The following is a 57671-nucleotide window of genomic DNA, read 5'->3' as shown; positions in this document are numbered from 1 at the left end:
ACAACCAGTTTAATATCGGCAATCGCTGGACGGTTCGCGGCTTTGACGGTGAAAATACGCTTTCGGCCAATCAAGGCTGGTACTGGCGCAATGATTTTAGCTGGAATATTCCCACCCCCGACCGGCAGGTATATCTTGGTCTTGACTTCGGCCGGATCATTGGTAGCGAGCGCACCAGGCAAGGAAAAAGTCTTTCTGGCGCAGTCGGCGGCGTCCGCGGAGAAATAGCGTCTACGCAATATGACTTTTTTATCGGCACGCCCATCAGTAAACCTGACGACTTTCATAGCGATGCCATGAATATGGGCTTTTCATTACAGTGGAGGTATTAGTTTTCATCAGCACATTACTGCAATTTACTGATTCATTTTTTACTATTTAAAGGAATAAATTACATGTTTAAATTCAAGGTTTCATATGTTGCGCTGGCTGCAGCGCTAAGTTCATCCGTTGTTTATGCCGATCCGTCAAGCTATACGCATAGATCAGGGGCAAATGTTATTGATATCGAAGCGCCTAATGCCGCTGGCGTCTCGCATAACTTATATCGCGAATTCAACGTCGGCCCTAACGGCACTATTTTAAACAACAGCGCCAGCGACGTGAACCACAGCACTCACGGTAATATCGCTAAGAATAATAATCTGACCAACGGCAGCGCTTCCGTTATTTTAAATGAAGTCACCTCCAATAAAATGAGTAATCTGCAGGGCTTTATCGAAGTTAACGGACAAAAAGCCGATGTCGTTATCGCCAACCCTAACGGCATCACCTGCTCCGGGTGCAGTTTTATCAACACCAACAATGCAATACTTACCACAGGCCAGGTCAACCTGAGCGACACCGGCGCAATTGAGAGCTATACGGTCACGCAAGGGAAAATCACCATCGGTGATAAAGGTATGAACGCATCCACTAACTATGCCGCCCTGCTTGCGGATGCCATTGCGATTAACGGCAGCGTAACTGCCTCCAATGCTACATTAGGTGCGGGTAACTTCACATTTGACAATAAGACCGGGAAAATAGCTACCCTTGGGAAAACAGCAACGGTTATGCAGATGATCTTTCCAGAATACAGCATTGATATCAGCAACCTGGGCGGTATCAAGGCCAATAGTATTAGCATGGTGGGTAATACCTTAGGTCTTGGAGTGCGTAATAAAGGCACTATTACCTCAAATGCCGCGCTCGCCATGACCAGCTATGGTTCTCTGGTTAATGAAGGGACCATTAACGGGAACGGTCTTATGACAAACATGGTTTCAGCATTGAGTATGAAAAATACGGGTACGATTAATAGTACCGCTTACGCTACACAACTCAGCAGCATGGATGCCCTGACCAATGAAGGAACTATTTCCAGCAGCCAGGTGCTAGCGATTAGCTCAACGGGTAACCTCGTTAATACAGGCAACATTAGCGGAACTAAAGCATTATCCGTAGCCAGCAATGGCAATATCACTACCCGCAATGGCTCAAATATCCGATCCGATGGCCAATTAGCTGTGTCCGCCGTGAATATCGACAACGGCGGTTCGATCCGTGGCAATATTACGAATGTGGCCTTCAGCGGCGATAGACTTAAAGTCACTGGTGAGATCCAGGGCAATTCAACTCTGACCGTGCAATCTATAAAGGATGATAAAGTCAATTCGGGATTAATATATAACACTGGACGTATTTCCGGTAATGATGTAACGATTACCACTAACGGAAATCTGGATCAGGAAGGTGATATTATTGGTCAAAACTCGTTGTCTATTAAAAGTGATGTGATAGACAATGTTTATTATATTTATGGGAAGTCATTAAATATAGAGAGTAATTACCTTCGCAACAGAGCAACAATTGATGGGGATACTTCAAACATCACCGCAGTCAACGGCATTCTTAATGAAGGCCAACTTTCTGCAAACGGCGATATGACGCTGTATACCCAAACAAATGCTGACATCACTAACTACAATACTATTAAAGCTAATGGCACCCTGACGATGAGCACCAGGAATGTCAAAAATGGCGGCTACCGCTGCGGCTTTTTCTATATGTCAACCTGCGGTAAAGGTTCTATTTCCGCTAACAAACTGGTCCTCAATTCTTATCATAACTACGCCTCTGACATGGGCGGGCAACAGCAGTATAAATATGCTGAAATAAATACTATTCGTTAAACATAAGCGATGCGCTGGTGACAGCGCATCGCCAATGATTAACCACAACTGACAACGCCTTGCATCAGGCGGAGCCCCCCCACCTTTAGCAAGCGATCGCCAGCATCTTATTGCAAATTAATTTGCCCAAGAGAATATGCCATGATACCTGCGATGTGCTGCATGTCATGCTCCAGGATAACTCGTAACCTAGTGAAAAAAGAATAAGTATCAAGCCAGAAGAGATATTTTTTAATCGGGCCCGATGCAATCATTAAGCGCCGGGCCCGATCGATCAGGGCTCGAACGGACGACGCTGGAACTGATCGTGCCCGCATTTTGGACAACGCGGCAGCACGTCCGGGGTATAAACCGGCAGATGGTAATGACACTTCTCACAGACCAGGTTGCCGAGCCCCACCACTTCACCGCTGTGATAGACACCGTGATGGTTGAGATCCTGAAACACCTCGCGCCACTCAAGCTGAGTTTTATCGGTAATATCCGCCAGTTCCTGCCAGAGACTCTCTTTGATCACCCGCATAAAGACGCTATCAGTCAGCTCATCCTGACTCTCTTCATAACTGAGGGCGAACTCTTCCAGATCGCGTCGAACAGCGCGGATCACATTGTCGATTTCGCTCTGCGTTAACTCGTCGGATTGGCTAATCTCGACCCTGGCCTGCTCCACCAGCGCATCAATATCACGTTCTCCATTGCGTAACCGCTCGCTGAGCGTCGACACCAGCTCTCGGTAGAACTGAGCAACCTTGTTCATCTTTTCGCCTCCGGTGTGGTTAACTTCTTCTTATGATAGCCGTTATCTGCGGATTGCTCTGCCAGCCAAGCCACAGAGTCGTGAAATATTCTCCACCGCTTTCATCTCTGTATAAATGTGCGAAAAGCTGTTTTGACGTTGGCGTTTGGGCTATGCTATGCCGATCTGAAATAACACATCCATTGGCTACATTTTGTAGCTGTATTGAAAACAGGACCACTGGCTGCCATGCAAGAGCAATACCGCCCGGAAGAGATAGAATCGAAAGTCCAGCTTCACTGGGACGAAAATCGTACATTTGAAGTAACTGAAGACGAGAGCAAAGAGAAGTATTACTGCCTGTCGATGCTTCCTTATCCTTCTGGTCGACTACACATGGGTCACGTGCGTAACTACACCATCGGCGACGTGATTGCCCGCTATCAGCGCATGCTGGGTAAAAACGTCCTGCAGCCGATTGGCTGGGATGCGTTCGGTCTGCCTGCGGAAGGCGCGGCGGTAAAAAACAACACCGCGCCAGCGCCGTGGACCTACGACAACATCGCCTACATGAAAAACCAGCTCAAAATGCTGGGCTTCGGCTATGACTGGAGCCGTGAGCTGGCGACCTGCACCCCGGAATACTACCGCTGGGAGCAGAAGTTCTTCACCGAGCTGTACAAAAAAGGCCTGGTGTACAAAAAAACCTCCGCGGTGAACTGGTGCCCGAACGACCAGACCGTACTGGCCAACGAGCAGGTTATCGACGGCTGCTGCTGGCGCTGCGACACCAAAGTCGAGCGTAAAGAGATCCCGCAGTGGTTTATTAAAATCACCGCCTACGCCGATGAGCTGTTGAACGATCTGGATAAGCTGGACCACTGGCCGGACACCGTGAAGACCATGCAGCGCAACTGGATCGGCCGTTCTGAAGGGGTGGAAATCTCCTTTGACGTTAACCATTACGCCGACAAGCTGACCGTCTACACCACCCGCCCGGACACCTTTATGGGCTGTACCTACCTGGCGGTCGCTGCGGGTCACCCGCTGGCGCAGCAAGCTGCGGCCAACAATCCGGCGCTGGCCACCTTCATCGACGAATGCCGCAACACCAAAGTGGCGGAAGCCGACATGGCGACGATGGAGAAAAAAGGCGTCGATACCGGCTTTAAAGCTATCCACCCGCTGACCGGCGAAGAAATTCCGGTATGGGCGGCTAACTTCGTGCTGATGGAGTACGGCACCGGCGCGGTGATGGCCGTTCCGGGTCACGACCAGCGCGACTACGAGTTCGCCAGCAAATACGGGCTGAACATCAAGCCGGTGATCCTCGCCGCCGACGGTTCTGAGCCAGATCTCTCGGAGCAGGCGCTGACCGAGAAAGGCGTGCTGTTTAACTCCGGCGAGTTCAGCGGCCTCGATTATGAAGCGGGCTTCAACGCCATTGCCGACAAACTGGCAGCCATGGGCGTCGGCGAGCGTAAAATTAACTACCGCCTGCGCGACTGGGGCGTGTCCCGTCAGCGCTACTGGGGCGCGCCGATCCCGATGGTCACCCTGGAAGACGGCACCGTGCTGCCGACCCCGGAAGATCAACTGCCGGTGATCCTGCCGGAAGACGTGGTCATGGACGGCATCACCAGCCCGATCAAAGCCGATCCTGAATGGGCCAAGACCACGGTTAACGGCCAGCCGGCGCTGCGCGAAACCGACACCTTTGACACCTTTATGGAATCCTCCTGGTACTATGCGCGCTACACCTGCCCGCAGTATCAGGAAGGGATGCTGGATTCGCAAGCGGCCAACTACTGGCTGCCGGTCGATATCTACATCGGCGGTATCGAACACGCGATCATGCACCTGCTCTACTTCCGCTTCTTCCACAAGCTGATGCGCGACGCGGGCATGGTCAACTCTGATGAGCCGGCGAAACAGCTGCTGTGCCAGGGCATGGTGCTGGCTGACGCTTTCTACTACGTGGGCGAAAACGGCGAACGTAACTGGGTCTCCCCGGTTGACGCCATCGTCGAACGTGACGAAAAAGGCCGCATCGTGAAAGCGAAAGACGCGGCGGGCCACGAGCTGGTGTACACCGGCATGAGCAAGATGTCCAAGTCGAAAAACAACGGCATCGACCCGCAGGTCATGGTTGAGCGCTACGGCGCGGATACCGTGCGTCTGTTCATGATGTTCGCCTCCCCGGCGGATATGACCCTCGAGTGGCAGGAATCTGGCGTCGAAGGGGCGAACCGCTTCCTGAAACGCGTCTGGAAGCTGGTCTACGAACACACCACCAAAGGGGACGTTGCGGCCCTGAACGTGGCGGCGCTGAGTGAAGATCAGAAAGCGCTGCGTCGCGATATCCACAAAACCATCGCCAAAGTGACCGATGACATCGGTCGTCGTCAGACCTTCAACACCGCCATCGCGGCGATCATGGAGCTGATGAACAAGCTGGCGAAAGCGCCGCAGGAAGATGAGCAGGATCGCGCTCTGATGCAGGAAGCCCTGCTGGCGGTCGTGCGTATGCTCAACCCGTTCACCCCGCACGCCAGCTTCACCCTGTGGCGTGAGCTGAACGGTGAAGGCGATATCGACAACGCGCCGTGGCCGGTGGCAGATGAAAGCGCGATGGTGGAAGACAGCACCCTCGTCGTCGTCCAGGTCAACGGCAAAGTTCGTGGTAAAATTACCGTTGCGGTAGACGCAACTGAAGAGCAGGTCCGCGAGCGCGCCGGCCAGGAGCATCTGGTGGCGAAGTATCTCGACGGCAAAACCGTGCGTAAAGTGATTTACGTTCCGGGTAAACTGCTCAATCTGGTCGTTGGCTAAGCGCGGGAGGAAGCGTGCGATATCTGGTAACAATGTTGTTATCTCTGGCGGTGCTTGCCACCGCCGGCTGTGGCTGGCATCTGCGTAGCACTACCAAGGTGCCCACCACCATGAAAACCATGATCTTCCAGTCGAGCGATCCGAACGGGCCGTTAAGCCGCGCGGTGCGTAATCAGCTGCGTCTTAACGGCGTGGAACTGATCGACGCCAGCACGCTGCGTAAAGATGTCCCTTCTCTGCGCCTCGATGGATCGTCGATTCAGAAAGATACGGCATCGGTGTTCCAGGACGGTCGTACGGCGGAATATCAGATGGTCATGACCGTTCATGCCAGCGTCCTGATCCCGGGTCACGATATCTATCCGATAACCACCAAGGTCTATCGTTCGTTCTTTGATAACCCGCAGGCGGCGCTAGCCAAAGACGCCGAGCAGGATATGATTATCCAGGAAATGTACGATAAAGCGGCGGAACAGCTGATTCGTAAACTGCCAAGCGTTCAGGTAGCGGATGTTGAAGCCACCCAGCAGGAAGAAAAACCGGTCGCGGGCAGCACCGTGCCGGCGTCCTCGGGTAACCGCGTCTCCACCACGCTGGGTCAATGATGATTCGGTTGTACCCGGAACAGCTCCGCGCGCAGCTCACTGAAGGGCTGCGCGCGGCCTATCTGCTGCTTGGCAACGATCCTCTGCTGTTGCAGGAAAGCCAGGACGCTATTCGCGAAGCCGCTGCCGCGCAGGGCTTTACCGAACACCACACCTTCACTATCGATAGCAGCACCGACTGGCAGGCGCTTTTCGCCTTAAGCCAGGCGATGAGCCTGTTTGCCAGCCGGCAAACCCTGCTGTTGATCCTGCCGGAAAACGGCCCCAACGCGGCGATCAACGAACAGCTGGCGACGCTGGTCGGTCTGCTGCACGACGACCTGCTGCTGATCGTTCGCGGCAGTAAGTTGACCAAAGCCCAGGAGAATGCCGCGTGGCTCACCGCGCTGGCTCAGCGCGCCGTCCAGGTCAGCTGCCAGACGCCGGAATACGCGCAGCTGCCGCGCTGGCTGGCCGCGCGGGCCAAACAGCATCAGCTGCAGCTCGACGACGCGGCCAGCCAGCTGCTGTGCTACTGTTACGAAGGCAATCTGCTGGCGCTGGCGCAGGCGCTGGAGCGTCTGGCGCTCCTCTGGCCGGACGGTAAGCTGACCCTGCCCCGCGTTGAGCAGGCGGTGAACGATGCCGCGCACTTTACCCCTTACCATTGGGTCGATGCCCTACTGGCAGGTAAAAGTAAGCGCGTGCTGCACGTTCTGCAGCAGCTCCGTCTTGAAGGCTGCGAGCCGGCGATCCTGCTGCGTACGCTACAGCGGGAGCTGCTGCTGCTGGTCACCCTCAAGCGCCAGTCGGCACAGACGCCGCTGCGTTCGCTGTTTGATAAACATCGGGTCTGGCAAAACCGCCGTCAGCTGCTCAGCGACGCCCTCGCCCGACTCAGCGGCGAACAGCTGCGCCAGGCGGTGACCCTTCTGACCCGCGCGGAACTGACCTTTAAACAGGATTACGGGTACGACGTCTGGCCCGAACTGGAAAGTCTTTCGTTGTTGCTCTGCCACAAAGCCCTGGCGGACGTTTTTATTGATGGTTGATATGACTCACTTACAGGCAATCTATGGCGGCACCTTCGATCCGGTGCATTATGGTCACCTCAAGCCGGTCGAGATCCTGGCGAATCAGATTGGCCTGAGCAAGGTCATCATCATGCCTAATAACGTCCCGCCGCACCGTCCCCAGCCGGAAGCCACCAGCGCCCAGCGCGTGCACATGCTGAAGCTGGCGATTGCCGATAAGCCGCTGTTCACGCTTGATGAACGCGAACTGCGGCGCGATACCCCCTCCTGGACGGCGCAAACGCTGCAGGAGTGGCGCCAGGAGCAGGGGCCGCACAAGCCGCTGGCGTTTATCATTGGCCAGGATTCGCTGCTCACCTTTCCCACCTGGCATAACTATGAAACCATCCTCGACAATGTCCACCTGATTGTCTGCCGCCGGCCGGGTTACCCGCTGACCATGGCCCATGAGGCCGATCAGCGCTGGCTGGATCGCCATTTAACCCACGACGTGGAGTCTTTGCATCACCGTCCTTCCGGCGTGATCTACCTGGCTGAGACCCCGTGGTTCGATATTTCGGCGACGATCATTCGCCAGCGCCTTGAGCGCGGCGAGTCCTGCGCCGAGATGCTGCCGGCCGCGGTGCTGGACTACATCCGCGAGCAGGGTCTCTATTGCTGACCCCGGGCTGGGCCTGGCGCGAAAAAAGCGCTATCGTAACGCCACCTCTCCAACGCCTGTCAGAGCCTGTTCATGAAATTGTGGTTAGTTCGCCATGGCGAAACCGAAGCTAACGTTGCCGGGTTATACAGCGGCCACGCCCCCACGCCCCTGACGCCGCGCGGCGTCGCTCAGGCGCGAGCGCTCGGTGAACGACTGCGCGCGGTGCCTTTCGATAAAGTCTTCTGCAGCGAGCTGGCGCGGACCGGGACAACGGCCGATCTGCTGCTTGGCGATCGCGCTATCCCGCGCGAATGCCATGCCGCGCTCAATGAGATGTTTTTCGGCGACTGGGAGATGCGCCATCATCGCGACCTCCAGCGAGAAGATGCGGAAAACTATGCCGCATGGTGCGCTGACTGGCAGCACGCGGCCCCGACCAACGGCGAAAGCTTTCAGCGTTTTGCCCGCCGCGTCAGCGAGTTTACCCCCACGCTGACCGACTGCCGCCATCTTGACCACCTGCTGATCGTCGGCCATCAGGGCGTCCTGAGCCTGCTGACCGCCCTGCTGTTGCAGATGCCCGCCGCGGCGATGTGGCACTTTCCGATAGCCCATGGCGCCTGGAGTCTCCTCGACATTCGCGACGATTTCACCACCCTGCGGGTATTAAATAGCCAGGCCGTCTGGCAGCCGCAAGAAGAATTCCCGCCGAACCATTGACAGGCCAGAGCAGGCTGCTATTCTCCGCTGCCAGGCAGCATCCGCCAAAGCAGGTTTGCAGAAATTGTTTTACAAAAATGGCGATGCAATCCTCGGCGAGGGATGGGATGATACTCCGCCGCGAACGCCTGCCGACAGACATTTCACCCGACTTTTTCATTAGTTCAGGTATACTGTCAGGCTCTTTATGATTATCAATCTTCACGCACCCAGGGGGAACACTTGCAGGGTAAAGCACTCCAGGATTTTGTTATCGACAAAATTGATGACCTGAAAGGTCAGGACATCGTTGCCATTGATGTACATGGCAAATCCAGCATCACCGATTGCATGATTATCTGCACCGGCACCTCCACGCGTCATGTGATGTCCATCGCCGACCACGTGGTTCAGGAATCCCGCGCCGCCGGCTTGCTGCCCCTGGGCGTTGAAGGGGAAGCCGCCGCCGACTGGATCGTCGTCGACCTCGGCGACGTGATGGTTCACGTCATGCAGGAAGAGAGCCGTCGTCTGTACGAGCTGGAAAAACTCTGGAGTTAATGCGTGAAGTTGCAGCTGGTGGCCGTTGGCACCAAAATGCCGGACTGGGTACAGACCGGCTTTAGCGAGTATCTGCGCCGTTTTCCCAAAGATATGCCGTTCGAACTGGTGGAGATCCCTGCCGGTAAGCGCGGCAAGAACGCTGATATCAAGCGCATCCTCGAAAAAGAGGGCGAGATGATGTTAGCCGCTGCCGGTAAAAACCGCATCGTGACCCTGGATATTCCGGGTAAACCATGGGATACGCCGCAGCTGGCGCGCGAACTGGAACGCTGGAAACAGGACGGGCGCGACGTCAGTTTGCTGGTCGGCGGCCCGGAAGGCCTCTCTCCAGCCTGTAAAGCAGCGGCGGAACAGAGTTGGTCGCTCTCCACCCTCACCTTACCTCACCCGCTGGTGCGCGTACTGGTGGCCGAGAGCCTGTATCGGGCGTGGAGCATTACCACCAACCATCCGTACCACCGTGAGTAATGATGATCAGGGTAGACTGAGCAGCGAATGAAATTACAGAATTCTTTCCGCGACTATACGGCTGAATCCTCGCTGTTCGTGCGCCGGGCGCTGGTCGCTTTTTTGGGGATTTTGCTGCTTACCGGCGTTCTGATCGCCAACCTGTACAATGTGCAAATCGTTCGCTTCGACGACTATCAGACGCGCTCGAACGAAAACCGCATCAAGCTGGTGCCGATCCCGCCGAGCCGCGGCATTATTTACGATCGCAACGGCACCCCGCTGGCGCTTAACCGCACCATTTATCAGCTGGAGATGATGCCGGAGAAAGTCGATAATGTGCAGCAGACGCTTGATGCGCTACGCGACGTCGTCGATTTAACCGACGATGATATCGCCGGTTTCAAAAAGGAGCGCGCCCGCTCCCATCGCTTTACCTCGATTCCGGTCAAGGTCAACCTCAGCGAAGTGCAGGTGGCCCGCTTTGCCGTCAACCAGTACCGCTTTCCTGGCGTGGAAGTCAAAGGCTACAAGCGCCGTTACTACCCCTATAACTCGGCGCTGACGCACGTCATCGGCTACGTGTCGAAAATTAACGATAAAGACGTCGACCGCCTCGATAAAGAGGGCAAACTGGCCAACTACGCCTCGACCCATGACATCGGTAAGCTGGGTATTGAGCGTTATTACGAGGACGTCCTGCACGGTCAGACCGGCTACGAAGAGGTTGAAGTAAACAACCGCGGCCGCGTTATTCGTCAGCTCAAAGAGGTGCCTCCGCAGGCCGGACGCGACATCTATCTCACCCTCGACCTCAAGCTACAGCAGTATATCGAAACGCTGCTGGCCGGTAGCCGCGCCGCTGTGGTGGTCACCGACCCGCGTACCGGCGCCATTCTGGCGCTGGTTTCGACGCCGAGCTACGACCCGAACCTGTTCGTCGACGGCATCTCCAGCAAAGATTACTCCGGCCTGCTCAACGATCCCAACACACCGCTGGTCAACCGTGCGACGCAAGGGGTCTATCCGCCGGCATCGACGGTCAAACCGTACGTCGCCGTCTCGGCGCTGAGCGCCGGGGTGATCACGCGCAATACCAGCCTGTTCGACCCTGGCTGGTGGCAGCTGCCCGGCTCGGAGAAACGCTATCGTGACTGGAAAAAATGGGGCCACGGCCACCTGAACGTCACCAAAGCGCTGGAGGAGTCCGCGGATACCTATTTCTATCAGGTCGCCTATGACATGGGCATCGATCGCCTCTCGGAGTGGATGAGCAAGTTCGGCTACGGCCACTATACCGGTATCGACCTCGCCGAAGAGCGCTCGGGCAACATGCCGACCCGCGAATGGAAGCTCAAACGCTTTAAGAAACCCTGGTACCAGGGGGACACCATTCCGGTGGGCATCGGCCAGGGTTACTGGACCGCCACGCCGATCCAGATGAACAAAGCGCTGATGATCCTGATTAACGACGGGGTGGTGAAAGTGCCGCACCTGCTGCAAAGCACCGTGGAAGACGGCAAGCCCGTTCCGTGGGTCCAGCCTCATGAGCCGCCGGTAGGCGACATCCATTCCGGCTACTGGGAAATCGCCAAAGACGGCATGTTCGGCGTGGCCAACCGCGGCAACGGCACCGCGCACAAATATTTCGCCAGCGCGCCGTATAAAATCGCGGCCAAGTCCGGTACCGCCCAGGTGTTCGGCCTGAAGGCCAACGAAACCTATAACGCGCACCGAATCTCTGAGCGTCTGCGTGACCATAAACTGATGACGGCGTTTGCGCCTTATAACAACCCGCAGGTTGCCGTGGCGATGATCCTGGAAAACGGCGGTGCCGGCCCGGCGGTCGGTACGATTATGCGCCAAATCCTCGATCACATCATGCTGGGCGATAATAACACCACGCTGCCAAGCGAAAACCCGGCGGTAACCGCAGGGGAGGATCAATAATGACGGATAATCCGAACAAAAAATCGCTGTGGGATAAGATCCATCTCGATCCCACTATGGTGCTGATCCTGCTGGCGCTGCTGACCTACAGCGCGCTGGTTATCTGGAGCGCCAGCGGTCAGGACGTCGGCATGATGGAGCGTAAAATCGGCCAGATCGCCATGGGCGTGGTGATCATGATCGTCATGGCGCAGATCCCGCCGCGGGTCTATGAGGGCTGGGCGCCCTACCTCTATATTTTCTGTATTATTCTGCTGGTGGCCGTCGACGCCTTCGGCGCCATCTCCAAAGGGGCGCAGCGCTGGCTGGATCTCGGTATCGTCCGCTTTCAGCCGTCGGAGATTGCAAAAATCGCCGTGCCGCTGATGGTGGCGCGCTTTATTAACCGCGACGTCTGCCCGCCTTCGCTGAAGAATACCGGTATTGCCCTGGTGCTGATCTTCCTGCCGACGCTGCTGGTGGCGGCGCAGCCTGACCTCGGGACCTCGATTCTGATCGCCCTCTCCGGTCTGTTTGTGCTGTTCCTCTCCGGCCTCAGCTGGCGCCTGATCGGCATTGCGGTGGTGCTGGTCGCCGCCTTTATCCCGATTTTGTGGTTCTTCCTGATGCACGACTATCAGCGCCAGCGCGTGATGATGCTGCTCGATCCGGAAACCGACCCGCTGGGCGCGGGGTATCACATTATTCAGTCTAAAATTGCCATTGGCTCCGGCGGTCTGCGCGGCAAAGGCTGGCTGCACGGCACCCAGTCGCAGCTGGAGTTTCTGCCGGAACGCCATACCGACTTTATCTTTGCCGTTCTCGCCGAAGAGCTGGGCCTGATTGGCGTGCTGATCCTGCTGGCGCTCTATATTCTGCTGATCATGCGCGGACTGTGGATCGCCGCCCAGGCGCAGACCACCTTTGGCCGGGTCATGGCCGGTGGTTTAATGTTGATTTTATTCGTTTATGTCTTCGTAAATATTGGTATGGTGAGTGGTATTTTACCGGTGGTGGGCGTACCGTTGCCGCTGGTGAGCTACGGGGGCTCCGCCCTGATCGTATTGATGGCCGGGTTTGGTATCGTGATGTCGATCCATACCCACAGAAAAATGTTGTCGAAAAGCGTTTAAAGGGGTTCGCAATGCGTAAGCAATGGCTGGGGATCTGCATAGCAGCGGGGCTGCTGGCGGCATGTTCGAGTGATGACGTGCAACAAAAGACGGTCAGTACTCCACAGCCGGCCGTCTGTAATGGCCCGACGGTTGAGATCAGCGGCGCCGATCCGCAGTATGAAACGCCGAACGCGACGGCGAATCAGGATTATGAGCGCGACGGTAAGCGCTACAACATCGTCCAGGATCCGGCAAACTTTACTCAGGCCGGTTTCGCGGCGATCTATGACGCGGAACCCAACAGCAACCTGACCGCCAGCGGTGAAACCTTCGACCCGACGCAGTTGACCGCGGCGCACCCGACGCTGCCGATCCCGAGCTATGCGCGGATCACCAACCTCGCCAACGGGCGCATGATCGTCGTGCGGATTAACGATCGCGGTCCCTACGGCAACGATCGGGTTATCTCACTCTCCCGCGCGTCCGCCGACCGCCTGAACACCTCGAATAACACCAAAGTGCGTATCGACCCGATCATCGTCGCGCCTGACGGTTCGCTTTCCGGCCCGGGGATGGCTTGTACCACCGTCGCCAAACAGACTTACGCCCTGCCCGCCCGTCCGAATCTGGACGGCGGTGACGCCGCTGGCATGAGCCAGCCCGCGCCCACTGACGTTCGCCCGATCAGCAACAGCACGCTGAAGCCGGAAGACAGCGTTGGCGCACCGGTGAACAGCGGCGGTTTCCTCGGCGCCCCGACGCCGCTGAACAGCGGCGTGCTGGAGAGCAGCGAACCCGCAGCCGCCGCCGCGACGGCACCTGCCGCCGGCGCCACGCCAGCAGCGCCGGTGACCGCGCCCGGCTCCATCCAGGGTAGCGTCGCGCCCGCAGCGGCCACCGCCGCAGCCGCCGGCGCCGTTGCCGCTTCGTCTTCCGCCGCCTCCAGCGCCAGCGGTAGCTTTGTCGTGCAGGTGGGCGCAGTGAGCGACCAGGCGCGGGCGCAGCAGTATCAGCAGCGTCTGAGCCAGCAGTTCTCTGTGCCAGGCCGGGTCATGCAAAACGGCGCGGTGTGGCGTATTCAGCTGGGGCCGTTTGCCGACAAGGCGCAGGCCAGCGCCGTTCAGCAGCGCCTGCAAAGCGAAGCGCAGCTGCAGTCCTTTATTACTCGCGCCAACTAAAGGCCGCGGGCAGCCCGTTCATCTTGCGCATGTAAAAGTCATTAACAAACTCATGCGCAATGTCGGATGCTGGCCCGCAGAGCATTTGCTATAGTAAGGCACTTTTTTTAACTCCATCACGGATGCCGTTGTTCTGACCATGAAGACCTCTTTCACCGCTCGTTTACTCATCACGGCGCTCTCCGTTGCAGCGCTCTCCTCCGCTGCCCGCGCCGATGACCTGAATATCAAAACGATGATCCCAGGCGCCCCGCAGATTGACGCCGAATCCTGGATCCTTATCGATTACAACTCTGGCAAGGTGCTGGCTGAAAACAACGCCGACTCCCGCCGCGACCCGGCCAGTCTGACCAAAATGATGACCAGCTATGTTATCGGTCAGGCGATGAAAGCGGGCAAATTCAAAGAGTCCGATCTGGTCACCGTCGGCAACGACGCCTGGGCCACCGGCAACCCGGTATTCAAAGGCTCTTCCCTGATGTTCCTCAAGCCGGGGATGCAGGTGCCGGTTTCCCAGCTGATCCGCGGTATCAACCTGCAGTCCGGTAACGATGCCTGCGTGGCGATGGCCGACTATGTCGCCGGCAGCCAGGACGCCTTCGTCAGCCTGATGAACAACTACGTCAACGCCCTCAGCCTGAAAAACACCCATTTCCAGACTGTTCACGGCCTCGATGCTGACGGCCAGTTCAGCTCGGCGCGCGACATGGCGCTGATTGGCCAGGCGCTGATCCGCGACGTGCCGAACGAGTACTCCATCTATCGTGAGAAAGAGTTCACTTTCAACGGTATCCGCCAGCTGAACCGTAATGGCCTGCTGTGGGATAACAGCCTGAACGTCGACGGCATCAAAACCGGCCACACCGACAAAGCGGGCTACAACCTTGTCGCTTCCGCCACCGAAGGGCAGATGCGTCTGATCTCGGCGGTAATGGGCGGCCGGACGTTCAAAGGGCGTGAGTCGGAAAGCAAAAAACTGCTGACCTGGGGCTTCCGCTTCTTCGAAACCGTCAACCCAATTAAAGCCGGCAAAGAGTTTGCTTCCGAACCGGCCTGGTTCGGCGACAGCGATCGCGCTTCGCTGGGGGTGGATAAAGACGTCTACCTGACCATCCCGCGCGGCCGGATGAAAGATCTGAAAGCCAGCTACGTGCTGAATAATACTGAGCTGCACGCCCCGCTGCAGAAAAACCAGGTCGTCGGCACCATTAACTTCCAGCTGGATGGTAAAACCATTGACCAGCACCCGCTGGTGGTGCTGCAGGAAATTCCGGAAGGTAATTTCTTCGGTAAAATTATTGATTACATTAAATTAATGTTCCACCACTGGTTTGGTTAAAAATCGAACACTTGAAAGTGTGATTTCCATCCCCATATACTATTCATCCAAGTAACCTGATAACTCCCGCCCTTGGTGGGAGTTATTATTTTGTCGTAACACCGGAGCTGACATGAAAACCAAACTTAACGAACTGCTTGAATTCCCTACGCCATTTACTTACAAAGTAATGGGGCAGGCGTTGCCTGAGCTGGTTGATCAGGTGGTGGAAGTGGTACAGCGCCATGCGCCTGGTGATTACTCGCCGTCAGTAAAACCGAGCAGCAAAGGTAACTACCACTCGGTCTCCATCACCATCAACGCCACTCACATTGAACAAGTGGAAACGCTGTACGAAGAGTTAGGCAATATCGATATCGTTCGGATGGTGCTGTAACCTTTTCCCTGACCCGGCCGCCGTGCCGGGTCTTCTCATTCCCTCCCGCACGGCTGTGATATACTCCCCGACCTGAATTCTCTCTTCCCGGCGGAGATGTTGTTTTGCAGCACAATAAAATTCTAATCCGGCAGCTTGGCCTGCAACCTTACGAACCCGTCTCGCAGGCGATGCACGAATTTACCGACGCCCGTGATGAAGATACCCTCGATGAGATCTGGCTGGTGGAACATCACCCGGTTTTCACCCAGGGTCAGGCCGGCAAAGCGGAACACCTGCTGGTGCCCGGTGATATTCCGGTGATCCAGAGCGATCGCGGCGGCCAGGTAACCTATCACGGCCCGGGACAGCAGGTAATGTACGTCCTGTTGAACCTCAAGCGCCGCAAGCTGGGCGTGCGTGAACTGGTGACGCTGCTGGAGCAAACGGTCGTCAATACCCTTGCCGAATACGGTATTGAGTCGCACCCCCGCGCCGACGCCCCTGGCGTCTACGTCGGCGATCGCAAAATATGCTCTCTGGGGCTGCGGATCCGTAAAGGCTGCTCTTTCCACGGCCTGGCGCTCAATATCGCGATGGATCTGACGCCGTTTCTGCGTATCAACCCCTGCGGCTATGCCGGTATGGAGATGACGCAAATGCGCCAGTGGCAGCCGGAAGCCACTCCGGAGACAGTGGCTCCGCGGCTGGTCGCCCATCTGCTGGCGCTGCTGAACAATCCCCCGCACGAATACCTTCCTCAGGGTTAAGGGCAGACCAGCGCCCCGCTGACGGCGGGGTGCTGAACGAGTAACACATTATTTTTGCAATCAATTGTCACGCACGGCAACGCGGTGGGCCGCTATACTTGGCCTATCATTCCCAACCGGACTCATCGCGTGCCAGAGAATACGCCGCCGTCAGAATCTCCTGACCGACAGGACGAACGTTACGACCGTCAGATGTTTCGCATCCTGCGTAATATTGACCTCAATCTGTTGACCATCTTCGAAGCCGTGTACGTACACAAAGGTATCGTCAATGCCGCGAAGATACTCAATATCACGCCGTCGGCCATTAGCCAGTCAATAAACAAACTGCGGGCGCTGTTCCCCGATCCGCTGTTTATCCGTAAAGGCCAGGGCGTAACGCCCACCGCCTATGCCACCCATCTTCACCAGTACATCAGCCGCGGTATGGAGGCTTTCCTCAGCGCGCTGGATATCACCGGCAGCCCGCATCAGCAGCGGGTGATCACTATCGCCACCACGCCAGCCATGGGGGCGCTGCTGATGCCTGGCCTGGCCAGCGCGCTGAAGCCGGTCTTTCCGCAGATCCTGCTGCACAACATCGCCCTCACCGACGCCGCGCGGCAGCTTGACCAGCGCCAGGTGGATTTGTTGATTGATACCCATCTGCACAGCGGCCAGGCGATAAGCCATCACGTGCTGTATCAGGAACGGGTGCAGATGTACTGCCGCGCTGGGCATCCCGCGCTGGAGGGTCCGCAGGATGAATCCGCCCTTGCACAATACGAGTTTGCGCTGCTGCTGCCGGAAGGCCAGCGCTACCCTACGCTGCACCGTCGGCTGCAGGAGGAGATGGGCGAGCGCCGCTGCGGTTTCAGCACCTTCAACCTGCTAACCCAGGCGGCAATGATCGCCGAGAGCGACATGCTGGGGCTGACCACCGAGCGCCTGTTCGCCATGGTATCCCGTCTCTGGCCGCTACAGACCCTGGACTTCCCCTCCCTGCGGGAAGAGCAGATTGATGTTGCGCTGCACTTCAATAAGCAGAGCGGGAAAGAGCCATTGCTGAAAGAGATCATTGAGACCGTGATCCAGGCGTTTAAGGCGTAGCGCACGGAAGGGAAAAGGATAAAACAACAACTATTTTACAATTTGCCGGGCAGGCAGGCTGCTTTCTGCCCCTTTTCAATGGTATACTGCCTGCTCTTGATTCAAAAATAGTTGATAATTGCAACATTTCATTGAATTAATTCGCTTTCCTTCGTGACTCGCAACTGGAACACGCACGCTATGAGTAAACCCATTGTGATGGAACGCGGTGTTAAGTACCGCGACGCCGATAAAATGGCCCTTATCCCGGTGAAGAACGTGGCAACTGAGCGTGAAGCTCTGCTCAGAAAACCGGAATGGATGAAAATCAAACTTCCGGCAGACTCGTCCCGTATCCAGGGAATCAAAGCAGCGATGCGTAAGAACGGCCTGCACTCCGTGTGCGAAGAGGCCTCCTGCCCGAACCTTGCAGAGTGCTTCAACCACGGTACCGCGACCTTTATGATCCTCGGCGCGATCTGTACCCGCCGTTGCCCATTCTGCGACGTGGCGCATGGCCGCCCGGTCGCGCCAGATGCGAACGAGCCACAGAAGCTGGCGCAAACTATCGCCGATATGGGGCTGCGCTACGTGGTGGTCACTTCGGTGGACCGTGATGACCTGCGCGATGGCGGCGCACAGCATTTTGCCGACTGCATCAGCGCCATTCGCGAGAAAAACCCGACGATTAAAATCGAAACGCTGGTCCCGGATTTCCGCGGCCGCATGGATCGCGCCCTGGATATTCTGACGGTGACCCCGCCGGACGTCTTCAACCACAACCTCGAAAACGTACCGCGCCTCTATCGTCAGGTGCGTCCGGGCGCGGATTACAACTGGTCGCTGAAGCTGCTGGAGCGTTTTAAAGAAGCGCACCCGGAGATCCCGACAAAATCCGGCCTGATGGTGGGCCTGGGCGAAACCAACGACGAGATCATCGAAGTCATGCGCGACCTGCGCCGTCATGGCGTCACCATGCTGACATTAGGCCAGTATCTGCAGCCGAGCCGTCACCACCTGCCAGTGCAGCGTTACGTTAGCCCGGAAGAGTTTGAAGAGATGAAAGCGGAAGCCATGGCGATGGGCTTCACCCACGCCGCCTGCGGCCCCTTCGTTCGCTCTTCCTATCACGCCGACCTGCAGGCTAAAGGGATGGAAGTTAAATAACCTGCCGCTTCTCCCGCTGCGTCACGTCCTGGCGCAGCGGCGCTCTCCGCTTCATTCGCTTCGCCTTCCCGTAACAGTTAGTTGCATCTTTCCTGCGCGGCGTCGACAAAAACGACAAAGGCCGCAACGTCAAACGTCGCGGCCTCTTCGCCGTACCACCCGCATCCCGCCAGGGGACGCAGCCGGAGAATTACTCTTTATGAGAGAGCTTCTGCGCCGGTGCTTCGTCTTCAGCGGTGGTTTTTTTCGCGCTATCGTCATCTTCGTTCATGGCTTTTTTAAAGCCCTTGATAGCCGACCCCAGGTCGCCGCCCAGCGTACGTAATTTCTTGGTACCAAACACTAAGATAATCAGTGCTGCGACTACCAGCAGTTTGGTAATACTAATCTCACCCATAGCTAACCTTCTTCTCTATACAAGCTGCGAATACGCCATCATACACGCATTTATCCGTCATATTGTAATCCACCTGTGCGTGGGCTGCGTGATTCAGCCCGAGGCCTCCCCTCCGGGAGTGAGCGCTGGGGTGTCCGTCCTGACGTGCACAGCGAATTATTGGGATAAACAATACGGGTATTTGGCGCGCGGACACAATAGCAATCTGTAACAAGGTGAATCAAGCCTTGTTTAAAAAAACGTCACAATAATTGCGGTGGCGCAAACCGTCGGTTCTGCAGCACCGGCAAACGCTCGCGAACCCGCGCAAGGTAGTCTGCGGAAATATCGGCATAGATCAGCTGCGGCTCGCTCCCCGCGCCCGCCACGGTGGTCCCCAGCGGATCGACGATGCGGCTCTGCCCGATGTTACGCGTCCCGCATTCGCCTGCCGCCACGACGTAGCAGGTCGTGTCCAGCGCGCGCGCCGCCAGCAGCGTCGCCCAGTGATGCTCTTTTTGCGGCCCTTTCACCCATGCGGTGGGCAGCACCAGCAGCTGCGCCCCGTTCAGCGCCAGCGACAGCGCCAGCTCCGGAAAACGCAGATCGTAACAGGTCATCAGGCCAACGCGGAAACCCGCCACTTCAATCACCGGCGGGATTTGCCGGCCGGGATCCACCCGCCGGGACTCCTGCATTGCGAAGGCATCGTATAAATGAAGTTTGTGATAATGGGCAATAACCTTCCCTTCACGCAATACCACCAGCGTGTTGGTTGCTCTCCCCTCCCCCGACGGCACATGCAGCGTCAGGATCGTCGTCAGGCCGTTACGCGCGCTCTCGGCCAGCAGCAGCTGTAAAAACTCCCCATCCAGCGTTTGGGCCGATTTCACCGACAGATCCGGGTCGTTGTCATCACGTGCCAGCAACGCCTCCGGCAGCACCAGCAGCGCCGCCCCTTCACGCGCCGCCTGCTGCATCATCGCCACACAAGTTTGCGCATTCGTCCGCCATACTGGCGTGACGATAAACTGCCCTGCCGCTACCCGCATGTTTTTCTCCCGTCAGGTTATGAATAGCCAATTGCGCCCGTTGCGCGCTACACTTGACACTCTCTTACATCAAATAGCAGGAAACGACCGTGTTTCAACTTCTTTGCGCCGTTTTTATTGGCGGCGGCACCGGCAGCGTTTTGCGCTGGTGGCTCGGCATGAAGCTCAATCCTGTGCACCATGCTATCCCGATTGGGACGCTGACTGCCAACCTGTTAGGCGCCTTTGTGATCGGCGCCGGGCTGGCGTGGTTTAATAGACTGACCGGCATTGACCCGATGTGGAAACTGCTGATCACCACGGGTTTCTGCGGCGGGTTGACCACCTTCTCCACCTTCTCTGCGGAAGTGGTGTTTCTTCTGCAGCAGGGGCGAGTGAGCTGGGCGCTCCTCAACGTCGCGGTGAACTTGCTGGGCTCGTTTGCCATGACGGCTGTCGCCTTCTGGCTCTTCTCGCAGGCCGCCAGCCGCTAAAGGCGTAATCAACAGGCAAAAAAAAACCCGCTGATTAGCGGGTTTTTATATTCTACTGACGCGTTGCTTACAGAGCGATTACGTTTGCAGCAGAAGGGCCTTTGGCACCGTTAGTGATTTCGAACTCTACGCGCTGACCTTCAGCCAGAGTTTTGAAACCGTTGGACTGGATTGCAGAGAAGTGTACGAATACATCTTTGCTGCCATCTTCCGGAGTAATGAAACCGAATCCTTTGGACTCATTAAACCACTTAACGTTACCTTTAATCTTAGACATCAAAATTACCTTTATATGAAAAATCGACACTAATGCTGTGTCGGGTATCAGTACACCAATTGTGGTACCTTTTGTCCAGTGCAACTTTGCTAAAAAGTGATAAAAGTCGCTATCTTTTTTAGTGGGTAACGCTTTAGTCCTTGTTTTTCCACAAGACGCATCGCTTATCTCATTTATTGCTAAGACTTAGCGAATTAAAACTGTATGCGAGCCCAGGCGAAGTAAACGTTACCGTTATTGTAGGTACCGGGAATATAGGTCATCTGGAACGTTGCCGGACCGTAACCTATTGACGCTAAGGGCAAGATCACCGGAATCGGGATGTAGTTCCAGTTATCGCGCGCCGTCACCCCGAGGGTATAGCCGAGACCGAGGCGGAAGTTCTGGTCCGTCAGCGGACGCCAGGTTTTCTCCCAACCGTAGCCGCCGATGGGTTCCCACTTATTGAAAGAGTCTTTAAACGCCATCAGGTACAGGCCGTGCCAGTTCCCTTTCTCATCCCAGCGCGAAACGCCGAAGCCTGCCCCCCACGGACGTTCGTTATACTTGTCCGTCTTTTCCTTATCATAAGCAAAGCGCGCGTGCCAGGTGATGGCTGGAACGTACAGATCATAGTGCTCCGGCTCATTCCAGGTCTGCGCAACGTTATTACTTAAGGTATGGTAACCTTCGCTAAGGGTCGATGAAAACGACGCGCTGGCGTTTCCGGATACCAATAACCATCCTAAAAAACCAAGAGAAAACAATGAAAAACGACGTAACATCAACACTTTTCTATTACCACTTTCATTTAAAAGCCACCTAAGATAGCAAAGATAGTCTCAATACAGGTTGAACGAAATAAGGCAAACTCCTGATTTTCGCCCGCTGACCATCAGAACCGCTTAACTATCCATCTGGTGATTATATCCAGGCGGGACGGGAGGGGCGTAGTTCTTATCGCTTTATTGATTTGCATCAGCGAGTTTCGTCCGTTTTTTCGGCACATTCGCACATTAAAATTTGGTGTGGCGCTTTTTAACTACATATTCTTTGGGCTTAGGGGAAATGAATGCTGACGTTTGTTGAGATCCTGATCGGGATTGCGGTCATTGTGGGCGTCGCCCGCTATATCATTAAGGGCTATTCAGCCACCGGCGTGCTGTTCGTCGGCGGCTTAATATTGCTGATCGTCAGCGCCCTGCTGGGTCATAAAGTCTTACCAGGCAATACCGAGGGCACCGGTTACTCCGCCACTGACATTATTGAATACATTAAGATTCTACTCATGAGCCGTGGCGGCGATTTGGGTATGATGATCATGATGCTGTGCGGCTTCGCCACCTATATGACGCATATTGGCGCCAATGATATGGTGGTGAAATTAGCCTCAAAGCCATTGCGCTATATCAATTCGCCCTATCTGCTGATGATTGCCGCCTACTTTGTCGCCTGCCTGATGTCGCTGGCCGTCTCCTCCGCGACCGGCCTCGGCGTCCTGCTGATGGCGACGCTGTTCCCGGTGATGGTAAACGTCGGTATCAGCCGCGGTGCGGCGGCGGCCATCTGCGCCTCCCCGGCGGCGATTATCCTTTCGCCTACCTCGGGTGACGTCGTGCTGGCGGCAAAAGCGGCCGAAATGCCGCTGATCGACTTTGCCTTCAAGACCACGCTGCCGATCTCTATCGCCGCTATCATCTGCATGGCGATCGCCCACTTCTTCTGGCAGCGCTACCTGGATAAGAAAGAGAACATTTCCCACGAAATGCTCGACGTCAACGAGATCACCACCAATGCCCCGGCGCTGTACGCCATCCTGCCGTTTACCCCGATTATTGGCGTACTGATCTTTGATGGCAAATGGGGACCGGAACTGCACATTATTACCATCCTCGTCGGCTGCATGCTGCTGGCGGCGATCCTCGAATTCCTGCGCGGGTTCAACACCAAAAACGTCTTCAGCGGACTGGAAGTCGCCTACCGCGGGATGGCTGACGCCTTCGCCGGGGTGGTGATGCTGCTGGTCGCCGCCGGCGTTTTTGCTCAGGGATTAAGCACCATCGGCTTCATCAACGGTCTGATCTCCATCGCCACTTCCTTCGGCTCGGCCAGTATTATTCTGATGCTGGTGCTGGTGATCCTGACCATGCTGGCGGCGATGACCACCGGCTCCGGCAATGCCCCGTTCTACGCCTTTGTCGAGATGATCCCCAAGCTGGCGCACTCCTCCGGCATCAATCCCGCCTATCTGTCGATCCCGATGCTGCAGGCCTCTAACCTTGGCCGCACGATCTCGCCGGTCTCCGGCGTAGTGGTGGCCGTCGCCGGGATGGCGAAGATCTCCCCGTTCGAAGTGGTCAAACGCACCTCGGTGCCGGTGATGGTTGGCCTGCTGGTGGTGATTGTCGCGACCGAGATCCTCGTCCCGGGCAGCGCGGTCCACTAATGGTCTAACCACGTGAAAAGGCGCCAGCAGGCGCCTTTTTTATGCTTTAATAACTCCCCGTTATCTTTTGCCATCCACAATCAGGAATAAACATGTTCAGGAAGGAATTCGCCGCGCTTGCCCTTGTGCTTACCGCCACTCAGGCCGGCGCTGAACCGCTCACCGCGACGCGATACGCTGATTTTGACCGCTATGTCCTGGCCCTCTCCTGGCAAACCGGATTCTGTCAGAGCATGTATGACCGTAACCGCAACGAACCGGAAGAGTGCCGCCTGCAGCAGGAAACCGCGAATAAAGCCGATTTTCTGACCGTGCACGGTCTGTGGCCCGGGCTGCCAAAGTCCATTGCCGCGCGCGGAGTGGATGAACGACGCTGGATGCGCTACGGCTGCGCCACGCGCCCGGTACCCGACATGCCGGAGGTGAAGGCGAACCGCAAATGTCAGGCGGCGGAGACGGGATTGTCGCTGGAGATGGCCAACAAACTGAATAGCGTAATGCCGGGTGCGGGCGGCACCTCCTGCCTCGAACGTTACGAATATGCCAAACATGGCGTCTGCTTCGGCTTCGATCCCGACAGCTATTTTGGCGCCATGGTGCGCCTGAACGGGGAAATTAAGCGCAGCCCGGTTGGTGATTTCCTTGCCAAACACTATGGCCAAACCGTCAGTCGGGCCGACTTCGACGCCGCCGTGGCCCGCGCCTGGGGTCCGCAGAGCGTGAAGGCGTTTAAATTAACCTGTAACGGTAATCCTGCCTATTTGACCGAGATGCAAATCTCGCTCAACGCCGCGACCATCAACGCCCCACTGGCCACCTCCGCCTTTCTGCCCCAGCCTCACCCGGGTAATTGCGGCGCGCAGTTTATCCTCGATAAGGTTGGCCACTAGCGCAACGCGGCATACTGTTCAGAAAACGCCCTTCGCCGGAGGCGTTGCGCGCTGATTGTGCGTTTCATCACTTCAAACTGCCGGCAACTCTCAGTATGATGGGAGAACCTTAACCCTTGCCTTTTTCGGCGAGGGTTTTCTTTTACGGACAGGTTCCTGGATAACATGGAGTATGCAATGACCAGACCCGCAATCATCATTAACGAACTGGATGCCGAACGTATCGACAGGCTGCTGGAGCAGCCGGCTTTCGCCAGCTCGCCGGTTGCCGATGCCCTGAACGACGAGCTCGACCGTGCGCAAATGCTGGCGCCGGAAGCGATGCCGCACGATGTCGTCACCATGAACAGTACGGTTAAATTCCGCGATTTGACCAGCGGCGAAGAGCGCGTGCGGACGCTGGTGTTTCCGACGCAGGTGACCGACAGCGCCAGCCAGCTCTCCGTCCTCGCGCCGGTGGGCGCCGCGCTGCTCGGCCTCAAGGTCGGCAGCACCATTCACTGGGAGCTGCCGGGCGGGGCGTCGACGCACCTGGAAGTGCTGGCGCTGCTGTACCAGCCGGAAGCCGCTGGCGAATTCCACCGTTAATCCCCGCTGCCTGAGGCGTATCGCGCTTTATTCAGAGGATGTCCACACATCCTCTTTCTGCTGTCTTCCCCCGCTAACCTTTTTTTACGCTTTGCGCCTGCCTGACTGACAGTTTTGCGACCTGAATGACACAATATCCGCATATAATATGTTGATATAGACGCAAACGAACAAGGAGGATTGCATATGTATAAGACTATCATTATGCCGGTTGATGTCTTTGAGATGGCGCTGAGCGATAAAGCCGTCCGGCATGCGGAGTTTCTGGCCCAGCAGGACGGGGTGATCCATCTGCTCCACGTCTTACCCGGTTCAGCGAGCTTCACGATGAGCCGTTTTACCGCCGACCTGCGGCGTTTTGAGGAACATCTGCAGCACGAGGCGGAAACCCGCCTGCAGACCATGGTCAGCCATTTCAGCATTGACCCATCGCGGATCAAGCTGCATGTGCGTTTCGGCAGCGTGCGCGACATGGTCAACGAACTGGCCAGCGAAATAAACGCCGACGTGGTGGTGATTGGCTCACGCAATCCCTCCATCAGTACTCACCTGTTGGGCTCCAACGCCTCGAGCGTCATCCGTCACGCCCATATCCCGGTGATGGTCGTCAGGTAAGGCTGAGGAAAAGCGCATAAAAAAAGAGGCTACCCCTGGGTAGCCTCTTTGTTATGCAGGTCTATTGTCTGACTTGTTATGCGGTTTTCGTGCGGATCAGGTAGTCGAAGGCGCTCAGCGACGCTTTCGCCCCCTCCCCTGCCGCGATGATAATCTGCTTGTACGGCACGGTGGTGCAGTCACCGGCGGCGAATACGCCTTTAACGTTGGTTTCGCACTTCGCATCGATGATGATCTCGCCCATGCGGTTACGCTCAACCGCGCCTTCCAGCCAGGTGGTATTAGGCAGCAGGCCGATCTGCACGAAGATGCCCGCCAGCGCGACGTGATGCTCATCGCCGCTCACCCGGTCACGATACTGCAGACCGGTGACCTTGCTGCCGTCGCCTTTCACTTCCGTGGTCTGCGCATTGAGAATAATGTCGACATTCTTCAGACTGCGGACTTTATCCTGCAGCACCTGGTCGGCCTTCATCTCCGGTGCGAATTCCAGCAGGGTCACGTGTTCCACGACGCCCGCCAGGTCGATGGCGGCTTCCACGCCGGAGTTCCCCCCGCCGATCACCGCCACGCGCTTACCTTTAAACAGCGGGCCGTCGCAGTGCGGGCAGTAGGTTACGCCCTTGGTGCGATACTGATCTTCGCCCGGCACGTTCATGTTGCGCCATTTCGCCCCGGTGGCAATGATGACGCTGCGCGCCTTCAGCACCGCGCCGGAGGCGGTTTCGATCTGATGCAGGCCGCCCTCTGTCGCCGCTGGCGTCAGTTTGGTCGCGCTCTGGGAGTCGATCACATCGACGTTATAGTCGCTAACGTGCGCTTTCAGGGCCCCGGCCAGCTTCTGGCCTTCGGTTTTCGGCACCGAAATGTAGTTTTCGATATCCACGGTATCCAGCACCTGGCCGCCGAAGCGCTCGCCCATCAGGCCGGTACGAATCCCTTTACGCGCAGAGTAAACCGCGGCCGCCGCGCCGGACGGGCCGGAACCGACGATCAGCACATCGTAAGCGTCACGCTGATTCAGCTCTTCCGCTGCGCGTTTTTCCGCACCGGTGTCCACTTTGGCGACGATTTCCGTCAGCGTCATCCGCCCCTGACCAAACTCCTGGCCGTTCATGAACACCGCCGGCACGCCCATCACGTTGCGCTCGGTGATCTCATTCTGGAAAGTACCACCGTCAATCGCCGTATGTTTGATACGCGGGTTGAGCACCGCCATCAGGTTCAGCGCCTGGACCACGTCCGGGCAGTTATGGCAGGAGAGCGAGTAGTAGGTTTCAAACTCGAAGTCGCCATCGATATCGCGGATCTGCTCCAGCAGAGACTGAGCCTCTTTCGACGGATGACCGCCGGTCCACAGCAGCGCCAGCACCAGCGAGGTAAACTCGTGGCCCAGCGGGGAGCCCGCAAAGCGTGGGCCCTGGTCGGAACCGGGGTTAGTAATCAGGAACGATGGCTTGCGTACCGCCAGCGTATTGTCTTCTTTAAAGGTGACTTTGTCTGACAGTTCAGCAATTTCAGCCAGCAGTTCCCTGATTTCTGCCGATTTAGCGCTGTCATCCAGCGTGGCAATCAGCTCAACAGGCTTGGTCAGCTTCTCAAGATAGGCCTTGAGCTGGGTTTTCATGTTGGTGTCGAGCATTGTTATCTCCTGGGCTTAAAACATCATCATGCAAGCGGCCTTGTCAGGCTGCCTGAATGCGCTTGCATCATGGTGTTGGAATGAAATGGGCGCAGGTGCGCCCATGACTGAAGTAATTTCCAAAGTATTTCGCGTCAGAGCAAGGCGGCTAGCCTGAGAATCCCCGAGAGCTTACTGAAGTAAGCGACCGGGGTGAGCAGGCGACGCCAACGCAGCTATGGCATGAAAGACGACGGAAATTTTAATTCACCAGTATTTCGCGTTAGAGCAAGGCGGCAAGCTTATGAACCCCCGGGAGCTTACACGAGTAAGTGACCGGGGTGATTAAGCGCAGCCAACGCCGCTATGATGCGAAAGACGCCGTGATTATTAGATTTTGCCGACCAGGTCCAGGGATGGAGCCAGCGTCGCTTCGCCTTCTTTCCATTTCGCCGGGCACACTTCGCCTGGGTGGGAAGCAACATACTGCGCCGCTTTGATTTTACGCAGCAGGTCAGACGCGTCACGGCCGATACCTTCAGCGGTAACTTCGATCGCCTGGATGATACCCTGCGGGTCAACCACGAAGGTGGCGCGGTCAGCCAGACCTTCATCTTCACGCATGTTGTCGAAGTTACGGGTCAGGGCGCCAGTCGGGTCGCCAATCATCGCGTATTTGATTTTCGCGATGGTTTCAGAGCTGCTGTGCCACGCTTTGTGGGTGAAGTGGGTATCGGTAGAAACAGAGTAAACGTCTACGCCCAGCTTCTGCAGTTCTTCGTAATGGTCAGCCACGTCGCCCAGTTCGGTCGGGCAGACGAAGGTGAAGTCAGCCGGATAGAAGAAGAAGACGCTCCAGCGGCCTTCGGTGTCTTTCTCGGTGACTTCGATGAATTCACCATTTTTGAATGCCTGGTTTTTGAACGGTTTGATTTTGGTGTTAATTAAGGACATCTATACTTCCTCCGTGTTTTCGTTGAGGTCTAAGTTAACGAATTTTTCCTGACCCGACCAATGCGTTTACATTATCGAATCAATAAGCGTTATCTAACAACCGGAACAAGACAACAATGTGAACCTGTCGACGCGTTCAGCGCAGTTCGCTGTTTTTCGCATCATTTGCCGCGACAAAAGTAAAAAGGCCACCCTTTCAGGCGGCCCCGTTACCTGAAATACCCGAAGGTAGGTTCAGCGCCAGTCAGACTGGCTATGTGTTGCGCTCTACATTACCTTAATGTAACAGCATCCAGGATTACATCACCCACGCCAGGAAAGGGCAATCCGTCGTTCTGCTGATCCTGCCTATAACTGTAATAGGTTTGGCAATGTTTCTTCCTTTCCTGCTGATTTTACAAGGAATACTCATGTTAAAACGTCTGCTGTTGCTCAGCCTTTTGCCTTTTTGTAGCTATGCGGAAGAACTGCCCGCCCCGGTAAAAGCAATTGAAAAACAGGGCATTACCATCATCAAACCCTTTGACGCGCCGGGGGGAATAAAGGGCTGGCTGGGGAAATACCAGGATATGGGCGTCGCCATCTACCTCACGCCTGACGGCAAACATGCCATTTCCGGTTATATGTACGACGAAAACGGCAACAACCTCAGCGAGCAGTTATTTCAAAAAGCGCTCTACACGCCGGCGGGACAGGAGATGTGGAAGAAGATGGCCAGCGCCCACTGGCTGCAGGATGGCGACAAGGACGCCCCCATCGTGCTGTATGTCTTTGCCGATCCCTTCTGCCCTTACTGCAAACAGTTCTGGCAGCAGTCCCGTCCCTGGGTGGAGGCCGGTAAAGTGCAGATCCGCACCCTGCTGGTGGGCGTGATCAAGCCGGAGAGCCCGGCCACCGCCGCGGCGATCCTCGCCAGTAAAGATCCGGCGAAAACCTGGCACGATTACGAGCAATCGAACGGCAAAATGGCCCTGACGATACCGAAGGCTATCCCGCCGAAGAAGATGAAAATGCTCAACGTCAATCAGCAGCTGATGGACGATCTGGGGGCCAACGTCACGCCAGCTATTTATTATATGAATAAGGATAATATGCTGCAGCAGGTGGTCGGCCTGCCGGATAAAGAGAAGCTGTCTATTATGATGGGTGAAAAAGAGTAATTTCGTCCCGGTGTGGCGCCTGGCGAATCCGACCGCTGGTGCCACTGCCGATAGTAAGATATATTAAGCAAAACTTAATTTTATTTGCCCACAATTAAATTCACACCGCAAATACTAAGACGCAAGATATTATCGTTAGAAATATTTTAACTTACACTGGCAATAAACAGGACTGTGTTAATGGCAAATCTTTACGATCTGAAAAAGTTCGATCTAAATTTATTGGTTATTTTTGAATGTATTTATCAGCATTTAAGCATCAGCAAAGCGGCGGCGATGTTATTTATCACCCCGTCAGCGGTAAGTCAGTCATTGCAGCGTCTGCGTCAGCAGTTAGACGATCCGCTATTTGTGCGCGTCGGGAAGGGAATGACGCCCACCACCGCCTGCGTGAATCTTCATTACCACCTGCAGCAAAATCTGGAGCAGCTGGAAAAAACGATCAATCTCAATAACCGCTCCGATCTGCGTAAACGTATTGTAATATATGGCCCCCCGCTGTTCTGTTCAGTAAACAGCCACTTTATGATTAACCAGCTTTGTCATCAGGCCAACTTGCAAATTGAACACCATAACCTGACCACCACCGAATCGGCAGAGGAGCTGCTGGCATATCGCCAGGCTGACCTGGTGTTCACCCGAATGCCCATCACCAACCGCGCCACCATCTGTCAGCCCTATCAGACGGTGCAGACCCTCGCGGTGTGTCGGACGAACCATCCGCGGCGCGAGGCGCTCACGTCAGTTGACGCGCTGGCGCAGGAGTTTTTCACCCACTATATTACCAACGATCCCGTTATCCAGCGCGTTCAGCAAAGCAGCACGCCCTGGCTGAACCCGCGTAATATTGCCTTTCGCAGCGACTCTTTTATGACCATTCTTAACATGATCAATAAAACCGATCTGATTGGCTTCTTGCCGTCCTATTTATATGATTTTATTTCGCCAGCCATGCAACTTCACGTCCTCGATATAAACGAACTTTTTCCAGACATTACGATATATATTAACTACCATCAATCATCCGCACAAAATCATTTTTTATCTGAATTAATCACCATTTTAATGAATGACAGAGAGATATCACGCCCCCTACTCAATAACAGCAAATAACGTTCCGACTTATTGCCCCTCCCCAAAGGAAGGGAAAGTCGACCATTAATTTCCCACGCATCATCGTTTATACTGAGCGAACGGGAATCTCTAGTATTAAAGGATTAATGGTCATGTCGTTTATCAAATATCCCTTACCGGAATCGGTGCTGCAGGCGACGGAGCAGCGGATCGATTGGGTTATGGATAATTTTTCACGCATTTGCGTCTCTTTCTCTGGCGGAAAAGACTCTACCGTTATGCTCCATTTAACCGCGCAGGCAGCGCGGTTACAGGGTAAGAAAATCAGCGTGCTGTTTATTGACTGGGAAGCGCAGTTCTCCTGCACCATCGCTCACTGTGAAAAACTGCGCGCCCTCTATCAGGATGTTATCGATACCTTTTACTGGGTCGCCCTGCCGCTCACTACCCAAAATGCCCTGACGCAGTATAAGCCGCAATGGCAATGCTGGCAGCCCGGCACCGCCTGGGTCCGCCAGCCCCCCTCCTGGGCCATTACCCACCCGGGCTATTTTTCGTTTTATCAGCCGGGGATGAGCTTTGAAGCCTTCGTCAGCCACTTTGCCGAGTGGTTTTCACAGCGCCGTCCCGCCGCCGTGCTGGTGGGTATTCGGGCAGATGAGTCGCTGAATCGCTTTATGACCATCTCTTCTCAGCGAAAACAGCGCTTCGCCGACGATAAACCGTGGACCACCTCGGCGCCGGGCGGCCACGCCTGGTACATCTACCCGATCTATGACTGGAAAACCGCCGATATCTGGACCTGGTTTGCTAAAAGCGGCCAGCCCTATAACCCGCTGTACGATCTGATGTATCAGGCCGGTGTGCCGCTGCGCTATATGCGCATCTGCGAACCCTTCGGTCCGGAGCAGCGCCAGGGGCTATGGCTGTACCATGTGCTGGAGCCGGAGCGCTGGGCCGCGATGTGCCAGCGGGTGAGCGGCGCGCACAGCGGCGGCGTCTATGCCGGGCATGATAATCAATTCTACGGTCACCGAAAAATCGACAAACCGGACCATTTGACATGGAAAAGCTATGCGCTGTTTCTGCTCGACAGCATGCCGGAAACCACCGCCGAGCATTACCGCAATAAGATCGCCGTCTACCTGCGCTGGTACCAGAAAAAAGGCATGGAAGAGATCCCTGATACTCAGCCCGCGGACGTTGGCACCAAAGATATCCCCTCCTGGCGACGGATCTGCAAAGTGCTACTCAATAATGACTACTGGTGCCGCCAGCTCTCCTTCAGCCCAACCAAAAGCAGCCACTATCAGCGCTACCGAAAACGTATGGAAAAACATCGCCAACAATGGGGGATATTATGCAACAACAACTAACGCAGGCGCTGGAGGATTTCCTGCAAACGCTGGATGACGAAGCGCGTATCGAGGCTATCAACGCGTTTCGCCAGGTGCTCCACCAACACAGCCCCTTCCGCTCGCAGCCCGTTGACTGTGTGCTGTGGGTCAAACAGGAGCAGGTTATCCCCAACGACTATAATCCGAATAACGTGGCGCCGCCGGAGAAGCGCCTGCTGCAGACCTCGCTGGAGGCCGATGGCTTTACCCAGCCGGTGGTGGTCATCAGGCAGGGACCGCAGGGGTACGCGATTGTCGACGGTTTTCACCGCCATGAGCTGGCCTGCAGCAAAGCGTCGCTGAAAAAAAAGCTGAAAGGCTATCTACCGGTCACCTGCCTGACGCATGAAAACGCCACACGCGACGGGCTGATGGCAGCGACAATACGCCACAACCGGGCGCGCGGACGCCACCAAATCCACGCCATGTCAGATATTGTCCGCGAGCTAACCCGCCTCGGCTGGACGCCGCAGAAGATCGGCAAAGAGCTGGGAATGGATGCCGATGAGGTGCTGCGCCTGAAGCAAATTAGCGGCCTGGCAGAGATGTTCGCCGACCGCCAGTTCTCTCAGGCGTGGACCATAAAGTAACTACAGCTCGCACAAACGCGCCGCCGCGGCCAGCAAGGTCTCCGGTTGTTTGGCGAAGCACAAGCGGATCAGCTTGTGCGGGAACGGGTCGGCGCAGAAGACGGAGAGCGGGATCGCCGCCACCCCAACCTCTGTCGTCAGCCAGCGGCAGAAGCTGACGTCGTCAAGGTCGGAGATGGCGCTGTAGTCCGCCAGCAGGAAATAGGTCCCCTCACAGGGCAGGAGCTCCAGCCGGCTGGGGCGCAGCGCCTCAATAAACAGATCGCGGCGTTCACGGTAAAAGGCCGGTAGTTCTCGGTAGTGATCCGGCGCCTCACGCAGCATGTCGGCGATCGCCAGCTGCGCCGGGGTATTTACCGAGAAGGTCAGATACTGGTGCACCTTGCGCAGCTCCGCGCTGATGGCCGCCGGAGCCACGCAGTAGCCAACCTTCCAGCCGGTCATATGAAACGTTTTGCCAAACGAAGAAACCGCCACCGCCCGCTCGCGCAATAGCGGATGCGCCAGCACGCTGGCGTGGCCGTCCTCGGCAAAGTTGATATGCTCATAGACCTCGTCGCTGAGAACATAGATCTCGCGTTCGGCAATCGCCTGCCACAGGGCGGCAAAATCCTCGCGTTGCCAGACCGTGGCCGAGGGATTGTGCGGGGTGTTGAGGATCACCAGCCGGGTTTTGTCGCTCAGCGTCGCGGCAAACTGCTGCCAGTCGACGCGAAAATGCGGCGGCTGAAGGGCAATACGGCGTAATTCGCCGCCGGCCAGCGCCACCGCGGGAGCATAGCTGTCGTAGCTGGGATCGAAACAGACCACCTCGTCGCCGCGGCGCACCAGAGCGGTAATCGCCGCGTACAGGGCCTCCGTCGCCCCGGCGGTGACCGTAATATCGCTGTTGACGTCGGGTCGATATCCATACCGCTCCGCCGTCTTGTCAGCGATCGCCTCGCGCAGCGCCGGCACGCCGGTCATCGGGGCATACTGATTCGCCCCCTGCGCCACGTGGTACGCCAGACGCTCCTGAAGATAGCGCGGGCCGTCGAAATCGGGAAAGCCCTGCGACAGGTTTATGGCCTGATGCTGCTGGGCGAGAGCGCTCATCTGGGTAAAAATGGTGGTGCCAAGTGACGGAAATTTACTCTCTGGAATCAATGGGTTATTACTCATTCTTTTTGTACCGATTGTAATGCTGTTGTTGAAGCCACTATAACACGATGTTAATATTTGGCAATCAAGACGCTTAGACGTCTAAATGCTAATGTTATTCCACGCTACGCCCACTCTGGAGAAACCATGATCCGCGCCATCGTGACCGACATAGAAGGCACCACCAGCGATATCCGCTTCGTGCATAACGTGCTGTTCCCCTACGCCCGCGAACGACTGGCCGGCTTTGTGACCGCTCAGCAGCACGCTGAACCGGTGAGAACGATCCTCGACAACTTGCGCCGCGAGACAGACGCCCCCGCCGCCAGCACCGCCGACCTGATTGCTACCCTCTTCGCTTTTATGGACGAAGATCGGAAATCCACTGCGCTGAAGGCGCTGCAGGGGATCATCTGGCGCGATGGCTACCTCAACGGCGACTTTACCGGCCATCTCTACCCGGACGTGCTGCCGGCGCTGGAGAAATGGAAAGCACAGGGCATTGATCTGTATGTATATTCTTCTGGCTCCGTGGCAGCGCAGAAATTGTTATTTGGCTACAGCGATGAAGGTGATATTACTCATCTGTTTACGGGCTATTTCGATACCCTGGTAGGCGCCAAACGCGAAGCGCAGTCCTACCGCAATATTGCTGAACACCTGGGCCACGCCCCCGGGGCCATCCTGTTCCTGTCGGATATCCATCAGGAACTCGACGCCGCCGAAGCCGCGGGGTTGCGCACTGTCCAGCTGGTACGCGGCGACCGCGACCCGGCAAGCCGCCACCCTCAGGTTCAGCGTTTTGACGACATTCATCCGGAGCAGATCCCAGCATGAGCGCATTAACCCTTTTTTCCGTGAAAGATCCGCAAACGCCGGTCTGGCACAGCACCGACGCCAAAGCGATTCAGGAGCAGCTTAACGCCAAAGGCGTCCGTTTTGAGCGCTGGCAGGCTGACCGCGATCTCGGCGCGGCCCCCAGCGCAGAAACAGTGATTGCCGCCTATCAGCATGCGATTGACAAACTGGTCGCCGAAAAGGGCTATCAGAGCTGGGACGTCATCAGCCTGCGCGCCGATAACCCGCAGAAAGAGGCGCTGCGGGAAAAATTCCTGAACGAACACACTCATGGCGAAGACGAGGTCCGGTTTTTTGTCGAGGGCGCCGGCCTGTTCTGCCTGCACATTGGCGACGAGGTGTTCCAGGTGCTGTGCGAAAAGAACGATCTGATTTCGGTTCCCGCCCACACTCCGCACTGGTTTGATATGGGTTCAGAACCGAACTTCACCGCCATTCGCATTTTTGATAACCCGGAAGGCTGGATCGCCCAGTTTACCGGCGACGATATCGCCAGCGCCTACCCACGGCTGGCGTAACGTCGCCCTGTCATCAGCCTTAAACCGCCTGGCGCGCGCTTTCCCGGAGGCGGCGCATACCGCGCCTTCTCCGGGATAGCCGACCCGCCGCCGGCGATCCCTGACACCTAAACCGCAATAAACTTCGGCGGGTCAAAGGCGGTGATCGGCGGCAGTTCCTCTCGCCACGGGGCGATCTCCACCCAACAGCTCTGGGCGCTACAGCCCTGTCCCAGGCGCGAACTGCCGCGATCCTCGGTTAACACGTTGGGATTACCATGCTTATCGAGGGATCCTTTTTCATTCGGATCCAGAGGGTCATACCAGGCGCCGGTGGACATCTGTACCACCCCCGGCAAAATCTGCTCGCTCAGGTGCACGCCCGCGAGAATCGCCCCACGGTCGTTATACACTTTCACCACGCTGCCTTCGCGAATGTCTCTTGCCTGCGCATCCTGCGGATGCATCCACAACGGCTCGCGTCCCTGAATTTTCGTCGCCCGGCTGACGCTGCCGTGGTCGTACTGACTGTGCAGACGGGCGCGCGGCTGACTGGAGAGCAGATGAAGCGGCCAGCGCGCCGCCTCCTGTCGCTGCCGGGCGGCCTCTTCCTCATCCCACCAGGGATGGCCAGGGCATTCGCGATAGCCAAACCCGGCGACGGTAGCGGAAAAGAGTTCAATCTTGCCGGAGGGTGTGGAAAGCGGATAGCGCTGCGGATCGGCGCGAAAATCGGCGAGAAAGACCTGCGGCCGCGCCGGCGCGCTGTACTCCAGCACCCCTTGCTGCCAGAAGTCTTCGAACGAGGGCAGCGCAATGCCCTCCTCCTGCGCCCGCGGTCTTGACTCCTCATAGAGATGGCGCAGCCATTGCCCGGCGTCCCTCCCCTCGCTGAACTGTTCTCCGAAGCCCAACCGCCCGGCAAGATCGAGGAAAATAGCGTAATCATCACGCGCCTCGCCCACCGGCGGGATCTGCGCGCTCATGGCAATCATAAACCCGTCGTGACCGCCGCTGCCGATATCCTCTCGCTCCAGCGAGGTGGTAGCCGGCAGAACGATGTCGGAGAATTTGGCCTGCGCGGTCCAGTACTGCTCATGCACCACCACCGTCTCCGGACGGCGCCAGGCCTCGCACAGTCGGTTAATATCCTGATGATGATGAAACGCATTGCCTCCCGCCCAGTAGACCAGACGGATGTCGGGATAATGCAGCTGCTGACCGTCGAACTCATAGGCTTCTCCCGGGTGCAGCAGCATATCGGACAGCCGCGCCACCGGGATGACGCTGTCCACCGCATTCTCCCCGGCGGGCAAGCGCGGGCCGGAAAACGCTTTTCGCACCGCGCCCGCCAGGTTGGTACAGGCATAGCCAAACCCGAGGCCGCCGCCCGGCGTGCCGATCTGTCCCAGCAGCGCGGTCAGGGCCACCGTCGCCCAGTAGGCCTGCTCCCCCTGACGGGCGCGCTGGATAGACCAGGAGATATTTACCATCGTCCGGTGGCGGGCCATCTCACGCGCCAGGTCAGCGATGCGCTGCGCGTCCAGGCCGGTTATCGCCGCCGCCCACGCCGGGGTTTTCGCCACGCCGTCATGCTCGCCCAACAGATAGGCGCGATAGGGGGCAAACCCGACGGTATGGCTGGCGACAAACGCCTGGTCGTAGAGGGACTCAGCGATCAGCACATAGCTCAGCGCCAGCAGCAGTGCGGTATCGGTACCCGGCCGAATGGCCAGCCACTCGGCGTCGGCCACCGCGCTGAGGTCATTGCGCACCGGACTGATATTAATAAACCGCGTGCCGTTGGCCTGCATCTTATCCAGCCAGTACGGCAGCATATGGTCATTGGCGCCGCCGCCGTTGACCTGGGCATTGCGCAGCGGCAGACCGCCAATCGCGACAAACAGCTGACACTCCCGCGCCAGCTCGGAAAAATGGGTATGCTGACGGTGCAGCGGGCTCAGCGGCCCAAGAATATGCGGCAGAATGCGCTCGCCCGCGGCGCTGCTATAGGTATTGGTGCTGGCGGTATACCCGCCAAAGCCCTTAAGAAAACGGTGCAGCTGGCTCTGCGCATGGTGAAAGCGCCCGGCGCTGGCCCAGCCGTAGGAGCCGCCGTAAATCGCCTCATTGCCGCAGCGCGCCTTGACCGAGCGCAGCTCGCGAGCCACCAGGTCCAGGGCCACCTCCCAGCTGACTTCGACAAAGGGCTCCTTGCCTCGCCCTTCTCGTGACGCCGGCCCGTGCTGCAGATAGCCGACGCGCACCGCCGGGCGGCGAATGCGCGTTTGGCTGGTCACCGCGTCGGGGAGCGATTGACCGATGCGTGAGGGGTTTTTATCCCAGGGCACCGGCTTAACCGCCACGATCTCGCCCTCGCGGCTCTCCACCTGCCAGGTACCCCAGTGCATCACCGTATAATTATGCTGTTTCTTCATAGCGCCCGCGTTCTTCTCAGCCTAAGGTTCGTTAAAATAAAGCGGGGAAATGCGGTAATATTTCTTACCCGGCCAGACATTGCTCTGCTAAAAAAAGCGTTAGCCCGCGCAATCTTCTCTTTTTCGCAGTAGAGGCCGTATTTCCCATGCACTCATAATATTAAGAAAATTGTCTTTATCCGCTAAATAAACACAGAACAAACCAAAAATAAAACCACAAAATAAAAATGCCTACCCGGCATCATGAAATATTTTCAGGTTCTTCATGACAAAATAAACTTTTTCTCTGACGTTTCCGCGATATAACATTGCCGGCATAACTTAGACTTATTTTGTATTTGAGGTGGCGAGGTGCTTCTTGTCATGCTACCGGTCCGCAACCACCTTCATCACAGGATCATAATAACAATGTCGCAGAAGAGAAAATTATTGCCTGCCGCACTGGGACTGCTTTCCCTTGCCTCGCTGAGCGTCACCGCCGCTGACGCCCTCTCATTACAGGGAAAAAACATTGGCGTGGCCGTCGTAGGCACCCAGCATTTCTGGGATCGCGAGGCTTTCAAAGGCGCGACAGAGGAAGTGGAGAAGCTGGGGGGCAAAGTCATTGGCGTCGATGGCGGCCGGGATAATCAGGTTCATGCCAATAATCACGATATTTTACTGTCACGCAAGGTGGACGCGGTAATTAGTATTCTCGGCGACAGCGCCGTCGAACCCAAATTTAAAGCATTACGTGATGCCGGCATCCCGGTATTCACCGTGGATCATGTTTCACAATATTCGGTCAACAATTCCACCTCCGATAACTACACTCTGGGCTCCACCATCGGTCGCTACATGGCGGACGAATTAGGCGGCAAAGGTAATGTGGCGGTATTTAACGCGTTCTCCAGCGCGCTGCGTATTTGCGGAATTCGCTACGATCAGTGGAAATATGTCCTTAAGGATTATCCGGATATTCATATTATCCAGCCTGAGCTCGCGGAACAGTTCGCCAACTCGCCGGAAGACGCGCGGAAGAAAACCCTCGAATTACTCAGCCAGTATCCGAAAGGCAAACTGGATGCCATCCATGTCGCCTGCTGGGATCAACCGGCCATCGGTATCGTCCAGGCGCTGGAAGAGACCGGTCGTGATAAGGACGTGAAAGTGACGGCCATCGACGCCGGCCCGGAGACACTGGAGATCATGGCGGAGCCCGGCAGCCCCTTCGTGGCTAACGTCGCGCAGCAGCCGCATCTGATCGGCCAGACCTCCGCCGATAACGTGGCCCGCTACTTTGCCGGTCAGAAACTGCCGGTGCAAACCTTTATCCCGGTCATACCGGTGAAAGGTCCGCAGGAAGCGAAAGCGGTATATAAACAGTTGGGATACGGCGAACTGCAGTGATAAATCAACACCCTGGCGGGGAGCGCCCCGCCGCGGGTCTGGTCATGGACCAGATCGGCAAACGTTTTGCCAGCGTAACGGCGCTTAATGCGGTTACCCTGCGCCTCAATCCGGGGGAAATTCATGGCCTGATTGGCGAGAACGGCGCCGGTAAATCGACGCTGATCAAAATCCTCGCCGGCGTCTATCAGGCCGACAGCGGCAGCGCGACCCTCGACGGCCACCCGCTGCCCCTCGGCAACCCGGCAGCCATCGAAGCCGCCGGCATCCGCGTGATCCACCAGGAGCTCAACCTGATCCCGCACTTTACCGTCGCGGAATCGGTGTTTCTGGGTCAGGAGTATCGCACCCGCTGGGGGGCGCTGGATCGCCGACGGATGAAGGCCGCCACGGCGCAATTTTTCCAGCAAAACTGGCAGCTGGCGATCGACCCCGAACGCCTGGTGCGGGATCTGAGCCTGGCCGAGCGCAAGCTGGTGCAAATCGCCCGCGCGCTGATCGACGGCGCGGCGCGGCTGGTGGTGTTCGACGAGCCCACCGCCCCCCTCGAGGCCCAGGAGGCCAGTCTGGTCTCCTCCGCCATTCTGCGCCTGCGCGACCAGGGCATTGCCATTCTGTATATTTCCCACTACCTCAATGAGATAGCCACCCTCTGCGACCGCGGCACCGTGCTGCGCAACGGGGAAGTGGTCGGCTACCCGGACCGCGACCTGCTGCAGAATACCGAGGCGCTGATCGCCATGATGGTCGGCCGGGAAATCGACCAGCTGTATACCCCGCGCCAGCGCCCGGCGGCAGACAACGGGGCGGCTCCATTACTCTCAGTGCGCCAGCTGAGCGACGGACGGCAGCTACAGGACCTTTCTTTTGATATTCACCCGGGGGAGATCGTCGGCGTCGCCGGCCTGCTCGGCGCCGGGCGCGATGTACTGGTCGACTTACTCTACGGCTTACGCCCGGCGGAGCGCGGTACGATCCACCTCGACGGCCAGCCGCGACGTATCCGTACGCCAAAGCAGGCGATCCGCGCCGGAATGGCGCTGGTCCCGCGTGACCGCCGTCATCAGGGGCTGATCCTGCCTTTCACCACCGCTGACAACATTAATCTCGCCTCGCTGCCGGAGACCGCCACCTTTGGCTGGGAGCGGCGGGGGCTTGCCGAGCAGAAAGCGCGCGACTGGATAGCACAGCTGGCGATCCGCCCGGGACGCCCGGCCCTGCCGGTACGCTACATGAGCGGCGGCAACCAGCAAAAAGCGATCCTCGCCCGCTGGCTCGGCACCGATGCCCGGCTGTTTATTCTCGATGAACCCACCCTTGGGGTTGATATCGGCGCCCGCCGCGATATTTATCAACGTACGCGCCAGCTGGCCGATCAAGGACGGGCGGTGCTGGTCTCCTCCAGCGACGCCACCGAATTACTCGGACTATGCGACCGGATCCTCGTCCTCTGGCGCGGCGCGCTGGCGGCCAATCTGCCCACCCGCGGGCTGACCCTCGACGCCCTGCTGGTGGCGATCAACGGCGGACAGGAGCCTTCACCATGAGTACCGCTATCCAGCGTCGCAGCCGTCCGGGCCTGGCGACGCTTATTGAAAAATTCCCCCTGATCCTGTTTCTGGCGCTGCTGGTGTGGCTGAGCGTGCAGTCGCCCTACTTCCTCAGCTGGCAAAATATCAGCCTGATGCTGGTCCAGAGCGTTCCGCTGGCGATCCTCTGTTTCGGCCTGGTCTGCGTCATCGCCGTTGGCGGAGATGACGTGGTCTCCGGCGGCATCGACCTCTCCCTGCCGGCGACCGCGGTGCTCGGCGTCGCGCTGCTCAGCCTTGGGCTGGCCGAATGGCACACGCCGTATCTCCTGCTGCTGGCGCTGCTGACGGCGGTTTGCCTGCTCTGCGGGGCGATCAACGGCTTCCTGGTGCTGGCGGCCGGCCTGCCGCCGCTGCTGGCCACCCTCTCGACTTCGGTGGCGTTTACCGGCCTGACGGACCTGTTGACCGGCCAGCGGCGCATCGCGGTCAGCGATCCGCTGATGGTCGCCTTTCGCGATAACAGCGTGCTGGGCCTGCCCTGGCCGCTGGTCTATCTGCTGGGGGTGTTTATCCTGTTCCAGTTCCTGCTCCATCACTCCCGCTTCGGCCAGCATGTGCAGGCGGTGGGCGGCAATCGCGATATGGCGCAGATGAGCGGCCTGAACGTGCGCCGCTTAACCCTGCTGGTCTGGCTGTTAGCGGGCATCGCCGCCGGGCTGGCTATTCTGCCGCTGCTCAGCCAGGGCTCCGGCAGCTCCAGCGGAACGGCCACGCCGCTGCTGCTGGAAACCGTGCTGGCGACCTTTATCGGCGCCGCCTTCTCGCGTCGTCGGGTGGTCACCATCTGGGGCGCGCTGCTGGGGGCGATTCTGGTTAACGCCCTCTCTAACGGGCTCGGCCTGCTGGGGGTCAATATCTTCTGGATGGGCGCCATTAAAGGCGGCCTGATCCTGGTGGTGCTGGCGGCATCGGCGGTCAGACACAAAGGAGGCGAGGCATGAGCCAAATCACCCTGAAAACCCCAGCGCCTGCGGAACAGACGGTCAGCAGCCCGCTGGCCTGGCTGTCGCGGGCCGGATTCGGCGTCATCACCCTGCTGGCCATTGCCCTGTTCGGCTGGGCGAATCCGGTATTTTTAACCGTGGATAACTGGGCCAACCTGCTGCAGGGCAGCGCGATCCTGCTGATTGTGGCGATGGCGATGACCCTGATCGTCAGCGCGGGCGCGATTGACCTGTCGGTAGGCGTCGCGCTCGATTTTGGCGCCGCCTTCGCCCTCGTCGCCCTGAAAACCTGGCATCTGCCGTGGCAGGCGGCGGTGGGCTGCGCCCTGCTCGGCGGGGTGCTGATTGGCCTGCTCAATGCTTTTCTGATCCTCATCTGTCGGATCCGTCCCTTCCTCGCCACCCTCGGCACCTGGTTTATCGCCAGCAGCGCGGAACGCATCTATACCGATGGCGGCGGCGCGATAGCCTATCGGCGGATGGCCCCCGAGTATCACGACCTGGCGGTGGGTAACCTTGGCGGCATCCCCACGCCGGTCGCGATCGTGCTGGCGCTGTGGCTGGCGGCCTGGCTGGTCACCGAGCGTACCCTGTGGGGCAAATATATCCGCGCCATCGGTCAGAACAGCGAAGCGGCGCGCATCGCCGGGATCCGCGATCGCCTGACCATGCTCGGCGTGCTGGTGGCCGCCTCGGCCCTCTGCGCCGTCGGCGGGGTGATCCTCTCCGCCAACCTGCGGCAATTTACCCCGCTGGCCGGGCAGTCTTATCTGATGGACGCCATTGCGGCGGTGTTTATCGGCACCGCCTTTAACCGTCTGGGCCGGGTCAGCATCGCCGGCACGCTGGGCGGCGTGCTGTTCCTCGCCATTATTGATAATGGTCTGAATCTGATGGGGCTCAATTATCTGGTGAAGGACGCGCTGGTCGGGGTGATTCTGGTGGTGGCCCTCGCCCTATCCTTCTGGCAGGCGCGCCTGCGCCAAACGCATCGCTAAACGGGAGAACGATGGCAACCTTTGACGCCGTGTTTGTCGGCCTGACTATTCTGGATATCGCCGGGCGCCCGGTGGTGGCGATCCCGCCGCGCGGCGGCGTCGCCTTTATTGAGCAAATTCGCCTCAACCCCGCCGGCACCGCCGCGGGGGCCAATATTAACGCCGCGAAGCTCGGGATCCGCACCGCAGCGGTGGCCTGCCTGGGCGAAGATGAAAAAGCCGACTTTATCCTCGCCAGCTATGCCCGGCTGGGCATCGACTGCTCGCTTATCCAGCGCACCGCGCTGAAGGAGACCTCGGCGACGATTCTGCCGATTCGCCCCAACGGCGAACGTCCGGCCCTGCACTGCCGGGGCGCGTCTGACGCCCTGTTCGTCAGTGAGGCGGAATTTGACGCCGTCCTTGACTGTCGCTTCCTGCATCACGGTGGGACCGGACTGCTGGCGGCAATGGACCAGGGACAGAGCGCGCGGCTGTTGCAGGCGGCCAAAGCGCGCGGGGTCACCACCAGCTTTGATCTTATCGCCCCGAATGAACACACTCTGGAACTGCTGCGGCCCCTGCTGCCGTCGGTGGATTATTTCATGCCTTCCCTGGAGGAAGCCGCCTTTCTCTCCGGGGAGACGCAGCCGGAGGCCATCGCCCGCTTTTTCTTTGCGCTGGGCGTGGGCACCTGCATTCTGAAAGACGGCGAGAACGGCTCCTGGCTTATCGGCCGCGATGGCGCGCTGGAGCATATTGCGCCGTGGCCGGTCGAGGCGGTGGATACCACCGGCTGCGGCGACAGCTACTGCGGCGGGTTTATAGCCGCGCTGGCGCGCGGACTCAGCGTGAAAGCGGCGTGCGACGTCGCCTCGGCGGTGGCCGCGCTGGTGGCGACCGGGATGGGATCGGATGCCGGGGTGGTGGACTGGGAACAGACCCAGGTTTTTATGGCGGCCCATCGCCCCTGACGCTGGACCCGCGCCGCCGCAGGCGCGGCGGCGCAAGCGGCTTAACGCCACTGGTACAGCAGCGGCTCTCCGGCGACATAGCGCTGAAGATCGGCGGCAATCATCGCCGTGTGTTTGGCGATACTCTCCCGGGTAGCCCCGGCGATATGCGGCGTAATAATCACGTTATCGAACTCGGTGACAAAAGGGTGATCGCGCCACAGCGGTTCGCGGTGATACACGTCCAGCGCCGCGCCGCCCAGCGGGCCGTGACGCAGGGCATCAATCAGCGCCGCTTCGTCGACCACCGCCGCGCGGGAGGTATTGATCAGCAGCGCGCCGGGCTTCATGCTGTTTAACAGCGCCGCATTCACCAGCCCGTCGCTGTGCGGTCCGCTGCTCAGATGCAGGCTGACGATATCCGCGTCGCGGAACAGCGCCTCGAGGGTCGTTTTCTGTAGCCCTGGCTCATTAATATCCTCTGCGGCGACGAACGGATCCACCACCCGCACCGCCATGCCGAACGCCCGGGCGATACGCGCCACCCGGCGGCCAATGTTGCCATAGCCCACCAGCCCCAACGTTTTATTGCGCAGTTCACTGCCCTTAAACACTTCATAGGGGCTTTCCGGGCTCACGTCCCAGACCACATCGCGCCGCAGGCCCTGCTGGGTGGCGGCGGCGGCATTATCAGCCTGCGTGAACTCCCCCCGCTTCAGCGCCGCATGGGATTGCGGAATGTGGCGCGCCAGGCTGAGCATCAGGCCAAGCGTCAGCTCCGCGGCGGCATCGGCATTGCGCCCCGGGGTGTAGAGCACCCGGATGCCGCGCGCCTGCGCGGCCTGGGTATCAATATTCACCGGATTGGCGCGGGTACAGGCGATCACCTGCAGGCGCGGACAGGCGGCCATCACCGCGTCCGTCACTTCATCATAGCTGGTCACCAGCACCTCGGCGTCGTGGGCCAGCTCAATCAGCTGGCCGGCGCTGAGTTTCGGTTTGCCCAGCGCCCATCCCTCTACCAGCAGTTCGCCCAGTTGGTGGAAGGCGCTAAGGTCGCCAGCATGCTCGGCGGTAAAAACGATTTTCATGGTTGAACTTCCTGAGAAAGACGTTGAAGAGCGGCCTGCCTGGCCTGCCATACCGGCAGCATCTGCTCGCGCAGCAGGCGATAAACGGGATACAGCGCCGCATAGCGGGCATGCGCCTGAGGGCGCGGCTGATAGCGGGTCTGCGCCAGCGGAGGCGTCTCGGCCAGCGCAGCGACGCTGCGGGCCGCCAGAATCGCCGCCCCGCGCGCGCTCAGTTCGTTAAAGGCGCTGGAGACCACCGTGCGCCCGGTACAGTCGGCGATAATCTGCAGCCAGGTGGCCGAGGCGGCGCCGCCGCCGGTCAGATACAGCTCGCCGCCCTGCGGATAACCCTGCAGCGCATCGACAATGGCGAAGGCCAGGCCTTCAAACACCGCGCGTTGCAGTTCGGCGCGGGTGGTGTGCGGGCTAATGCCGATAAAGCCGGCCCGCGCGTCGGGACTGTAAAACGGCGCGCGTTCGCCATTGAGGTAGGGCTGCCAGAAGACGCCGCCGCTGCCCGGCTCCACGTCCGCGATCGCCTGCTCCAGCCGGCCCAGATCGGCGTCCAGCGAAATATGCTGCTGCAGCCAGTCAATGTTTGGCGTACCGGCCTGCATCGGAAACAGCGAGATCACCTGTCCGGCTTCGGTATGGGTGACAAAGCGCGTCGCCTCGTTCACCGTCTGCGGGCCGCGGCAGACGATCCCGGTGCAGCAGGTGGTGCCGAGGATCGTGTAGATGTCCCCTTCGTTGACCGCGCCGCAGCCCAGCGCGGCGCTGCAGACATCCAGCGCCCCGGCGGCCACCGGCGTCGCGGCGGGCAGCCCGGTCAGCGCCGCCACCGCGTCGCTCAGCGTGCCGGCCGGAGCATCCGGGGCCAGCAGCGGGGGAAACAGCGGCAGCAGTTCGTCCAGCCCCATCTCGTTCATCACCACCGAGGACCAGCTGCCGCTCTGCTGATTGAGTAACGAGCTGCTGGCGTCCGTCAGCTCCAGCGCCGCCACGCCGGTCAGGCGAAAGCGGATCCAGTCCTTGGCGAAAAACAGATAGCGCGCGGCCGCCAGCCGCTCCGGCTGATACTGTTTCAGCCAGTACAGCTGCAGGCTGGTATTGCAGGGCTGCAGGTGGGTGCCGGTATCGGCGAAATAGCGCCGGTCAAAGCCGGGCCGGCGCAGCAGGTCGCTCATCAGCGCGTGGCTGCGGGTATCGCTCCACAGGATCCCCGGGCCCACCGGTTCGCCCTGCTCATCGCTGAGCCAGACTCCCTCCCCTTGCCCGGCGAGGCCGATGGCCCGCAGCCGCCCCGCCTGCAGCGCCGGGTGGCGGGCAATCTGGCGCAGAATAGCCAGCACCGAATGCCACAGCTGGGTCATATCCTGTTCCGCGTAGCCATTGGCCGACAGGCGGGGGGAGGTGTTTTCCGCGGCGCTGGCGCGCGCGGTGAAATGCTGATCAAACAGCACCGCTTTCACCCGGGAGGTGCCGATATCGATACCAAGATAAAAATCCATACCTGCTCCGGCTCAGGGCTCGTAGCGGCGGCGCATCAGCTCGCACTCGAACAGGAACTCCAGCCCTTCCAGTTGTCGGCGGGCCTCCTGAATATCTTTCCCCCAGCAGGTCAGGCCATGTCCGCGCAGCAGAAAGCCGTAGCGCAGCGGGCGGGTTTGCGCATAATCGGCAATCCGCGCCGCCAGGGCGTCAATATCCTGATCGTTATCGAAAATGGCGACCGGAACGGTGTCGAGATGGCTGTGCTGCCCGCTGAGGGTTTTCTGCATTTCATACCCCTGCAGCGCCAGCGTGTTGCTTTTTTCGATGCGCGACAGCACGGTGGCGTTGACGGTATGCACATGCAGCACCACGTTGGCCTCCGGGAACAGGCGATAGACCAGCGTGTGCAGGCCGGTCTCGGCCGACGGTTTCCGTCCGGAAGGGGCCTGGTTGGTGGCGATCTCCACCTGCAGGAAATCCTCGGTCGTCAGGCTGCCTTTGTCGCGGCCCGACTCGCTTAGCCAGCACCAGGTGTCATCCTGACGCACCGACATATTGCCGCCGGTCGCCGGCGCCCAGCCTTTCGCGCCGATCCAATGACAGGTGGTAACCAGTTGCGCGAGTCTTTCTTGCCACATAGCAGTTCCTTAGGTTAGCGATGATTTATTTAGCCGTCTAAATGGCTATTTACCCGATACTAACACCGCTAACCGGAGGGAACAATATTTCAGGAAACACACATAAGACAAATGGTTATATCATAAATGCATATTAAATAACCTTTATTCACAGCAATTTAACCAACCGCGGTAAGTCAGCTACGATTCCCTCCTGTCTGGCGCCAAAACGCTGGCGGATTCTGCTGGCTGAAATTCTCCGCCTGCGCCGGGAATACCGTCGCCGCTCTCCTCTGCCCCCGACTGGTGCAAAACATGGCAGGATGCACACTAAAATGGCATTACTCCCCCTGCATCCTGCAATAACTGTGCATATTGCACACCTCTCGCTATTCCCCGTGCCCGGTTTTTCCTGGCACATCTCTTGCTACTTCCGGCTATCACCGCCCATCTAACCAGCCAGAGGTTCCAGGATGTCAAACAGCAATGATTTTCCCCTCGTCGAAGCGCCCGCCGCCGGACGCAAAGGCGTATTTTCCATCGCCATGGTGTTATTCAGCTTTACCTTTTTCACCGGCACGATGTTCGCCGGCGGTAAACTCGGCGTCTCCTTTTCCATCGTCAATCTGCTGTGGATAGCCGTCATCGGCAACGCCTTGCTGGCCCTGTATGCCGCATCGCTGGGCTGGATCGCCGCGCGCAGCGGTCTCAATACGGTGCTGATGGGCCGCTTCTGCTTCGGCGAGATCGGCAGCAAGCTGGCCGATTTTATCCTTGGCTTTGCCGAGCTGGGCTGGTACGCGTGGGGGACGGCCACGGTCGCTATCTCGCTGGTGAAGATCCTCGCCCTGCCCGAGGCGCTGACCCTGCCGCTGATGGTGCTGTTTGGCATTCTGTTCTGCGTCACCGCGCTGGTGGGCTACAAGGGGCTGGACGCGCTGTCGCGCCTGTCGGTGCCGCTGATGTTCGTGCTGCTGGTGGTCTCCATGTATCTGGCGCTGCGCCACGCCGGCGGCTGGCAGGCGATGACCCGCATTGCGCCAGGCGACGCCATGACCTGGTCGGCGGCCATCACCATGGTCTTTGGCACCTTCGCCAGCGGCGCCACCCAGGCGACAAACTGGACCCGGCTGGCCAACTCCAGCCGTACCGCCATTCTCGCCAGCATGGGCAGCTTCCTTGTCGGCAACGGGCTGATGATCGTCGCCGGCGCCTGGTGCGCTATCGTCTATCAACAGGCCGATATCGTCGAAGTGCTGATCCTGCAGGGGCTGTCGGTGGCCGCGGTGATCATGCTGTGTCTCAATCTGCTGACCATCCAGGGCCCCACCATCTATAACGTCTCCGCCGCCGCCTGCCATCTGCTGCGCAGCGAACGTCGCCGCACGCTGACCCTCGCCGCCGCCGGGGTGGGCATTGTGCTGGCCATTGGCGGTATGTACGAAATGCTGATCCCGTTCCTCGTGCTGCTGGGCAGCATTATCCCGCCCATCGGCGGGGTGATCCTCGCCGACTACTGGTTCGCCCGCGGCGGACGCTATCCCCTGCTGCAGAACGCCCGCCTGCCGCGTTTTAACTGGCTGGGACTCGGCGCCTACGCCGCCGGCGCGGTGGTGGCTTATCTGTCGCCGTGGATCGCGCCGCTGGTGGGGATCACCGTCTCCGCGCTGGTCTATATCGCCCTGACCCTGCTAAGCAAGCGTCAGCCTGCCGCCGTCGCGGAGCAGGAGCCATGAGCCTGACGGTCAGCGAACTGCTGGCCCTTGAGGGACTCTCCGCCCTGCGTCTGCGGGCGGGAAAGCAAGGGCTGCAGCGGGCGGTACGCTGGTACTACGTGGCGGAAAATGAGCATATCGCCGAGTGGATCATGGGCGGCGAGCTGGTCTTTATCACTGGCATCAACCATCCCCGGGATGAAGCCAACCTGATCCAGCTGCTGATGGAGGGCAAACAGCGCGGCATCGCCGGGATGGTGATCCTCACCGGCGAGGCCTATATCCACGCCATTCCCGCCACGCTGATCGCGCTTGCCGACGAGCTGGGCATTCCGCTGATCGAGCAGCCCTACCTGCTGAAGATGGTGATTGTCACCGAGCGGGTCGGCACCGCGCTGGTCCGCAGCGAAAGCGCCCTGCAGTCGCAGCGCGACATCCTGATGCAGCTGGTCACCGGCGACTATCCGGACCTGCAGATGCTCCACCAGCGCGCCCTCCACCAGCAGCTCGATTTTACCCGCCCGCTGCGGCTGGCGGCGCTGCGCCTGGAGGGACTGTCCCGCCTGTTTCGCCAGTTTCCGCCCGAACAGGCCGAAGCCTGGCTGCAGCAGGCCCACCGCAGCGTGCGCCAGCAGCTGCAGCTGCAGCTCAACCAGCAGGGCAACCCCTTCCCGCTGCTGGAGCGCAGCAACATGTTCCTTTTCCTGCTGCCGGATGAGGAGGGGGAAGGCTTTCAGCAGAAAAAGTGGCTGCAGCAGTGGCTGCAGACGCTGGCGGAGGGGGAAGAGAGTTTGTCGCTGCTCTGCGGCCTTTCCGCGCCGGTCAGGCAGCTGCAGGGCTACCCGCGGGCGCTGTCGCAGGCGCGACAGGCGCTGGATCTTTGCAATACCCTGCGGCCGACCCAGCGGATCAGCGACTATCAGCAGCTGGGGTTTATCAAACTGCTGTCCGCGGTCAGCGACCCGGCGCTGCTCAACGATTTTATGCACGACACCCTGGGCTGCCTGATCGAGCCGGGCCGTAAAGCGCCGTGGCTGCTGCTGGAGACCCTCGAGACGCTGCAGCAGGAGAACGGCAACGTGGTGCGGGCCGCCGACCGGCTGGGTCTCCATCGCAACACCCTGCATCAGCGCATCCAGCGTATTGAAAAACTGACCGGCTACCCGGTCAGCCACCCTCAGTTTCATCTCAACGCCTCGGTCGCGCTGGTGATCTGGCGTTTATCGCAAAACCATTTACAGGACCAACCATGAAAATTGTTAACGCCCGCCTGCGCCGCCAGGAGGCGCTGTTTACCCTTGAGCTGCAGGACGGCCTGATTCAGCGCATGACCGCCCAAACCGCGATGCAGACCGCCGACGCCGGCGATATCGACGCCCAGGGCCGGCTGGCGATCCCCCCCTTCGTCGAGCCGCATATTCATCTTGACGCCACCCTCACCGCGGGCGAGCCGGAGTGGAACCGCAGCGGCACCCTGTTTGAAGGCATCACCCGCTGGAGCCAGCGCAAAGCGAGCATCACCCCGGAGGACACCCGCCAGCGGGCGCTGAAAACCATCGGCATGCTGCGCGATTTCGGCGTCCAGCACGTCCGGACCCATGTGGATGTCACCGACCCGTCGCTGTCGGCCCTGCAGGCGCTGCTGGCGGTGAAAAAAGAGGCCGCCGATCTCATCGATCTGCAGATTGTCGCCTTTCCGCAGGAGGGGATTGAATCCTACCCCGACGGTCGGGGGCTGATGACGCGCGCCATCGAGATGGGCGCCGACGTGGTGGGCGGTATTCCGCACTATGAAAACACCCGCGACAAAGGGGTCAGTTCGGTGATGTTTTTGATGGACCTCGCCCAGCGCTATGGCCGGCTGGTGGATGTCCACTGCGATGAAATCGACGATCCGCAGTCGCGTTTCCTCGAAGTGCTGGCGGAAGAGGCCCGGGTGCGCAGTATGGGGGCGCAGGTCACTGCCAGCCACACCTGCGCGATGGGCTCTTATGACAACGCCTACTGTTCGAAGCTGTTTCGCCTGCTGAAAGCCTCGGGGATCAACTTTATCTCCTGCCCGACCGAAAGCATTCATCTGCAGGGCCGGTTTGACAGCTGGCCGAAACGGCGCGGCGTCACCCGGGTGGCGGAGCTGGATCGCGCCGGCATCAACGTCTGCTTTGCTCAGGACTCGATTCAGGATCCGTGGTATCCGCTGGGGAACGGCAATATCCTGCGCATTCTGGATGCCGGACTGCACATCTGTCATATGCTCGGCTATGACGATCTGCAGCGCTGCCTTGACTTCGTCACCGACAACAGCGCCCGGGCGCTCTGTCTGGGCGATAACTACGGCCTCGCCGAAGGCCGCCCGGCTAACCTGCTGATCCTCGATGCGGAAAACGACTACGAGGCCGTCCGCCGCCAGGCGCGGGTGCTAACCTCCATTCGCCACGGTAAGGTGATTTTGCAGCGTGAGGTGGAGCACATCCGCTACCCGGCATAAGGCGCAAGGCGCTGCGCGTCGGCACCTTTCTGTGATACCTTTTCAGGCAGTGTGCGTGACCGACGCCCGCCCGGGCGTCGGCTTCCTGGAAAACAGACGGCGCGAAACGACGATGAGCGATAAAAAATGGATTAAGGCCGAGGATGTGGCCAGACTGGCCGGCGTCTCGCGCTCGGCGGTCTCCCGGACCTTCACCCCCGGCGCCTCGGTGTCGGAGAAGACCCGGCAGAAGGTGCTGAGCGCCGCGGAAGCTCTGGGCTATCAGGTGAATATCATCGCCCGGACGATGATCACCGGCAGCAGTAATTTTATCGGCATCGTCACCGCCGGTTTCGACAACCCGTTTCGCAGCAAACTGCTGGCGCCGCTGGTCCATCAGCTGGCGCTCAACGGCTTTATGCCGCTGCTGATGAACGCTGACGATCCGCAGCAGCTCGCCCCTTCGCTTAAACAGCTGCTGAGCTACCACGTCGCCGGCGTGATCATCACCTCCGGCGCACCGCCGCTGTCGCTGGCGGAAGAGTACCTGGCGCGCAAGATCCCCGTCACCCTGATCAACCGTCATGCGGACCTCGCCGGCTGCGACCGGGTGTGCAGCGATAACGCCCAGGGGGCGAAGCTGGTGGCGGGCTTGTTCAGTCGTCGAGGCTGGCGGCAGGTTGGCTTTATTGGCGAAAATCGCGAGAACTTCAGCACCCGCCAGCGTTATGACGCTTTTATCGCTCAGACGTCGGGCATGACGGTGACCAGCCGCTTTTGCGACGGCGGCGGTTATCAGGCCGGCCACCAGGCCGCCAGAGAATTAGTTGCTGAAAACCCCGGGGTGCAGGCCCTGTTCTGCGCCACCGATATGCTGGCGCTGGGCGCCCTGGACGGCCTGCGGGACGCCCCCGCCGCCGCCCCGCTACCGGCCATCGTCGGCTTTGACGATATCCCGCAGGCGGACTGGCACCCCTATCAGCTCACCACCGTTCAACAGAATACCGCCCTGCTGGCCCACCACGCGGTGGATCTGTTGATGACGCGGATCGCCCGCTTCAGCCTGCCCTCGCGCCATCGCGAAGTGCCGGTGAAACTAATTATTCGTCAAAGTGCGAAATGAAAAAATCATTTTATGCTGGATCGATCACAGAATCTTCTGTGAAACCCGGCCACACTCATTCGGCCCTTCGGGGCTGTTTTTTTCACGCAAAATGCACACGTGTGCAAAATAGGGAGTCACTATGCAATCTCAGGAATCAGAAGCGCTACAGGCCCGCTACCGCCTGGCCTGCGAGCTGGCGAAAGCGGGGGCTGAGCTGGCGTTTGAATACTATCAACAACGCGAAGCGCTGACCGTCGACCATAAGGGCGACGATCTGCAGGATGTGGTCAGCGTGGCCGATAAGCGGGTGGAGGCCTTTGTGAAACAGCGCATTCAGAGCGCGTTTCCGGAGGATGGCTTTCTCGGCGAAGAGAGCGGCGCCCGCCTGTCCGACGCGCGGGTGCTGTGGGTGGTCGACCCCATCGATGGCACCAGCTGTTTCCTCAACGGCCTGCACACCTGGTGCCTGTCGCTGGCGATCGTCGCCGACGGCGAACCGGTCATCGGCGTGGTCTATGACCCCAACCATCGCGAGCTGTTTCACGCCCTGCGGGGCCATGGCGCCTGGCTCAACGACGCCCCGATCCGTCCGCACCCCGCGACGACGGTCAGGGAGGGGGTGATGGGCGTCGGCACCTCGCATCGCGTCACCCCGGCGGACTTTCTGCCGTTTCTGCAGGCGCTGCTCAGCGACGGCGGCATGTTTATCCGCAACGGCTCCGGCGCGCTGATGAGCGCCTGGGCGGCGGCAGGCCGGTTGATTGGCTACTACGAGCCGCACATGAACCCATGGGACGCCCTGCCGGGGCTGGTGCTGATGCGCGAAGCGGGCGGCGCCAGCAACGATTTTCTGGCGCAGGAGGGGATCCAGCGCGGCAACCCGCTGCTGCTGGCCAGCCAGACGCTCTACCCGCAGCTGAAAAAGATGATCCTACAACCATTACATTAACCCTTACGGGTCAGGCTATTTCTGATTATGTACTCTACACAGTAACGATAACTTCATTCACGGACGAACCACATCAATCAGTCAGGCCTCCGACCTGCGGAGAACCACCTATGTCTGGAATTATCGCTTTTTTCCGGGCGTCGCCGCCGAAAGCGGGCGCCGCGTTTGATGAACACCGTTTTCGCCGGGTGCGCTGGCAAACCTTTATCGCCATGACCCTGGCCTACGTCACCTTTTACGTCTGCCGATTATCGTTCACCGTCGCCAAAAGCGCGCTGGTGGAGCTGGGGATCACCCCGACGGAGCTCGGCATGATCGGCTCCACCCTGTTCTTCAGCTACGCCATCGGCAAACTGGTCAACGGCTTTATCGCCGATCACGCCAACGTGGTGCGCTATATGAGCCTCGGTTTATTGCTCAGCGCCGGGATGAACCTGATGATGGGGATGACCACCAACGCCCTGCTGCTGGCCATCTTCTGGGGGATCAACGGCTGGGCGCAGTCAATGGGCGTCGGCCCCTGCGCGGTCTCGCTGGCGCGCTGGTACGGCGTTAAGGAGCGCGGCACCTTCTATGGCATCTGGTCGACGGCGCATAATATCGGCGAGGCCGTCACCTATATGGTGATCGCCGCGGTGATCGCCGGGTTTGGCTGGCAGATGGGCTACCTGTCCACCGCCGCGCTCGGCGCCGCCGGCGTGGTGCTGCTGGTGCTGTTCATGCACGATTCGCCGCAGAGCAGCGGCTTCCCGTCCATCAACGTCATCCGCGATGAACCGCAGGAAGAGGCCGAAGCCCGCGGCTCGGTGTTTAAAAACCAACTGCTGGCGCTGCGCAACCCGGCGCTGTGGACCCTCGCCCTCGCCTCCGCCTTTATGTACATCGACCGCTACGCCGTCAACTCCTGGGGGATCTTCTTTCTGGAGCAGGATAAAGCCTATTCCACGCTGGAGGCCTCCGGGATTATCGGCGTCAACGCCATCGCCGGCATCGCCGGGACCATCATCGCCGGCATGCTCTCCGACCGCTTTTTCCCGCGCAACCGCAGCGTGATGGCCGGGTTTATCAGCCTGCTGAACACCGCCGGCTTCGCCCTGATGCTCTGGTCGCCGCACAATTATTACACTGATATTCTGGCGATGATTATCTTCGGGGCAACCATTGGCGCTCTGACCTGCTTCCTCGGCGGGCTGATCGCCGTCGATATCTCCTCGCGCAAAGCGGCGGGGGCCGCGCTCGGCACCATCGGCATCGCCAGCTACGCCGGCGCCGGCCTGGGCGAGTTTCTCACCGGGATCATTATTGATAAAACGGCTATCCTTGAGAACGGCAAAACGCTGTATGATTTCAGCACGTTGGCGCTGTTCTGGGTGGGTACCGGTCTGGGTTCCGCGCTACTCTGTTTTACCACTGCCGCCATCGTCGCCCGGCGCCATGCCGTCGAACGGCAGACCTCGTTCTCCTAATAACCGATTAACGAATTAAGGAAGAAGATATGATGCCTGCAAGACATCAGGGGCTGTTACGCCTGTTTATCGCCTGCGCGCTGCCACTGCTGGCGCTGCAATCTGCCGCCGCCGCGGACTGGCAGCTGGAGAAAGTGGTGGAGCTTAGCCGCCACGGGATTCGTCCGCCGACGGCCGGCAACCGGGAAGTCATCGAGGCCGCCACCGGACGACCGTGGACCGAGTGGACCACCCATGACGGCGAGCTCACCGGTCATGGCTATGCCGCCGTGGTCAATAAAGGGCGTGAGGAAGGCCAGCACTATCGCCAGCTTGGCCTGCTGCAGGCGGGATGCCCGACGGCGGAGTCGATTTACGTGCGCGCCAGCCCGCTGCAGCGGACGCGGGCGACCGCCCAGGCGCTGGTGGATGGCGCCTTCCCCGGCTGCGGCGTCGCTATCCATTACGTCAGCGGGGACGCCGATCCGCTGTTTCAGACCGACAAATTCGCCGCCACGCAAACCGACCCCGCCCGCCAGCTGGCGGCAGTAAAAGAGAAGGCCGGGGATCTGGCGCAGCGTCGGCAGGCGCTGGCGCCGGCCATCCAGCTTTTGAAACAGGCGGTTTGTCAGGCCGATAAGCCCTGCCCGGTCTTCGACACCCCGTGGCAGGTCGAGCAGAGCAAAAGCGGGAAAACCACCATTAGCGGACTGAGCGTGATGGCCAATATGGTGGAGACGCTGCGTCTCGGCTGGAGTGAAAACCTGCCTCTCAGCCAGCTGGCGTGGGGCAAGATCGCCCAGGCCAGTCAGATCACCGCCCTGCTGCCGCTGTTAACGGAAAACTACGATCTGAGCAACGACGTGCTGTATACCGCGCAAAAACGCGGGTCGGTGCTGCTCAACGCCATGCTCGACGGCGTCAAACCAGAGGCGAATCCGAACGTACGCTGGCTGCTGCTGGTGGCCCATGACACCAATATCGCCATGGTGCGCACGCTGATGAACTTTAGCTGGCAGCTGCCGGGCTACAGCCGGGGAAATATCCCGCCGGGCAGTAGCCTGGTGCTGGAGCGCTGGCGCGACGCGAAGAGCGGGGAACGCTATCTGCGGGTCTATTTCCAGGCGCAAGGCCTCGACGACCTGCGTCGTCTGCAGACGCCGGACGCGCAGCACCCGATGCTGCGTCAGGAGTGGCGTCAGCCGGGCTGCCGTCAGACCGACGTCGGTACGCTGTGTCCCTTCCAGGCGGCTATCACTGCGCTGGGTCAGCGTATCGACCAGCCCTCCGCCCCGGCGGTAGCGATGGTCCTGCCGTAGCGGCCAGGCGATTGCCCGGGCCCGGGAAACCGTTTTTTCCAGGCCCGGCACAGGGTCCGCTATCCGTGGTCCGGCGCAAACGCCCCGGCGGCAACTTGCGCCGGGGTGACCACCCCGCTGTCCAGCACCCAGCCGCTAATCAGCCCGGCAGGCGTGAAGTCGAACGCCGGATTGTAAACGGCGGCCCCGGTCGGCGCCCATTGTACCGCGCCAAAGCTGCCCGCCACCCCGGTCACTTCCGCCGCGGCGCGCTGCTCAATGGGGATGGCCGCCCCGTTCGGGCAATGGCGATCGAGGGTCGTCTGCGGCGCAGCGACGTAGAACGGGATCTGGTGGTAATGGGCCAAAACCGCCAGCGAATAGGTGCCGATTTTATTCGCCACATCGCCGTTGGCGGCGATACGGTCGGCGCCGACCCACACCGCATCCACCTGCCCCTGCGCCATCAGGCTGGCGGCCATTGAATCGGTGATCAGCTGATAGGGCACGCCCAGCTCGCCCAGCTCCCACGCGGTTAAACGTCCGCCCTGCAGCAGCGGCCGGGTTTCATCGACCCACACGCTGGCCACCTTTCCCTGCCGGTGCGCCAGCGCGATAACGCCCAGGGCGGTCCCCACCCCGGCGGTCGCCAGGCCACCGGTGTTGCAGTGGGTCAGCAGACGGCTACCGGGCTTCACCAGCGCACTGCCCGCCTCAGCGATGCGGTCGCACAGCTGTTTATCTTCTTCGACCAGACGCAGGGCTTCCGCTTCCAGCGCCTGCGGGTAATCCTCCCGGGCCAGCGCCTGCTTCATGCGATCCAGATTATTCATCAGGTTGACCGCCGTCGGCCGCGCCGCGCGCAGCGTCTCCAGCGCCTGCTGGAGTTCATCCCGGCTCAGGCCGCGCTGGGCCAGCAGGGCCAGCAGCAGGCTGGCGGACAGGCCAATCAACGGCGCGCCGCGCACCCGCAGGGCGTGAATATGGTCCACCAGCAGCGTAACGTTATCCGCCGCCAGCCAGCGTTTTTCCTGCGGCAAGGCCTGCTGGTCGAGAATAAAAAGCTGATTTTCACTCACCCGCAGGCTGGTGGTCTGTAATGTCTGCATGTCGTTAAATCCCTGTTGCGTTGTTGTATCACATTGTGTCAGGATGAAATCCAGAAGTATAGACGTCTGAACGGCTTAATCAGAATTCGAGGATCGAGGCAATGTCGCAATACCATACCTTCACCGCCCACGACGCCGTGGCTTACGCGCAGCAGTTCGCCGGCATCGACAACCCATCTGAGCTGGTCAGCGCGCAGGAAGTGGGCGATGGCAACCTCAATCTGGTGTTTAAAGTGTTCGATCGCCAGGGCGTCAGCCGGGCGATCGTCAAACAGGCCCTGCCCTACGTGCGCTGCGTCGGCGAATCCTGGCCGCTGACCCTTGACCGCGCCCGTCTGGAAGCGCAGACCCTGGTCGCCCACTATCAGCACAGCCCGCAGCACACGGTAAAAATCCATCACTTTGATCCCGAACTGGCGGTGATGGTGATGGAAGATCTTTCTGACCACCGCATCTGGCGCGGGGAGCTTATCGCTAACGTCTACTACCCTCAGGCGGCCCGCCAGCTTGGCGACTATCTGGCGCAGGTGCTGTTTCACACCAGCGATTTCTATCTCCATCCCCACGAGAAAAAGGCGCAGGTGGCGCAGTTTATTAACCCGGCGATGTGCGAGATCACCGAGGATCTGTTCTTTAACGACCCGTATCAGATCCACGCGCGCAATAACTACCCGGCGGAGCTGGAGGCCGATGTCGCCGCCCTGCGCGACGACGCCCAGCTTAAGCTGGCGGTGGCGGCGCTGAAGCACCGTTTCTTTGCCCATGCGGAAGCGCTGCTGCACGGCGATATCCACAGCGGGTCGATTTTCGTTGCCGAAGGCAGCCTGAAGGCCATCGACGCCGAGTTCGGCTACTTCGGCCCCATCGGCTTCGATATCGGCACCGCCATCGGCAACCTGCTGCTGAACTACTGCGGCCTGCCGGGCCAGCTCGGCATTCGCGACGCCGCCGCCGCGCGCGAGCAGCGGCTGAACGACATCCACCAGCTGTGGACCACCTTTGCCGAGCGCTTCCAGGCGCTGGCGGCGGAGAAAACCCGCGACGCGGCGCTGGCTTACCCCGGCTACGCCTCCGCCTTTCTGAAAAAGGTCTGGGCGGACGCGGTCGGCTTCTGCGGCAGCGAACTGATCCGCCGCAGCGTCGGGCTGTCGCACGTCGCGGATATCGACACTATCCAGGATGACGCTATGCGGCATGAGTGCCTGCGCCACGCCATTACCCTGGGCAAAGCGCTGATCGTATTGGCCGAGCGTATCGACAGCGTCGACGAGCTGCTGGCGCGGGTGCGCCAGTACAGCTGAGCGCGGCCTGTTGCCCTCACCCCAGCTCTCTCTTCTGGGAGAGGGAGCAAACCCCAAAAAAGTGCAATCTTCAGGGATTGCCCGGCGGCGCTGCGCTTGCGCGGGCCTACAGATAACCGCATGACGGTTTGATATTGCAGTCTTTTGTAGGCCGGGTAAGGCGAAAGCCGCCACCCGGCAGACA

54 protein-coding genes (1 of these 54 running past the window's edge) are annotated in these 57671 nt (G+C 59.1%); 41 read left to right on the top strand and 13 right to left on the bottom strand.

Annotation, left to right across the window (positions count from 1 at the left end; genetic code table 11):
* Together ACLH1U_RS20230 and ACLH1U_RS20225 are read left to right on the top strand one after the other, a co-directional pair.
* Positions 1 to 332: the final stretch of a ShlB/FhaC/HecB family hemolysin secretion/activation protein gene (locus tag ACLH1U_RS20230; protein ID WP_105490815.1), read on the top strand. Its footprint begins 1339 nt before the window's first position; only the last 332 of its 1671 coding nucleotides appear in the window; its start codon lies off the left edge, out of view; it ends in the stop codon at positions 330 to 332.
* A 63-nt stretch (positions 333 to 395) separates the two neighbouring features.
* On the top strand, positions 396 to 2174 hold the full coding sequence (locus ACLH1U_RS20225; RefSeq protein ID WP_101861812.1) for a filamentous hemagglutinin N-terminal domain-containing protein: 1779 nt from the start codon (positions 396 to 398) through the stop codon (positions 2172 to 2174).
* A 274-nt stretch (positions 2175 to 2448) separates the two neighbouring features.
* Here the strand turns inward: ACLH1U_RS20225 and ACLH1U_RS20220 are convergent, their stop codons facing one another.
* Positions 2449 to 2931, bottom strand: a complete 483-nt coding sequence (locus tag ACLH1U_RS20220; RefSeq protein ID WP_032455125.1) for a zinc ribbon-containing protein — start codon at positions 2929 to 2931, stop codon at positions 2449 to 2451.
* 228 nt (positions 2932 to 3159) lie between these two features.
* Between ACLH1U_RS20220 and leuS the strand changes: the two genes are divergently transcribed.
* The 15 genes from leuS (at position 3160) to lipA (ending at position 18634) form a co-directional block, all read left to right on the top strand.
* Entirely contained in the window at positions 3160 to 5742 is a 2583-nt protein-coding gene (gene leuS / locus ACLH1U_RS20215) for a leucine--tRNA ligase (RefSeq protein WP_044521615.1), read from the top strand.
* A 14-nt stretch (positions 5743 to 5756) separates the two neighbouring features.
* Positions 5757 to 6347, top strand: coding sequence for an LPS assembly lipoprotein LptE (lptE, locus tag ACLH1U_RS20210; RefSeq protein WP_411299425.1), 591 nt, complete (start codon positions 5757 to 5759; stop codon positions 6345 to 6347).
* The gene (gene holA / locus ACLH1U_RS20205; protein ID WP_032428664.1) at positions 6347 to 7378 is read left to right on the top strand and encodes a DNA polymerase III subunit delta; all 1032 of its coding nucleotides are present in this window, start codon (positions 6347 to 6349) and stop codon (positions 7376 to 7378) included. Before lptE ends, holA begins: the two co-directional genes overlap by 1 nt.
* Complete coding sequence (gene nadD / locus ACLH1U_RS20200; RefSeq protein WP_032455122.1) at positions 7371 to 8021, top strand: nicotinate-nucleotide adenylyltransferase; 651 nt, start codon at positions 7371 to 7373, stop codon at positions 8019 to 8021. The genes holA and nadD overlap by 8 nt, the downstream gene beginning before the upstream one ends.
* Positions 8022 to 8093: 72 nt before the next feature.
* Positions 8094 to 8723: an adenosylcobalamin/alpha-ribazole phosphatase gene (locus ACLH1U_RS20195; protein WP_023288835.1), complete on the top strand. Its 630-nt coding sequence runs from the start codon at positions 8094 to 8096 to the stop codon at positions 8721 to 8723.
* Between the two features lie 222 nt (positions 8724 to 8945).
* Positions 8946 to 9263, top strand: coding sequence for a ribosome silencing factor (gene rsfS, locus ACLH1U_RS20190; RefSeq protein WP_023288834.1), 318 nt, complete (start codon positions 8946 to 8948; stop codon positions 9261 to 9263).
* Positions 9264 to 9266: 3 nt separating this feature from the next.
* Positions 9267 to 9734: a 23S rRNA (pseudouridine(1915)-N(3))-methyltransferase RlmH gene (gene rlmH, locus ACLH1U_RS20185; protein WP_002894620.1), complete on the top strand. Its 468-nt coding sequence runs from the start codon at positions 9267 to 9269 to the stop codon at positions 9732 to 9734.
* A gap of 27 nt (positions 9735 to 9761) precedes the next feature.
* The gene (mrdA, locus tag ACLH1U_RS20180; RefSeq protein ID WP_023288833.1) at positions 9762 to 11663 is read left to right on the top strand and encodes a peptidoglycan DD-transpeptidase MrdA; all 1902 of its coding nucleotides are present in this window, start codon (positions 9762 to 9764) and stop codon (positions 11661 to 11663) included.
* Complete coding sequence (gene mrdB, locus ACLH1U_RS20175) at positions 11663 to 12775, top strand: peptidoglycan glycosyltransferase MrdB (RefSeq protein WP_004885876.1); 1113 nt, start codon at positions 11663 to 11665, stop codon at positions 12773 to 12775. The genes mrdA and mrdB overlap by 1 nt, the downstream gene beginning before the upstream one ends.
* Before the next feature lie 11 nt (positions 12776 to 12786).
* Positions 12787 to 13935 (top strand): endolytic peptidoglycan transglycosylase RlpA, encoded by a 1149-nt coding sequence (rlpA, locus tag ACLH1U_RS20170; protein ID WP_060589627.1) that lies wholly within the window; start codon positions 12787 to 12789, stop codon positions 13933 to 13935.
* 139 nt (positions 13936 to 14074) lie between these two features.
* Positions 14075 to 15274 (top strand): D-alanyl-D-alanine carboxypeptidase DacA, encoded by a 1200-nt coding sequence (gene dacA, locus ACLH1U_RS20165; RefSeq protein ID WP_105490818.1) that lies wholly within the window; start codon positions 14075 to 14077, stop codon positions 15272 to 15274.
* A 112-nt stretch (positions 15275 to 15386) separates the two neighbouring features.
* Positions 15387 to 15650: a DUF493 family protein YbeD gene (gene ybeD, locus ACLH1U_RS20160; RefSeq protein ID WP_002894474.1), complete on the top strand. Its 264-nt coding sequence runs from the start codon at positions 15387 to 15389 to the stop codon at positions 15648 to 15650.
* A 104-nt stretch (positions 15651 to 15754) separates the two neighbouring features.
* A complete protein-coding gene (gene lipB, locus ACLH1U_RS20155; RefSeq protein ID WP_023288830.1) occupies positions 15755 to 16399 on the top strand; it encodes a lipoyl(octanoyl) transferase LipB in 645 nt (214 codons plus the stop codon).
* A 129-nt stretch (positions 16400 to 16528) separates the two neighbouring features.
* Positions 16529 to 17488, top strand: coding sequence for a YbeF family transcriptional regulator (locus ACLH1U_RS20150; RefSeq protein WP_023288829.1), 960 nt, complete (start codon positions 16529 to 16531; stop codon positions 17486 to 17488).
* 180 nt (positions 17489 to 17668) lie between these two features.
* Positions 17669 to 18634, top strand: coding sequence for a lipoyl synthase (gene lipA, locus ACLH1U_RS20145; RefSeq protein WP_023288828.1), 966 nt, complete (start codon positions 17669 to 17671; stop codon positions 18632 to 18634).
* Positions 18635 to 18824: 190 nt separating this feature from the next.
* On the opposite strand, the gene tatE is transcribed toward lipA, so the two are convergent.
* Positions 18825 to 19031 carry a twin-arginine translocase subunit TatE gene (gene tatE, locus ACLH1U_RS20140; protein ID WP_023288827.1) on the bottom strand — a complete coding sequence of 69 codons (207 nt, stop codon included), beginning with the start codon at positions 19029 to 19031 and terminating at the stop codon, positions 18825 to 18827.
* Positions 19032 to 19273: 242 nt separating this feature from the next.
* Positions 19274 to 20062 (bottom strand): deaminated glutathione amidase, encoded by a 789-nt coding sequence (locus ACLH1U_RS20135; RefSeq protein WP_032455116.1) that lies wholly within the window; start codon positions 20060 to 20062, stop codon positions 19274 to 19276.
* Positions 20063 to 20151: 89 nt separating this feature from the next.
* Here ACLH1U_RS20135 and crcB point away from each other — a divergent pair, with 89 nt between their 5' ends.
* A complete protein-coding gene (gene crcB, locus ACLH1U_RS20130; RefSeq protein ID WP_002894459.1) occupies positions 20152 to 20535 on the top strand; it encodes a fluoride efflux transporter CrcB in 384 nt (127 codons plus the stop codon).
* A 67-nt stretch (positions 20536 to 20602) separates the two neighbouring features.
* On the opposite strand, the gene cspE is transcribed toward crcB, so the two are convergent.
* Together cspE and pagP are read right to left on the bottom strand one after the other, a co-directional pair.
* Positions 20603 to 20812 (bottom strand): transcription antiterminator/RNA stability regulator CspE, encoded by a 210-nt coding sequence (gene cspE, locus ACLH1U_RS20125; protein ID WP_002439184.1) that lies wholly within the window; start codon positions 20810 to 20812, stop codon positions 20603 to 20605.
* Positions 20813 to 21006: 194 nt separating this feature from the next.
* Positions 21007 to 21528 carry a lipid IV(A) palmitoyltransferase PagP gene (gene pagP / locus ACLH1U_RS20120; protein ID WP_223171797.1) on the bottom strand — a complete coding sequence of 174 codons (522 nt, stop codon included), beginning with the start codon at positions 21526 to 21528 and terminating at the stop codon, positions 21007 to 21009.
* A gap of 335 nt (positions 21529 to 21863) precedes the next feature.
* Between pagP and dcuC the strand changes: the two genes are divergently transcribed.
* The 4 genes from dcuC to uspG all read left to right on the top strand — a co-directional run bounded on the left by dcuC (position 21864) and on the right by uspG (position 25330).
* Entirely contained in the window at positions 21864 to 23237 is a 1374-nt protein-coding gene (dcuC, locus tag ACLH1U_RS20115) for an anaerobic C4-dicarboxylate transporter DcuC (protein WP_023288824.1), read from the top strand.
* Positions 23238 to 23329: 92 nt separating this feature from the next.
* Complete coding sequence (rna, locus tag ACLH1U_RS20110) at positions 23330 to 24127, top strand: ribonuclease I (protein WP_064794473.1); 798 nt, start codon at positions 23330 to 23332, stop codon at positions 24125 to 24127.
* Between the two features lie 177 nt (positions 24128 to 24304).
* A complete protein-coding gene (gene rnk / locus ACLH1U_RS20105; RefSeq protein ID WP_032455114.1) occupies positions 24305 to 24715 on the top strand; it encodes a nucleoside diphosphate kinase regulator in 411 nt (136 codons plus the stop codon).
* A gap of 186 nt (positions 24716 to 24901) precedes the next feature.
* A complete protein-coding gene (gene uspG, locus ACLH1U_RS20100; RefSeq protein ID WP_002894401.1) occupies positions 24902 to 25330 on the top strand; it encodes a universal stress protein UspG in 429 nt (142 codons plus the stop codon).
* Positions 25331 to 25406: 76 nt separating this feature from the next.
* Here uspG and ahpF read toward each other — a convergent pair whose 3' ends face one another.
* Positions 25407 to 26972, bottom strand: coding sequence for an alkyl hydroperoxide reductase subunit F (gene ahpF, locus ACLH1U_RS20095; protein WP_017899084.1), 1566 nt, complete (start codon positions 26970 to 26972; stop codon positions 25407 to 25409).
* Positions 26973 to 27341: 369 nt separating this feature from the next.
* Complete coding sequence (ahpC, locus tag ACLH1U_RS20090; RefSeq protein WP_002894394.1) at positions 27342 to 27905, bottom strand: alkyl hydroperoxide reductase subunit C; 564 nt, start codon at positions 27903 to 27905, stop codon at positions 27342 to 27344.
* Between the two features lie 410 nt (positions 27906 to 28315).
* Here ahpC and dsbG point away from each other — a divergent pair, with 410 nt between their 5' ends.
* From dsbG to ACLH1U_RS20070, 4 genes are all read left to right on the top strand, one after another.
* Positions 28316 to 29065 carry a thiol:disulfide interchange protein DsbG gene (gene dsbG / locus ACLH1U_RS20085; RefSeq protein WP_411299424.1) on the top strand — a complete coding sequence of 250 codons (750 nt, stop codon included), beginning with the start codon at positions 28316 to 28318 and terminating at the stop codon, positions 29063 to 29065.
* Between the two features lie 180 nt (positions 29066 to 29245).
* Positions 29246 to 30178: a DNA-binding transcriptional repressor CitR gene (citR, locus tag ACLH1U_RS20080; RefSeq protein ID WP_139620555.1), complete on the top strand. Its 933-nt coding sequence runs from the start codon at positions 29246 to 29248 to the stop codon at positions 30176 to 30178.
* Positions 30179 to 30291: 113 nt separating this feature from the next.
* Positions 30292 to 31515 (top strand): phosphoadenosine phosphosulfate reductase, encoded by a 1224-nt coding sequence (locus ACLH1U_RS20075; RefSeq protein ID WP_101861807.1) that lies wholly within the window; start codon positions 30292 to 30294, stop codon positions 31513 to 31515.
* The gene (locus ACLH1U_RS20070; protein ID WP_072421338.1) at positions 31500 to 32126 is read left to right on the top strand and encodes an IbrB-like domain-containing protein; all 627 of its coding nucleotides are present in this window, start codon (positions 31500 to 31502) and stop codon (positions 32124 to 32126) included. Before ACLH1U_RS20075 ends, ACLH1U_RS20070 begins: the two co-directional genes overlap by 16 nt.
* Here ACLH1U_RS20070 and ACLH1U_RS20065 read toward each other — a convergent pair whose 3' ends face one another.
* Entirely contained in the window at positions 32127 to 33272 is a 1146-nt protein-coding gene (locus ACLH1U_RS20065; protein WP_411299429.1) for a pyridoxal phosphate-dependent aminotransferase, read from the bottom strand.
* A gap of 141 nt (positions 33273 to 33413) precedes the next feature.
* On the opposite strand from ACLH1U_RS20065, the gene mtnC reads away from it, so the two are divergent.
* Positions 33414 to 34103 carry an acireductone synthase gene (mtnC, locus tag ACLH1U_RS20060; RefSeq protein WP_023288816.1) on the top strand — a complete coding sequence of 230 codons (690 nt, stop codon included), beginning with the start codon at positions 33414 to 33416 and terminating at the stop codon, positions 34101 to 34103.
* Positions 34100 to 34642 (top strand): 1,2-dihydroxy-3-keto-5-methylthiopentene dioxygenase, encoded by a 543-nt coding sequence (locus ACLH1U_RS20055; RefSeq protein ID WP_023288815.1) that lies wholly within the window; start codon positions 34100 to 34102, stop codon positions 34640 to 34642. The genes mtnC and ACLH1U_RS20055 overlap by 4 nt, the downstream gene beginning before the upstream one ends.
* A gap of 107 nt (positions 34643 to 34749) precedes the next feature.
* Here the strand turns inward: ACLH1U_RS20055 and ACLH1U_RS20050 are convergent, their stop codons facing one another.
* Positions 34750 to 37059, bottom strand: a complete 2310-nt coding sequence (locus ACLH1U_RS20050) for a molybdopterin-dependent oxidoreductase (protein WP_048297036.1) — start codon at positions 37057 to 37059, stop codon at positions 34750 to 34752.
* Positions 37060 to 37467: 408 nt separating this feature from the next.
* On the opposite strand from ACLH1U_RS20050, the gene ACLH1U_RS20045 reads away from it, so the two are divergent.
* Genes ACLH1U_RS20045 through ACLH1U_RS20025 form a run of 5 tightly spaced genes read left to right on the top strand, consistent with a single transcriptional unit; the run spans position 37468 to position 42935 of the window.
* Positions 37468 to 38448: a sugar ABC transporter substrate-binding protein gene (locus ACLH1U_RS20045; protein WP_275256894.1), complete on the top strand. Its 981-nt coding sequence runs from the start codon at positions 37468 to 37470 to the stop codon at positions 38446 to 38448.
* Between the two features lie 44 nt (positions 38449 to 38492).
* Positions 38493 to 39995: a sugar ABC transporter ATP-binding protein gene (locus ACLH1U_RS20040; RefSeq protein WP_176221064.1), complete on the top strand. Its 1503-nt coding sequence runs from the start codon at positions 38493 to 38495 to the stop codon at positions 39993 to 39995.
* Complete coding sequence (locus ACLH1U_RS20035; protein ID WP_032455106.1) at positions 39992 to 40981, top strand: ABC transporter permease; 990 nt, start codon at positions 39992 to 39994, stop codon at positions 40979 to 40981. The genes ACLH1U_RS20040 and ACLH1U_RS20035 overlap by 4 nt, the downstream gene beginning before the upstream one ends.
* Positions 40978 to 41982, top strand: a complete 1005-nt coding sequence (locus ACLH1U_RS20030; protein ID WP_032455105.1) for an ABC transporter permease — start codon at positions 40978 to 40980, stop codon at positions 41980 to 41982. The genes ACLH1U_RS20035 and ACLH1U_RS20030 overlap by 4 nt, the downstream gene beginning before the upstream one ends.
* A gap of 11 nt (positions 41983 to 41993) precedes the next feature.
* Complete coding sequence (locus ACLH1U_RS20025) at positions 41994 to 42935, top strand: carbohydrate kinase family protein (protein WP_102002755.1); 942 nt, start codon at positions 41994 to 41996, stop codon at positions 42933 to 42935.
* Between the two features lie 41 nt (positions 42936 to 42976).
* On the opposite strand, the gene ACLH1U_RS20020 is transcribed toward ACLH1U_RS20025, so the two are convergent.
* From ACLH1U_RS20020 to ACLH1U_RS20010, 3 genes are read right to left on the bottom strand one after another with little or no spacing between them, the layout of a single operon-like run.
* Complete coding sequence (locus tag ACLH1U_RS20020; protein ID WP_023288808.1) at positions 42977 to 44005, bottom strand: 2-hydroxyacid dehydrogenase; 1029 nt, start codon at positions 44003 to 44005, stop codon at positions 42977 to 42979.
* Entirely contained in the window at positions 44002 to 45498 is a 1497-nt protein-coding gene (locus ACLH1U_RS20015) for an FGGY-family carbohydrate kinase (RefSeq protein WP_048297029.1), read from the bottom strand. The genes ACLH1U_RS20020 and ACLH1U_RS20015 overlap by 4 nt, the downstream gene beginning before the upstream one ends.
* 12 nt (positions 45499 to 45510) lie before the next feature.
* Positions 45511 to 46119: a methylthioribulose 1-phosphate dehydratase gene (locus ACLH1U_RS20010; RefSeq protein WP_085551145.1), complete on the bottom strand. Its 609-nt coding sequence runs from the start codon at positions 46117 to 46119 to the stop codon at positions 45511 to 45513.
* A 452-nt stretch (positions 46120 to 46571) separates the two neighbouring features.
* Here ACLH1U_RS20010 and codB point away from each other — a divergent pair, with 452 nt between their 5' ends.
* The 7 genes from codB (at position 46572) to ACLH1U_RS19975 (ending at position 55098) form a co-directional block, all read left to right on the top strand.
* Positions 46572 to 47834, top strand: coding sequence for a cytosine permease (codB, locus tag ACLH1U_RS20005; protein WP_032455098.1), 1263 nt, complete (start codon positions 46572 to 46574; stop codon positions 47832 to 47834).
* Positions 47831 to 49066: a PucR family transcriptional regulator gene (locus ACLH1U_RS20000; protein ID WP_139620560.1), complete on the top strand. Its 1236-nt coding sequence runs from the start codon at positions 47831 to 47833 to the stop codon at positions 49064 to 49066. Before codB ends, ACLH1U_RS20000 begins: the two co-directional genes overlap by 4 nt.
* Positions 49063 to 50301 carry a cytosine deaminase gene (gene codA, locus ACLH1U_RS19995; protein ID WP_032455097.1) on the top strand — a complete coding sequence of 413 codons (1239 nt, stop codon included), beginning with the start codon at positions 49063 to 49065 and terminating at the stop codon, positions 50299 to 50301. Before ACLH1U_RS20000 ends, codA begins: the two co-directional genes overlap by 4 nt.
* Positions 50302 to 50446: 145 nt before the next feature.
* Positions 50447 to 51403 carry a LacI family DNA-binding transcriptional regulator gene (locus tag ACLH1U_RS19990; RefSeq protein WP_181075131.1) on the top strand — a complete coding sequence of 319 codons (957 nt, stop codon included), beginning with the start codon at positions 50447 to 50449 and terminating at the stop codon, positions 51401 to 51403.
* A gap of 121 nt (positions 51404 to 51524) precedes the next feature.
* A complete protein-coding gene (locus ACLH1U_RS19985) occupies positions 51525 to 52334 on the top strand; it encodes an inositol monophosphatase family protein (RefSeq protein WP_023288802.1) in 810 nt (269 codons plus the stop codon).
* A 110-nt stretch (positions 52335 to 52444) separates the two neighbouring features.
* Positions 52445 to 53800 carry an MFS transporter gene (locus ACLH1U_RS19980; RefSeq protein ID WP_411299422.1) on the top strand — a complete coding sequence of 452 codons (1356 nt, stop codon included), beginning with the start codon at positions 52445 to 52447 and terminating at the stop codon, positions 53798 to 53800.
* Between the two features lie 29 nt (positions 53801 to 53829).
* Entirely contained in the window at positions 53830 to 55098 is a 1269-nt protein-coding gene (locus ACLH1U_RS19975) for a histidine phosphatase family protein (protein WP_411299421.1), read from the top strand.
* 59 nt (positions 55099 to 55157) lie between these two features.
* On the opposite strand, the gene mtnA is transcribed toward ACLH1U_RS19975, so the two are convergent.
* Entirely contained in the window at positions 55158 to 56186 is a 1029-nt protein-coding gene (mtnA, locus tag ACLH1U_RS19970; protein WP_411299420.1) for an S-methyl-5-thioribose-1-phosphate isomerase, read from the bottom strand.
* Positions 56187 to 56287: 101 nt separating this feature from the next.
* On the opposite strand from mtnA, the gene mtnK reads away from it, so the two are divergent.
* Positions 56288 to 57487, top strand: a complete 1200-nt coding sequence (mtnK, locus tag ACLH1U_RS19965; RefSeq protein WP_023288798.1) for an S-methyl-5-thioribose kinase — start codon at positions 56288 to 56290, stop codon at positions 57485 to 57487.
* The last annotated feature ends 184 nt before the right edge of the window (positions 57488 to 57671 follow it).

The sequence above is a fragment of the Klebsiella sp. 1SOBk5mer genome (genome assembly GCF_046603115.1).
In the GTDB taxonomy this organism is placed as follows: Bacteria; Pseudomonadota; Gammaproteobacteria; order Enterobacterales; family Enterobacteriaceae; genus Klebsiella; species Klebsiella quasipneumoniae.
This window is presented reverse-complemented; position numbering and strand designations above follow the sequence as displayed.

Coding starts and splice junctions, on each gene's coding strand:
- ybeD (WP_002894474.1), top strand. CDS start 15,387: ATGAAAACCAAACTTAACGAACTGCTTGAATTCCCTACGCCATTTACT.
- ACLH1U_RS20030 (WP_032455105.1), top strand. CDS start 40,978: ATGAGCCAAATCACCCTGAAAACCCCAGCGCCTGCGGAACAGACGGTC.
- ACLH1U_RS20055 (WP_023288815.1), top strand. CDS start 34,100: ATGAGCGCATTAACCCTTTTTTCCGTGAAAGATCCGCAAACGCCGGTC.
- dacA (WP_105490818.1), top strand. CDS start 14,075: ATGAAGACCTCTTTCACCGCTCGTTTACTCATCACGGCGCTCTCCGTT.
- ahpF (WP_017899084.1), bottom strand. CDS start 26,972: ATGCTCGACACCAACATGAAAACCCAGCTCAAGGCCTATCTTGAGAAG.
- mtnA (WP_411299420.1), bottom strand. CDS start 56,186: ATGCAGACATTACAGACCACCAGCCTGCGGGTGAGTGAAAATCAGCTT.
- ACLH1U_RS20050 (WP_048297036.1), bottom strand. CDS start 37,059: ATGAAGAAACAGCATAATTATACGGTGATGCACTGGGGTACCTGGCAG.
- ACLH1U_RS20045 (WP_275256894.1), top strand. CDS start 37,468: ATGTCGCAGAAGAGAAAATTATTGCCTGCCGCACTGGGACTGCTTTCC.
- ACLH1U_RS19975 (WP_411299421.1), top strand. CDS start 53,830: ATGATGCCTGCAAGACATCAGGGGCTGTTACGCCTGTTTATCGCCTGC.
- ACLH1U_RS20000 (WP_139620560.1), top strand. CDS start 47,831: ATGAGCCTGACGGTCAGCGAACTGCTGGCCCTTGAGGGACTCTCCGCC.
- uspG (WP_002894401.1), top strand. CDS start 24,902: ATGTATAAGACTATCATTATGCCGGTTGATGTCTTTGAGATGGCGCTG.
- rna (WP_064794473.1), top strand. CDS start 23,330: ATGTTCAGGAAGGAATTCGCCGCGCTTGCCCTTGTGCTTACCGCCACT.
- ACLH1U_RS20020 (WP_023288808.1), bottom strand. CDS start 44,005: ATGAAAATCGTTTTTACCGCCGAGCATGCTGGCGACCTTAGCGCCTTC.
- ACLH1U_RS19985 (WP_023288802.1), top strand. CDS start 51,525: ATGCAATCTCAGGAATCAGAAGCGCTACAGGCCCGCTACCGCCTGGCC.
- holA (WP_032428664.1), top strand. CDS start 6,347: ATGATTCGGTTGTACCCGGAACAGCTCCGCGCGCAGCTCACTGAAGGG.
- cspE (WP_002439184.1), bottom strand. CDS start 20,812: ATGTCTAAGATTAAAGGTAACGTTAAGTGGTTTAATGAGTCCAAAGGA.
- ACLH1U_RS19980 (WP_411299422.1), top strand. CDS start 52,445: ATGTCTGGAATTATCGCTTTTTTCCGGGCGTCGCCGCCGAAAGCGGGC.
- rlpA (WP_060589627.1), top strand. CDS start 12,787: ATGCGTAAGCAATGGCTGGGGATCTGCATAGCAGCGGGGCTGCTGGCG.
- codA (WP_032455097.1), top strand. CDS start 49,063: ATGAAAATTGTTAACGCCCGCCTGCGCCGCCAGGAGGCGCTGTTTACC.
- nadD (WP_032455122.1), top strand. CDS start 7,371: ATGGTTGATATGACTCACTTACAGGCAATCTATGGCGGCACCTTCGAT.
- leuS (WP_044521615.1), top strand. CDS start 3,160: ATGCAAGAGCAATACCGCCCGGAAGAGATAGAATCGAAAGTCCAGCTT.
- citR (WP_139620555.1), top strand. CDS start 29,246: ATGGCAAATCTTTACGATCTGAAAAAGTTCGATCTAAATTTATTGGTT.
- ACLH1U_RS20220 (WP_032455125.1), bottom strand. CDS start 2,931: ATGAACAAGGTTGCTCAGTTCTACCGAGAGCTGGTGTCGACGCTCAGC.
- mrdA (WP_023288833.1), top strand. CDS start 9,762: ATGAAATTACAGAATTCTTTCCGCGACTATACGGCTGAATCCTCGCTG.
- dcuC (WP_023288824.1), top strand. CDS start 21,864: ATGCTGACGTTTGTTGAGATCCTGATCGGGATTGCGGTCATTGTGGGC.
- ACLH1U_RS20070 (WP_072421338.1), top strand. CDS start 31,500: ATGCAACAACAACTAACGCAGGCGCTGGAGGATTTCCTGCAAACGCTG.
- mtnC (WP_023288816.1), top strand. CDS start 33,414: ATGATCCGCGCCATCGTGACCGACATAGAAGGCACCACCAGCGATATC.
- ACLH1U_RS20135 (WP_032455116.1), bottom strand. CDS start 20,062: ATGCGGGTAGCGGCAGGGCAGTTTATCGTCACGCCAGTATGGCGGACG.
- ACLH1U_RS20015 (WP_048297029.1), bottom strand. CDS start 45,498: ATGGATTTTTATCTTGGTATCGATATCGGCACCTCCCGGGTGAAAGCG.
- mtnK (WP_023288798.1), top strand. CDS start 56,288: ATGTCGCAATACCATACCTTCACCGCCCACGACGCCGTGGCTTACGCG.
- ACLH1U_RS20225 (WP_101861812.1), top strand. CDS start 396: ATGTTTAAATTCAAGGTTTCATATGTTGCGCTGGCTGCAGCGCTAAGT.
- tatE (WP_023288827.1), bottom strand. CDS start 19,031: ATGGGTGAGATTAGTATTACCAAACTGCTGGTAGTCGCAGCACTGATT.
- ACLH1U_RS20040 (WP_176221064.1), top strand. CDS start 38,493: ATGGACCAGATCGGCAAACGTTTTGCCAGCGTAACGGCGCTTAATGCG.
- ACLH1U_RS20195 (WP_023288835.1), top strand. CDS start 8,094: ATGAAATTGTGGTTAGTTCGCCATGGCGAAACCGAAGCTAACGTTGCC.
- ACLH1U_RS20035 (WP_032455106.1), top strand. CDS start 39,992: ATGAGTACCGCTATCCAGCGTCGCAGCCGTCCGGGCCTGGCGACGCTT.
- ACLH1U_RS20075 (WP_101861807.1), top strand. CDS start 30,292: ATGTCGTTTATCAAATATCCCTTACCGGAATCGGTGCTGCAGGCGACG.
- ACLH1U_RS20025 (WP_102002755.1), top strand. CDS start 41,994: ATGGCAACCTTTGACGCCGTGTTTGTCGGCCTGACTATTCTGGATATC.
- lipA (WP_023288828.1), top strand. CDS start 17,669: ATGAGTAAACCCATTGTGATGGAACGCGGTGTTAAGTACCGCGACGCC.
- mrdB (WP_004885876.1), top strand. CDS start 11,663: ATGACGGATAATCCGAACAAAAAATCGCTGTGGGATAAGATCCATCTC.
- rnk (WP_032455114.1), top strand. CDS start 24,305: ATGACCAGACCCGCAATCATCATTAACGAACTGGATGCCGAACGTATC.
- codB (WP_032455098.1), top strand. CDS start 46,572: ATGTCAAACAGCAATGATTTTCCCCTCGTCGAAGCGCCCGCCGCCGGA.
- ACLH1U_RS20010 (WP_085551145.1), bottom strand. CDS start 46,119: ATGTGGCAAGAAAGACTCGCGCAACTGGTTACCACCTGTCATTGGATC.
- dsbG (WP_411299424.1), top strand. CDS start 28,316: ATGTTAAAACGTCTGCTGTTGCTCAGCCTTTTGCCTTTTTGTAGCTAT.
- ahpC (WP_002894394.1), bottom strand. CDS start 27,905: ATGTCCTTAATTAACACCAAAATCAAACCGTTCAAAAACCAGGCATTC.